The following is a 54,395-nucleotide window of genomic DNA, read 5'->3' on the forward strand; positions in this document are numbered from 1 at the left end:
AGCATTCAAGGCCCCCTCATTCATTACTTCATTAGCCTTCATCAGTGTCTTTCAAGGAGTTGCTCTTGCAATAACCAAGGGATCTTTTCAAACAATATACGGTCAATTTGAGTTTGTCGGTACTTTCAGACTCTGGCAAATTGTTCCGTTGAGCTTTCTGATTAGTATCGCAGCATACATTGTGATGCACTTCATGCTGTCGTATACGAAGCTTGGAAGACGAACTTATGCAGTCGGAAGCAATCCATCGGCCGCCTTCCTTTCCGGTATTTCCGTCAACAAAGCAAAGCTTACTGCCTTCGCACTTAACGGTTTGTTTATCGGTGTTGCCTCAATGGTATTGCTCTCGAGAATTGGAGCCGCCCAACCTTCAACGGGCAGTGGGACAGAACTAAAGGCGATTGGAGCCGTCGTTATTGGAGGCACTCCACTTGCGGGAGGAAAAGGCCGGATAATCGGGACCTTCTTTGGCGTTCTGCTGATGGGAATAATATCTAATTCACTCAATATGCTCAGGGTGAATCCTTACTTCCAGACGGTGACTTTCGGTGTGCTGATAATAGCTTCCCTTGCAGTGAGTGTTCTGAGTTCCTACAAAAAGAAGGAGAAGATTAAGCCACAATCCGTAAGGGAGGAGAACTCATGAAACCACAGAACTATGTCTTGATCAATCAGGAGATTGAGAAGAAGTTCGTCCAGGAAAAGAAAAGGAGACCCGAGCGATTTGAACGCAGGCTTTCCCTTTCGTGGAGTATCTGGATGTTTGGCACCGAGCCTATCGAAGATTCTCTCGAAAGACTGCAAAGAAACGGCCTTGAGTATGTCGAGATAAAGGGCGACACGTCGATACCGAAGGAAAGGATGAAACGAGCCCTTGAGACCTACGGTATAAGAGTTTCCGGAGCCTGCGGCATGTTTTCGCCTGAAAGGGATCTCTCGAGCACTTCAGTAGACTCGCAAGAGAACGCTATCGATTACGTTCGTCGAGTTTCTCGATACGTGGCCGATCTCGATGGAGTGTACATGATTATCGTTCCTGGGGCGGTGGGAAGGCCCGAAGCAGTTGACAACCTCGAGATCGAAAGAAGTGCCGAAGCTTTGAAGCGATGCGTTTGCTTTTTCGAGAATACTGGAGTTAAGCCTGCAATAGAACCGATAAGGTCGGCCGAAGTAAGTCTGGTCCACACGATCGACGAAGCTCTGAAGTATTTGGAGAAGGTCGATGAACCGTCTATAAACTCTATAAATGGCGACATATACCACATGCTGAACGGAGAAAGAAATGTCGGCGAGGCTATTCTGAAGTGCGGTGAGAGACTTGTGAATCTTCATATTGCCGACAGCAACAGAGATGCGCCCGGAAAAGGCCAGATAGATATTGATACTGCGATTATGGCAGCCTACCTCACCGGTATGAATAAAGAAGGAAGATTCATCACATTTGAACCCCTTGGTCCTTATCCCGACCCATACGTTCTCTCAACGGGTCCGTGTAATGTCGAAGTAATGGATCGGCTGGTCAAAGATTCAGTTGAATACTTCAGAGAGCGTGAAGAAATAGTCCGCTCACTGTAAATTTGGAGGAATTGCCATGAAGATTGGTTTTCACACAGATGCTTTCAATTCGGCGGTGTTTAGTTTCGAAAAGGCGCTAAATTGGGCCAAAGAAAATGATGTGCATTATATCGAACCGGGCATAATCGACGGTGTTTCATGGATTCACGGTCTCGGATACTTTCCCCACATCTCGCTATCCGAGGACCCACTTAGAACGAAGATCAAGATGGAAGAGTACGGAGTCCGTTTTTCTCAGATAGATTCGGCCTATCCCCTCTCCGGCAATGAAGGCTTCTACAACGGCGTTCCCTACGTTCTTAAATCGATCCCGTGGGCGAAACTTGCCGAGTGCCCAAACATCGCAACAACAGACGGTCTTAAAAAGCCTTCTGGATTCGGTGAGGACGAGGCACTTGAATTGATGAAGAGAGCCTACAGCATAATTGTAGAAACGGCGGAACTATATGAGATAAACATAAACATCGAAGTCCATGGCTATTTCACCACTAATCCCGATCTTCTGGAAAAGATGCTCGACTTCGTTCAGAGTGACAGACTCGGCCTCAATCTCGATACTGGAAACAGCTTCATAGCTGGCCAGGATCCAGTGGCCTTCTGCAGGCGCTTCATCGACAAAATAAAGCACGTTCATATCAAAGATGTCTCTGAAGATCTGGCAGCCGCCATGAGGGGAAAGGACACCGGAATCGGTATTAGTCATTCTGCAATTGGAGATGGTGTCAATTCAGACAATATAAAGACAATCATCGCTATGCTAAGGGACCACGGTTACACCGGAACTCTCAGCATGGAGTGCGAAGGTATGGGCGGACCACTAATCGAAAGATCGCTCAAATGGTTGAGAACGACCCTTGAAGAGCTTGGAATAGAAGAAGAGAAGTGAAACAGATTTCGGCAACGATTTGGAGGAGGATCTAGCCCGCTTTCAGCTTCTTTGTCCGAAGCTGGGAAAGGCCGTTCAAATAGTAGTCTCTATATGGACAGATAGTTTAAAACTGAGTTGATCCTGATGGAGTAATCTGAATGTCGATGATCCGAAAGAAACGTATCTTCGTAACCTCACTTTTGCTTGGGCTTCGTGTTCAATACGAGGCCCCCTCCTTCTTTCAAATCGAGAAAAGGCTACCGAACCTGAGTTACTAAAGATAGAGTAACTCCCTATCAATTTCCAAGAAATCGTCACTCCCCGTCATTAACCTGATTCAGCATCTCGCTCCTAAGAAGCGGTGTACGCTCTGAAGACAACGTTGTCCGTCAACGGTCCACCGTTCACCGAATTAGCTCACAAATTCTTGTGAACTCCATTCAGCATCTTGTTCTTCCTGACCCGATTCTCATAACCCGCTCACAAAGCTCCGCTTTACGCTTAAAGTCAAGGACCCGTTGATCGCTGGGAAGAACCGAGAAAAATCATTTACGAGAGTTCGCTTCGCTCACGAGAAAAAGAGAGCGACCGTCTCGCTTTCTCTTCTTATCTTGTGGGACTTCTCTCTTTTCTTTTGGCCTCCTGGCGCGTAAGCGCCAGCATCACTTCCCCGGGTGTTTCTCCGGGCATCACTTCCTGGGATGCTCTTCCCAGCATCACTTCTTGAATGTTCTTCTCCAGCCTCACTTCCCGACGAAGTCGCATTGCTCCACGGTACTTGTGTATGCTAACAGAATGTAAATAATGGAGTCTGTCCCCGAAGGGAGGGTTCACTTCCCGACGAAGTCGCATTGCTCCACGGTACTTGTGTATGCTAACAGAATGTAAATAATGGAGTCCCCGAAGGGAGGGTTTGAAGATCTTTCCCCGCGAAGCGGGCCTTGCGACCTGGCGTGATCTTCGGCAGCCTTGCGTCCCGGCACGATCTTTGCCGGCATTGCGTCTAATATCTTTTATGGGCATGCGTCTAATGTTTTATAGCAGCCTCACTTCCGCTTCGGATCTTTCGAAGGACGGGTCCATGGTCTTGGACGAAGGACCAAGGACGTTTCTTTACGGCGACCAACGTTTCTTATCCAAGCGGCTCTTTTTGCTCGACGCAGTCGGAACTGGCCAGCGTCAGCAAACTGACTCCCCTCTCTCAATTCTCTCGTGAGCGCAGCGAACGTCTCTATACTCTCTTTCTCGATTGTCTTTGCTTGCCCGACGCAGTCGGAACTGGCCTCGCCGAAGGCGAGAATGGCCACCGAAGGTTAATGGCCTGCTCCAGCAAATAAGTTTATCCGTTCTATTTCCTTCTACCCGGTTTCATTGACCCGCACTTTTCACCCGATCCTTTGTTTCCCCGCGAAGCGGGCATTTCGTCCCGGCATGTTCTTTGCCGGCGTTGCGTCTGATGTTTTATAAGGGAATCACTTCCTCGCGCCAGCGAGGCTCACTTCTACAAAGGTTGACTGGTCTGAGAACTTCACAAAGATTTCATTTGCACGGAAAACCGAAATAGTTTATACTATACCGGGGAGGGGTAATATGAATGAATTGACTTCTGTGGCAACGGGAACTCTAGGTTTATCACCAATGATCAGTCCAATCGTAACGACCAGCGTCACTTATGGCAGCGCGTTTCTAGGGGGACTGCTTTCCTTCTTTTCTCCTTGTATACTTCCATTGATTCCGGTCTTCTTCGGAGTTCTGATGGGTGGCGCGAGCGATTCGAAGGCTCGTTTTATAAGGGGAGCGTTTTTCACACTGGGAATGTCGATTTTTTTCTTCATACTTGGAATAGGAGCAACGGGGCTTGGGACGTTCATCAGACAGAACGTAGTCCTGATGAACATCATCTCTGGAAGTCTCTTCATTCTCTTCGCATTCCTCTATCTCTTTGAAATTGGAATCAAGGGAGTAAATCTGAACGTCTGGAAGTTAGGTGGTTCGGCGGTGAGCGGCTTTGTACTCGGGGCAGTACTCGGGCTCGTGTGGGTACCCTGTGCCGGTCCTATACTCGGATCGATTCTCGTTCTGGCAGCCAATCAATCTGCAATTGCCGAGGGTGGTCTTATGTTGTTGGTGTATTCACTCGGCCTGAGCATACCTTTCCTAACGCTCAGTGGTCTTGTGGCAAAACTTACTTCGAAGATCTCGTTTGGCGGAGAAAGCAAATGGAGGAAAGTTGTAAAGGTGGCGGTCTTCGTTGTTCTACTTGCTGCGGGACTTCTAACTATGACAGGAAATCTAAACTTACTACAGTTCGCAACGGGAGGTTGATTCAATGAAAAAGATAATCTTTGTGCTAATGCTAGTGTTGCCCGCTATGGTTTTCTCTTATGCCGGAATGCTGGACGATTTCGATACCGCTATAAGACTCTCTCAGATCGAAGACAAAGAGGCCATAGTCATGTTCTCTGACACGAGCTGTGTCTACTGCGTCAAGTTCGTGAAGGAGACGCTTTCAGACGAAACTGTTCAAGATTTGCTGAGAGCGGGCTTTGTTTTTTCTCAAATTTACAAAAGCAATCCCGGAACGGCTTCTTACATGGTTGGAGAGGAATTGAAGGAAATGACATATAATGACCTTTACGCCTACTTCCAGATTCGGGGAACGCCGACATTATGGTTCTTCACTACCGAAGGCGCTCTCCTGACCAATTTGCCGGGCTTTGTTCCCGCAAATGATTTCGTTCCAATACTCCGCTTCATCGGAGAGAAGGCCTACGAGTCGACAACTTTCGACGTTTTCCGCGGCAAGACTTCAGATTACATGGGTAAGGCAAAGATAGTGCGGGTTAATGAAGAAGAGTATAACTACGTCCTTGAGAACGATCCCATCGCCCTCGAATATGAAGGTCAGGAAGTTGACATATATACTGTTTGGTTGACAAGAGACGAGTCAACGGCCGAGGAACTTCTGGAAAAGGGAGTTTTCAGAGTTATTCTACTGAACTGAAATAATCGAGCGCGATCGAAAGAAAATCATCGTAAGTCTTCTTGTCGAGCAGGCACATTTTGATTAGTTTCAGAGAAGTGGATGCATTTTCGGATAGATGATCGCGAACGGCTCTTAGAAATTGATTTGCGCAAATAGATACCGGAACCCCGAAAATCCCTGTAGAAATTGCCGGAGTGGCAAGCGTAACGGCTTCCATTTCGGCAGCTTTTTTTAGTACGTGCCCAAACGAGGAGTAGAGCTTCTCTTCGAGATTGAGTTCACCATATTGTGGGCCGAATACGTGGATTATCTTCTTTGCATGAAGAGAGCCGGCACCAGTAACGGCCACCTCACCAATTTCAAGAGGACCGTTTTCGCGAACATAGGCGTCGCTCTCAAGCTGTATCTCTTTTCCACCAGCTCTTACAAGCGCTCCGGCTACGCCTCCCCCATGCCTCAAATAACCGTTCGCAGCATTGACAATGACGTCAACTTCCTGTTCAGTAATATCCGAAATCTCAAGCTGAACGACTCTTCCTTCTTCGAGAATGAAACTCTTCATTTTTCCTCCGGGTAATTCTTCATGCCCTTCCATAACGATCTGAGTCTTTGGAGAACGAGTTTCTCTTTGCCGTTTTCTCCTGGAACATAGAAGACTTCCTCCTCTATTGATTCGGGCAGGTAGAACTCCCTCGAAAAGCCTCCAGAGCTGTGAGGATAGTTGTAGCCTTTGCTGTATCCCATCTCCTTCATCACTTTCGTTACGGCATTGCGCAATTTCAGCGGAACCTCCAGGTTGGGGGTCTTCTTCACGCTTTCCTGGGCCTTCGACATTGCGCTGTAAGTTCTGTTGCTCTTTGTAGCCACCGAGAGATATATGGCTGCCTCAGAAAGATTGAGCTTACACTCCGGCAAACCAACATTGTTCACTGCTTCAAAGGCAGCATTGGCAACGACCAGCGCCATCGGATCTGAGAGACCTATATCCTCAGAAGAAAAGATGACCATCCTCCTTGCTATGAATTTTGGGTCTTCTCCTCCCTCAAGCATTCTCAACATGTAATAAAGTGCCGCGTCGGGATCACTACCTCTCATGCTCTTTATGAACGCAGAGATCAAGTCATAATGTTCCTCTCCCTTCTTCGTGTACCTTCCCGAAGGGAGTACAGAGAGTTCATTCATGACTTCCAAATCAAGCACAGAACTGTCTAGTGCCGCAGCGCTCTCTACGAGAGTATCTAGGAGGTTCAGTGCTATTCTGGCATCGCCTCCGCTACTCTGGGAAATCACTTCGATCACGTCTTCGTCGACCTTCACATTTGACTCTCTCAGTAGACTGTCCTTCTCCATTGCCTTTCTGAGAAGATTGGCAATATCCTCTCTCTTGAGATTCTTCAAAATTACAAGCCTGCAGCGCGAGAGAAGAGCGGGATTGACCTCGAAGCTGGGATTCTCCGTTGTAGCACCGATAAGTATTATTAGACCTTTCTCGGTCACCGGAAGGAATACATCCTGTTGACTTTTGTTCAGCCGATGAATTTCATCGACGAAAAGCACGAGTTGTTGGCCGACCCTCTTCAGTCTCTCTCCATGTTCAAAATGCTTCTTCAGATCGCCAGTTCCTTGAAGACTGGCACTGAAGAATTCAAAATGGTATCGGTTTCCAAGCTTCGATTTGATGATTTCGCCGATCGTCGTCTTTCCCGTTCCGGGAGGACCGTAGAGAATCATAGAAAACAGCTTGCCACTCTCAACTGCTCCGCGAATAATGCCCTTGTTTCCAGTTAAGTGCTCCTGGCCTACAACGTCATCGAACTCTCTCGGCCTAAGCCTCTCACTGAGAGGATACCAGTTCATTTCTGAAATACTCAATTGTATCTTCAAGCCCCTTTTCCAGCTTCACAGAAGCCTCCCAGTTCAACAAGGATCTTGCTTTTTCTGCATTTAGGATCGATTTCTTCAGATCACCTGGCCGGGATTCTTTGTGAACCGCTTCTTTAGAATAACCTGTTAGATCCTTCATTTTCGCGAACAAATCATTTACCGACGTTCCTGTTCCAGTTCCAACATTCACGATTTCATTTTCGCATTTATCGAGCGCCAGAAGATTCGCCTTCGCAACGTCACTTACGAAGACGTAGTCTCTTACGCATTCACCGTCACCGAAGATAACAACCTCCTGACCGCGAAGCATTCTCTCCGAGAAGATTGCGACAACGCCTGCCTCTCCGTAAGGGTCCTGTCGAGGGCCGTAGACATTGGCGTATCTCAGCACAGTATATTTCATCCCGATTTCGTTGGAGAAGAATCTAAGGTAGTTTTCAACTGAGAATTTTGCGATACCGTACGGAGAAAGTGGCTTGGGAAGCTCTTGCTCGTCCGTTGGAATCTTTTTGACGTCGTCGCCGTAGATCGCGCCACCCGTAGATGAAAAGATCACCTTCTTGATTCCGTATTTCGCCGCAATCTTTAGAAGCCTCAGCGTACCAATAATATTTATCATCGCATCTTCTTCGGGTTCTCTCACCGATTTGGAGACGCTTATCTGAGCTGCGAGATGGAAGAGAGCTGTCGGCTTATGCAGCATGAAGACCCTTTCCATCATTTCGACATCAGTTACGTCCTGTTCATAGAAGAGCGCTCTGGGATCTAGATTTTCAATCTTCCCACTCGATAGATTGTCCACAACGATTGGTATCTTTCCAGCTGTAATCAAGTGGTCTACAACGTGTGATCCGATAAATCCTGCTCCTCCGGTAACCAGATAGTTTTCGGCCATGCTTTCCTCCTATATATTGATTTCCTTTCCTGCAAGCAACTGATCGTACATCTTCCTGACTTTCTGAATGTCTTCCCATGTTAAGCTCTTTGGTGAACCAGGCGCCCTTGAAGCATTCCTCAGGAGATAACTGGGATGGAACATTGCAAAGACCTTCACTCCTCCTATCCAGTCGAAGAGCTGCCCTCTTACTTTGGTGATTTGAATTTTGTCCTGTTCCACGAAATATGATAGTGCTGTTGAGCCCAACGCGACAATGACCTTGGGCTTAATTACTGCCAGCTGAGAGAGTAAATACGGCGAGCATGCCCTCTGCTCCTCGGCCGTCGGCACTCTGTTTTTTGGAGGCCTGCACTTCACAATATTGGTGATGAATATGTCTTGCCTAGAAAGCTTAACGGACTCGAGAATCTTAGTAAGTAATTCGCCGGCCCGTCCCACAAAAGGTTTGCCGGAAGCGTCTTCGTCGGCTCCCGGTCCTTCGCCAACAAACACCACAGGTGTTTCGATCGAGCCTTCTCCAGGGACCGTGTTGGTTCTGGAGGAGCTGAGCGGACAGAGATTGCAATCACTTATCTTAGAGTTGAGCTCCAGAAGAAGCTCCTTTCTCTTAACGTAGTCAGTCAACAGTTCTCACCTCAGAATCTGAATCTGAAGAACGGAGCGCCTTTATAAAGGCCTATCACGAAATATCTATCCTTCAGTTCCTTAATATAATACTTCAACGCTATAGTCTCAACAGTATCCTGGATCGTGTTGATTTCGCTTCCGAAGCCAAGTCTCAATACTACTTCCAGTGCCATACAGTGCAGATCGAAGTACATCGGCGAAATCTTCGAGATCGATTCATCCCACTGAGAAATATCTCCGGCATAAGTCCCAATCTCGATGAAACTTCTTCTTCCGCTCCCGTCTATTCCTGCAGATAACCTGTTCAGGACGCCGGGTGTATCTGACAGAGAACCCATTGGGAAGTAGAGTTCGTTTATGTGCATCGTGAAGTACAGACTCTCGCTCTTTCGAAGTTCCATTGAAAGCCCGAATTCTTCGAACTTGGCGGTTCTACCCCCGAGTATTGTTTTATCTCCGAGCTTCACGTTTGATATTCCAAATGAATAAGCGGTATCTCCTGTTTCAGATGCGGTAGAAGTCGCTATGAAGTAATCTCCAACTGAAAGCGTCGAAATCGCAAGCCTTGTGGACTCCCATGCCAAGAATTTCGCCTCGGTCTCTGATTTAGTGAAGTATTTCTCCGGGTACTTGTACTTCGAATCGAACCTAGAGAAATCCGTAGTGAAATCAAGCGAGGCCGTTCTCCAGGATACCTGACCTATTGTGAGATTATTCACCTCTATTTTCAGTCTATCGTAGATTTTCTTCGAGCCGGAGAGGTAAGGGTATCTGAACTTCACGCCAAGTTCCGCAAAGTCTTTTATCTTTATTGAGGAGCCGAAAACCAAATCCTTCAACATTCTCTCATCTTCAGCGACATTGGGGGAGGCATCCAGGGTCCAGTCGAGAGTAAACTCAAGGCTGGTCTCTGTCGCCACTTCAAAGGTCAGTCTCTCCTTGCTCACAAAATCATCAAACATGTCACCGCTCTGCCAGTAGACCTTGCTCTCCGTACTGTGAGAGTAGATCTTTGAGTCGAAAGTGATTGAGTAGGATGTCTGCGAGGCTTCCGAAGTAACTGGCCTGAAAATCGTCTCGGTTTTCTGGCCGAACTTCATTCCCCAGAACTCCGCCTCTCCTTCTGTGTTCAGAAGTCCCTTGCCGAGCCAGTTCATCTCAGTGGGACTGGCCACCAGCTCTTCATAATCCAGCTCAAGAATGTAGTCTGCTTTCAGGATTTCCGTTTCAATACCTGTCAGAAGCTTTCCGGGATGATCGAGACGCCATTCTTTCTTTACGAAATCGTAGGTAAGAACGGGATTGTACTGTATTCCGATGTAGTACCAGTCAAAAGGTTTGAAGGTCAGTTCATTCTTTAGAGTCACGGGAATCTCGTTCTTAGTTAGTTTCCAGCCTTCATCTGAGTCGTAGAAGAAGGCAACTTCGTAGGCGGGTTCCAGAACCACACCGACTGAAAGTGGTCCCCATTCTCCTTTATACAATTCGATATCTTTGTAGACACGCAGTTTCTTTCCCTCTATCTTGAAGGAGCCGTCGTACCTCGATTCAAAATAGAACTTCAATTCAATCGAGACAAATCCATCATAAAGAATGTCGAAGGGATCAATCCAGAACAACCTATCTTTATTCTTCTCGTGTTCAGAGTTGTAATCCAGCGCGTATCTGCTGTTGATCTTCAGTTTCTCGTCGTCGGAGGCATAACTCAAATAGTTGCGGCCTATACCTTTGTCATCGGCAGGCATAGTTATGTTTAGCTCAGTCGTAGATGCGTCGAATGTACTCTTGACGTCTCCACCTATCTTCAGATTACCGGCAGCAAAAAGGTACTTGTTGACCTCGAGCACGAAGTCCTCCATATTTGAAGGATTGAAAAGCTCCGTGATAGTTGCGGCATTTGAAGCCAGAGTGAAGTTCAACGACTGAACCGACATGTCGGCGCCGAACAAGAAACCTTCCGTCTTGACGGCAGAGGCTTTAGTCCTCAACGAGTAGAGAATCTTCTTATCTATATATCTCTGGCCGAAGAGTCCATTGACCTTGAACTCCGATGTGCTCAGCTTGAAGAAGCCTGCATCGATACTATCATCAGATGGAACGGTAAGGTTTTGCAGGTTCACCATCCACAGGTTCTTGTCATCGTACCTGGCAAAGGCGCCAATTACATCGAGCTCCAGTTCCCAATCCTCGGGAGAGAGAAGCTGAACGTATGCAAGCTGCATCTCGGTAGCATTCATCGACTCCTTCACTGCGAATGGATCAAGCTGTGTAACCTTGTTCTTCGCGATACTCTCCCCAAGGTTTATTCCGCTGAAGGGAGTCTGGAGCTCTTTCAGCGAAGGACCGGTCAGATATAGTGCGCCGCCCTGTATTCTTAGCCATTCAAAAGCAGGTTTAAGCAGCACATATGCGCCGTAGCTCGTCTCCTTCTGCTGTCCGAACTGCCCAAACAACTCTATATCTCCCAAAGGAGTATAGAGAACGGACTTTGCGGTAAAGGCGTCTTCGGTTGACACCCAGTTTCTGTACCAAGTCCCCTGAAGCAGCAGCCAGTCGAGTTCGAGATACCTAACCGTGATCCTTGTCTCGGCATCGCCTATACCGCTCAGGTCTACGTCGAACGGTCTTCTATCGGGATCATCTAACGGGAAGTAATAGGCCGGCAGATAGAAAACGGGGACGTTACCAATATACATCAACATGTTCTGAACAGACATCCCCTTCCCAGGTATAACAACAGCCGATGAGACTCTGAAACGGTAATGCGGATGTTCCTGGTCACAAGTCGTTATATACCCGTCGCTTATGTTAAGTGTCGGGGAGGCTTCCATTGTCGACTGAACATAGTCGCCGTAAACATAGAATGGAACCTTGGAGCCAGTCTTGCTCGTATCACCTCTAGCCGCGGGGACTTCAACTTCCGTTCGCGAAAAAACCTGTATACTTTCGACTCGTTCATTGGTAAGATCTAGAATCAGTCTATCCGAAAGAATAGTGGTTTCATCGCTCAGCATCTTTACGTTTCCCCAGAAAGAAATAGATTCGGGAGTTGAATCGACGTTAAGTATTGAGGCGTTGGATGCTTCAATCGTGGCGTTCATTGTGTCACTGACATATTCGACAGTAACACCGTCACCAAGAAGTATTTCCCTTCCATTCTTCGTTCCTGCGATTGTACCTCCAACTATCTTTATATCCGACCCCTGAAGAAGACCGGGAACCAGCAGTATCAATAGAATCGCCGATACTTTGAGTATTCTGGTGAAAAACTCAGACAATCTGTAGCTGGCCTTGGTATCTATAAGCGAGTAGATTACTACGCCGAGAATAGAAAAGATGATGTTTGGTATCCAGGGTGCCAGAGAAGGGTTGATCAGGTTTTCCTTTCCCATGCCGCTGAGCCAGGCTCCAGAACCCTGATAGATAACTACTAGAAGAAAAGTCAGTATCACGGACCAGGATTTCGACTGAAGATTGAACATCAGTGAAACAGGTACTCCAAGAAGAACTATGACAAGCGGAGCTATCGACATCGAATACTTTTCTTGAAGAGCAACTTCAAGAGATGAAGTATTTATTCCTGTCTTCTTGAAGGCTTCTATGTCTTCTCTCAACTCGGCGCTTGTCTTCTCCTTAGGTGACTTGAAACTTGCAAGATAGCGCTCGATATCATCATCTATCTCAAATTCCGCGGTACCGAACTGCATCTCCACGCCGAGAAATCCCGAAGCATCGGTCTGGTAGATCTTCGCGTCTCTGAGTATCCACTTGTTTGACGAAATGACAGCACTTTCTGCCGTGGTTAGCGTTACCTGGCCTCTTGACACTTCATAGATCGAGACGGTCTTTAGTTCCTTTGTTTTCTGATCGATTCTCCTGACATAGATCATTCTTCCCTGGCTGTCTTGCATGAAAACGTTTTCCTTGAGAGTTATTTCGGGCTGTTTATAAACAAACCTTGCCATCGCTTCACTTGCCTTAGTGGAGGCCGCTGGAACTAGATAATCGTTCAACAGGTAAGCGAATCCACTGAAGATTACTCCTAGCAGTAAGAAGGGTATCACAAGTCGTTTAAGAGAGATTCCGTGCGTCTGAAGAGCAATCAGCTCGTTATCGGAGCGCATTCTAGAGAGCACCCAGAAAATTGCGAGAAGAATTCCAACGGGTATTCCAAGTACTATGAACTCAGGAAGGTTGTAGTAGATTAAGAGGAAAAGCTTGTCGATTCCGACCTTATACCTGATAATCATGTCTGAGAGATAGTAAAGCAACTCCAGACTCACAAATATTATGAACCCCGCAAGACCAACGAAAATCGCACCTAATGCTTGAGCTCCTATGTACTTCAATAGAGTCTTCAAGAAGAATCACCCCTCGTTATTCTGGGTTTCGAAATCAACAGGTTGAAAGTTATCGTTTACACATCTATAATATCGCCCAGCATCAATATATACAGCAGCTTCCATGAGTTCCGTAGATAGATCGGCGATTTCTTCGAGAGCGCTGAAAATCATCATGAGGTCAAGCGCTCTACTGATTATCGAAGGCGACTCCTCGCAGTATTTTACGAGATCAACCTTTACCTCTTCCTGGATTCTGTCCACAAAGTCATCGTTTTTGCATAGCCTGACTGCCTCAGACAAAGACGGATCGACGAGATTGTCGATCGCACCCTTCGTCATTATTGATACCAGCTCAAACATGGTCTTTAGCTTCTCGTGATAACCGATCGGAGGCCTCTTCGTCAATGAGAGACTTCTCTCGCAAATGAAGACGCACTTGTCACCTATACGCTCAAGCGTGCTCACAATGTTCATCGAGAGGGTAAGAAGCCTCAACTCTTTGCCAGTCGGAGTCAGAATACCCGTTAGCCCAATTATCATCGCCTGCAGTTCCACCTGATGATAATCAATTACAGAGTCAGAATAAATCACGTCCCGTGCCTGGTGTTCATTTCTCTCGAGAACTGCTACGGCTGTCTTGTTGAATATGCTCTGCACATATCTGGCCATTCTGAGGATTTCGATCCTCAAGTTTCCGATTCTTTCGAGGCCGACTTTAGATATCATCTCGTAGGCGCCCCCCAAATGCAAGCTTTTTCTTCAGCAGAGCGACGAAGTCGAAGCTCCCTTCACGCAGAAGAGAAACGCTCTTCTCTGAAAGACCGACTTCGACGCTGTCCCCTGTCCTGATTTTAGATATGAGACTACCATCTATGTAGGCTTCAAGAGGGAAGCCTTTATCTTGTCTCACTTCCAATCTAACTTTTCTTGTAGCCGCAAGAACTACCGATCCAACGAAAGGATTGTGAGGGCAGATAGGTGTAACTTGGAAGCAGCTCGCCTCGGGATCGACAAGAGCTCCACCCGCAGCCATGGCATAGGCAGTTGAACCAGTGTTTGTCGCGAAGATTATTCCGTCGCCGACAACCGAATAACTGCTCTGTCCAAAAATGTTGATGTTGAAAGAGACAGTTCTGCTCGGTGAAGAACGTTCAACAACGCAGTCGTTTAGAGCGTATCTAGTAGCATCTCCGATATTTATCTCCATTACATTTCTCTTGATACTCTGCAGTCTGTCTTCAAGTAAGAGATCAAGCGCAGTATGAAGCATACTAAGCTCGAAGGCAGCCAGAAAGCCCACACTCCCCACCCTGAAGCTCATTATAGGGAGATCATTCATGATTGCCATCGGTATAGCCTTCAGTACGGTTCCGTCTCCTCCGAAGGTGAGAACAACCTCGGCTTCTAGCGGCAAACATGAGATTCCATCCTCACAGAGCGAAGTTTCTATGCCATGTGATTCGATTTCCTTTGAAAGCCAATCTAACGTCTCGGAAGAAATTCTTGTCTTGTTGTAGAAAACTGCTGCCTTCATAACTCTCACCCCGTAATTACAGAGAGACGACTGTTGAAATCCGCAGATAATAATAAACGACTTTCCGAAATACAAAGATCTGGGAACTCATGAATAGACCGATCGGAATTCTCACTCTTTCGATTCCCGCGAGACGAGAGTTTCATTCTACTCCTCTGCCTCGTCTCTCTGGTCGACGTAGTTCCACAGTGTGGAGTTCTTCCCTTCTAGAGGAAGTCCCAAATGGCGATATGCCTTTTCAGTAACCATCCTGCCCCGATTTGTCCGAACCAGGAAGCCGCTCTGCAGCAAGAAGGGCTCATAGACTTCACTGATTGTTTCAGGTTCTATTCCTATCGAGGCTGCAATGGCCTTCACACCTGCCGGACCACCATTATAGCTCTCAATGAGGACCCCGAGCAGGCGCTTATCCATTGAATCGAGCCCCTCCTCGTCTATGGAGAGCAGCGTCATGGCCGACTCGACGGTATCAACAGTAATTTGGTCTTCACCTTCAACGGTGACAATATCCCTCACCCTTCTAAGCAATCTGTTGGCAATTCTGGGAGTACCGCGCGACCTTCTTGCAAGCAGAAGAGCTGCATCCTCTCTTATTGAAGTTCCCAAAAGAGTGGCCGATCTGATTATTATCTGTTTCAAGTCTTTATCGGGGTAGAACTCCATTTCAAGTATCATTCCGAAACGATTCCTCAATGGAGCACCGATGAAGCCGCTTCTTGTAGTGGCTCCGACGAGTGTAAAGGGATTCAAATCGAGACGTATCGATCTCGCGCTTGGACCCTTTCCGATCATTATGTCTAGTTGAAAGTCCTCCATAGCCGAGTAGAGAATCTCTTCAACATTTCTGTTCAACCTGTGGATCTCATCTATGAAAAGCACATCGTCTCGCTCTAATCCAGTTAAGATTGCTGCCAAATCACCTTGCTTCTCAATTACCGGCCCCGAGGTGACATAGATTTCGCTACCGAGTTCATTTGCAATTATGTGGGCGAGTGTCGTCTTCCCCAGACCGGGAGGCCCGGCGAGCAGAACATGATCAAGTGCTTCGTGGCGCACCCTGGCCGCTTCGATGGCAATTCGCAATCTCCGCCTTATCTGGTACTGACCGATATACTCCTTAAGATTCTTGGGTCTCAGGCTCTTAATTGAGTTATCTTCCCGTACTTCGCCCGGAGTAAGAAAACGTTCCTCTTCCATAAGACCTCCTACGGATGAATCCTGTACAGCGTTCTTGCGAAGGGAATAGCCTCTCTAATGTGCTCTAGGCCGGCTATCCAGGCTACGATTCTTTCAATTCCCATTCCAAAACCGCTGTGAGGAACAGAACCGTAATCGCGTAGTTCGAGATACCAGTCATAGGATGAAACATCCAGACCGTATTCCTCGATTCTCTTAATTAGCATATCTCTATCATGAATTCTCTCAGAGGCCCCGATTATCTCTCCATATCCCTCAGGAGCAAGCATGTCGTCACAAAGAACAACATCTGGTCTTTCGGGATCGGGCTGCATGTAGAAGGCCTTCATCATTCTCGGATAGCGCTCTACAACGACCGGCTTATCAAATCCATTTGCAATCGCCGTTTCTTCATCCCCGCCAATGTCGTCTCCCCAATTTATATCGAATCCCTTCTTTTGAAGAAGTCTCACTGCTTCGTCATAAGTTATCCTTGGGAATGGAGTCTCAATCTTCTCTAGTTTCGATGTATCTCTTCCGATAGATTTGAGATCTTCTCCGGCTCTCTCAAGTGTCTTCTTAACTACGTAAGTAACGAGCTCTTCCTGAAGCTTGATATTGTCGTCGTGTCCGTAATAAGCAACCTCGGCTTCGTTCATCCAGAACTCAATGAGATGTCTGCGGGTCTTCGATTTCTCCGCCCTGAAAGTTGGGCCAAGGTTATAGACCTTTCCGAGAGCCATAGCTGCAGCTTCAAGATAGAGCTGTCCCGTCTGCGCTAAATAAGCCTTTCCATAATCGAAGTAATCGATTTCGAAGGTATTACCAGCGCTCTCTCCTATAGAGCCGGTAAAGATAGGTGTATCGATGAGAATGAAGCCGCGGTCATTGTAGAACTCTCTGACTGCTCTAATAATCTCGTGGCGAATCCTCAGGACATGCGTCTGTCGCTGCGTTCTTAGCCACAGGTGTCTGTTGTCCATAAGGAAGTCGATTGAATGATCGGGTTTGTTGATCGGAAAGTCCTTCTCCGGAATCTGAACAATCTGGATATCCTCCACCATCAACTCCACACCGCCAGGCGCCCTCTCCTCCGCCTTAACGAGTCCGGAAACTATCAGACTCGACTCCATCTTCAAAGAACCGGCTGCTTGAAACACGCTTGCAGGGACGCTTGATTTCTCAACGATCGCCTGAACGAAGCCCGAACCGTCTCTGAGAAATAGAAATTGTATCTTTCCACTTGATCTCCTTCTCCTAATCCAACCCCTAATCTGAACACGCTCATTTATTAGTTTTCCAAGTGAAGAAATTTCTGCGACTTTCATCAAGCACCTCCAGCAACAACTCGTCAGCTTCAATTATAGCAAAAACCCGGGGCTAAACCCCGGGTTAATCATTACGATAGCTCTTCTACTATATTATGCCTGAGGCAATAAGAACCCAGATAGATATTCCAAGCGCAGCAAGCGAACTCACTGTAGAGAGTATCAACCAGGGTGAAGTCTTCTTCTGAAGAGCCTCAACATCCTGCTTTGTTGCCGCGTCGATTGTCGCGCTGTTTATCTCGGCGACTCTATCAGAGAGATTGACGATCACGGGCTGAGTCTCAAGATCGGCGATCTTGAGGTATCTCTCAAGGTTGACCACCGTAGTGTTCAGTCTTGATTCCAGTGAATCCGTTCTCGTTTTGAGCGCTTTAATTTCGCTTTCATTCTTTCCAAGCTGCGTATTCACCGTATCCATGCCAAGTGAAATTTTGGAAAGACTTGCTTCGACTGAGGCATTGAGCATATTCATGCTTTCGTTCATTCGAGCCTCCAGATCGGCAAGACTTGCCTGATTGGCTGTGAAATCCTTTGCTTGCTGGTCGGTGAGAGCGTTGAACTTGGAATTCAGCGCTGTCAGGTCGCTCCTGAGGGAAGAGACAGTGCTCACAGAAGACTTTACAGAAGCGAGCTCGTTCTCATGAATAGTCACAATTTCATTTATTGCATTGATGCTTCTCTGCAGATTTCCTATGTCGCCCTTGATAATTCCTGTTTCAGATGAGAAGTCCTTCCTGAGGGTCTCGATGTCCTTTATGAGTAATTCATTGCTGCTCTTGACTTTAGCAAGTTCATCTATGCCCGCGTAAAGGTTAAGGTTGGCCTTAAGATCAGTCTTCGTGACATAATTCTGCAGGTCTCCGATCTTCGCGTAGTCGGAAGTAATCGTGTTAACTCTCGCCGAAAGCTCGTCCAGCTTGCTGGTTGCTTCGGCCGGCAGCTTCATGTTTTGTATCTGGCTCTCGAGAGAAGCTATCTTATTCTGAAGATCTCTTACACTCAAGACATCACCGGAAATAGTTGTCATCGACTCTCTGATTGATGCGATCTCCATAGCATTTGTAGAAGCTCTGTTTGTTATTGTGCTGAGCTTTGCGTCATAGTCGCTTAGAGAGTTGGATAGTGACCTTACCGTGGAGTCCAGAGTAGAGATCGCTCTTTCGTTAGAAGAGAGAGAGCTCTGTATTGTGCTGATGTTTCCACTCAGCGTGTCGACTCTCCTGACTGCGTCGTTTACTCTCGATTCCATGACAGAAAGACTCGACATGTTATTCTGAACATTCTGGACGTCGCCAGCAAGAGTGTCGAGTTTCTTTGTCGTGAGCGAAAGATCTTCGACGAATTTCATGATCTGTTGCCTGAGTGATTCTACGGTACTCTGAGAAACACTTCCGTTGGTCGAAATACCAAGCGAAGCGATTCTGTTTTCCAGAGCCGTTATTCTCAGTTGAAGATCCATGGTATCGATCAATCTTCCGGTGGAATCCGTCAACGCAAGTTCGAGAGCCTCGAGTCGCGACATTACCGTTCCGTCTACCGCACCAACCTGAGGTACGGTTCCCTGCATCGCGAAATTCAGTTCTACGTAATCCAGAGTTTTCTTGAGCATGACAGCTGTTTGATATCTTGTCAGCGGATCGTTACCATTGAAGTAAGTCCTGCCATCAGCCTGTACAATTCCCGTCAAAATACCCAGGTCAGATAGTTTCATCACCGCATCATAAGCCCAGTGATTCGAACTGACGTCAACATAGTTAACGGCAGCTACTGCTGAAGTGAATGCCAGACCGAGAATAAGCAGTGAGGCAAGTAAAAGTTTCATTTTCAATTTCTACACCTCCCCGAAGGAAATATTCTAAATGATTCTACCACAAATCGAGATTCCATCCTAGAAATTGGCGTGGTAATATTATCTCTGTGGGAGGTGTTGGAGTTGAAAAAGAGAACACACACATGTGGCGAATTGAGGGCTTCCGACACGGGCAAGACAGTAACTATTAACGGCTGGGTTGACCGTATAAGGGATCTTGGTGGAATAAAGTTCATTCAGGTTAGAGATAGATATGGTATTACGCAGGTTGTCTTTGATCCTCAGGACGAGGAGCTTTACAGCCATGCCCTTAAGCTTGGAAATGAGTTTTGCATAACGGTAACTGGATCCGTAAGAGGGAGGCCGAACGATGCGATAAATCGCAAACTTCCCACGGGAGAGATTGAGATTCTCGCTTCTGAAATGGAACTTCTCTCGGACGCTGAAGTGCCTCCGATTTACATAAACATTGATGAAGAGTCTTCCGAAGAGATGCATCTTCGTTACAGGTACCTAGATCTCAGGCGTCCTAAAATGCAGAGAAATATGTTGACTCGGCACAGATTCGTTCAGGCCGTGAGGGAATACTTGAACAAGAACGGGTTTGTTGATGTTGAAACGCCGATTCTCGGTAAATCCACTCCCGAAGGAGCAAGAGACTTTTTGGTTCCGTCTAGGCTGAAGCCCGGAAAGTTCTATGCTCTTCCACAATCACCTCAGATCTTCAAGCAACTGCTTATGGTCTCTGGCTTTGACAGATACTATCAGATTGCGAAATGCTTCCGGGATGAAGACTTTAGGGCGGACAGACAGCCGGAGTTCACTCAGATAGATGTTGAGATGTCCTTCGCAGACGAAGAAGACGTCTTTTCGATGGCAGAGGGTTTGATGAAGCATGCCTTCCATGAAGCGGCCTCCGCCGAGATAAAAACTCCCTTCAAGCGTTTCACTTATGAGGAAGTAATCGATCTTTACGGGAGCGACAAACCAGATACGAGATACGGAATGGAAATCAGAGATATGAGCGATTTGTTCACGGAAACGACTTTCAAAGTTATCGGTGACGCAATCGATAGAGAAGAAAGAATAAAGGGATTTCTCGTTAAAGGGAAGGCCGAACGCTTCTCCCGCAAGAAACTGGACGAGTACACTGCCTTTGCCAAGGAAAGCGGTCTGGGCGGTCTTATGTGGGCGAAGGTGGAGAACGATGGATTGAAATCATCGATATTGAAGCACTGTCCAGATGAGCTTGCGCGAGTGAGTTCCTTGCTGAAGGCGGAAGAAGGGGACCTCATTCTCTTCAGCATCGGAGAAAGTACTTCACTCTCGAAGGCCCTTGGCCAGATTAGGGGAAAAATCATCCGTGAGGAAGAGATCGAAGTCGAAGGTTTCGATTTTCTTTGGGTGACTGATTTCCCGATGTTCTCCTACAACTCGGAGGAAGGACGGATTGAGGCCGAACATCATCCCTTCACTATGCCTGATTTAGAAGACCTCGAAAAATACGCAGAAACAGATCCGCTGAGAGTTAGATCCAAGGCTTATGATCTGGTCCTTAATGGATACGAAGTTGCAAGTGGGTCTGTTAGAATACATCGAAGAGACATTCAGAGTAGGGTATTCGATCTCATAGGTCTAACACGTGAAGAGGCCACGGAGAAGTTCGGTTATCTTCTGGAAGCTTTCAAATTCGGTCCGCCCCCACATGCCGGGATTGCTCCCGGTCTGGACAGGATCGTTGCGATAGTAGTCGGTGCTCAGTCGATAAGAGAGGTTATTGCTTTCCCAAAGGTGGCCAGTGGCGCAGACTTGATGACTTCTGCCCCCTCCGAGGTTTCCCGCAAGCAACTGGATCTTCTGAAGCTCCAGGTAAGAGATGCGGGGGATCAGAATTGAGGATTGCGATTGACGGACCTGCCGGATCGGGCAAATCGACCGTCGCGAGATTAGTCGCTTCAAGTCTGGATTTTGTATATATTGACACCGGTGCAATGTACCGAGCACTCGCTTTGAAGGCAAAGAGGGCCAATGTAGTTTTTTCGGATCACAATTCAATGGCCGAGCTAATGAGCCACACGTACTTCTCGCTTTCTGATTCGGGAATCACGCTCGATGGAAATCCCCTGGGAGAAGAGATAAGGACCAGAGAGGTATCTCTACTCTCTTCGGACATTGCCAAGTATCCTTATGTGAGAGACTTTCTTACGGATCAGCAGAGAAATCTTTCAAAACAAGGAAATGTAGTTATGGAGGGCCGTGACATTGGGACTGTGGTCATTCCCGAAGCGGAGCTGAAAATATTCCTTACGGCCTCTGCTAGCGAAAGGGCAAAGAGAAGACTTGCTCAGCTCAATGCGAGCGGCATCGAAGCAGATTTTGAGGAGATTCTCGCTGAGATCGAAAGAAGGGACCACAACGACTCGACCAGATCCGTTGCTCCTCTAAAGGCCGCTTCCGATGCCATAGAGCTTGACACGACGAACCTTACCATAGATGAAGTTGTATCCGCGATTGTCTCCCTTGCCGAGAGACGACAGAGAGTCCAGCTTGCAAGGTCAGTCGGTTTCTGCTACGGGGTGGACAGGGCCGTAAGCGAAGCGATAAAACTTCTCAAATCCGGCAAGAAGGTCTATGCAACCGGGGAGATCGTCCATAATGAAAAGGTGATGAACGACCTGAAGGAACTTGGTCTAGAAATGATTGAAGATGGCCTTCTCTCTGAAAGACATGAGGGAATAGCAATAATCCGCGCACACGGAATCGACCCCGCATCTGAAGAGAAATTACGCCGTGTTTTCGATGAAGTAATAGACCTGACTTGTCCTATAGTGTACAATGTATTTAGCCTGGCAGTCGATCTCGAGCAGCAAGGCAACTTTGTTGTGGTATATGGGAAGAAGAATCACCCAGAAGTCACGGCTCTCTCGGGTAGACTGAATGGCTATTTGATAGTAGAGCCCGGTGAAGACTACGACTCGGTATTGAAAAAGCTAGAAGGCATCGAACGCATTGCTATCGTTTCTCAGACGACTATGAGCAGCGCCGATTTTGATAGCTTCGCTTCGTTTGTGCAGTCTAGACTTGGAGAAAGGGTGACAGTGTACAACACGATCTGTAAAGTCACTATACAGAGAGAATCTGAAGCGGAGCGACTGGCAAGAATTTCCGACACGGTTATAGTGATCGGTGGAAGAAATAGTTCTAATACAAAGAAACTAGTTAAGATAGTTGAAAGACTCGGTAAGAAGGCGCTTCACGTGACAGATTTGAAGGATCTTCCTCGAAGTGATATGGGGAAGGTTGCTCTGATTAGCGGCACTTCAACTCCGTACGAACAAATCCAGAAGATACTGGATTACATAGACAATAATAGGGAGGTAACCGACAATGGAAGAGAAAATGAATCGGCAAGATGAAAACCTGAGCATGGAGGAGATATTTGAACAGATGGATGTTTCCTCAGTAAGGAAGGGCAGTAGAAAGGATGCAGAGGTTTTCTCCGTCCAGCCAGATGGCTTGATGGTGATAATGGACGGGAAGCTCGATGGGTTCGTTCCCTCGGATCAGCTGGTAAATGATATTGAAGAGTACAACGTTGGAGATAAGATAGAAGTCATGGTCATAAAGACCAACGAAGAAGAAGGTAGAAGTACGGTCTCCGAGAAAAGAGTGCACGCTAGACAGGCAGTTAGCAAGGTGGAAAAGGCTTACAGAGAAGGCAAAGCGATAGACGGAAAGATTGTTTCCGAGACAAACGCAGGATACAACGTAAGGCTTGTTAAGAGTGTCCCGGCCTTTCTTCCCGGCTCCGAATCTGGAATAAGAAAGGGCGACCCCGCACCTGAAGGAACTATGAAGTTCAAGGTCATAAGATTCAAGAGGCAGAGAAACGGCATCAACGTGGTTGTTTCACTTCGCGCGTTCCAGGAAGAGGCAATTAAGGCTTACTTCCAGACTATTGAAGTCGGTCAGGAACTTGAAGGAACGGTCGAGTCGATAAAGAACTTTGGAGCTTTTGTCAAGCTGAACGACAATGTGACCGCGCTGATTCCCGCCTCGGAAATGAGCTGGGATGCCAGTGTGAGAATAAGTGATCTTCTCAAGCCCGGCCAGACAGTGAAGACGAAGGTCATAGGCATAGATGAAAAGGAGAAGAAGATATCCCTTTCTCTGAAACAGATGAGTGAGGATCCCTGGTCGACGCTCAGCGAGAGGTACGAGGTCGATTCGACTGTCGTTGGCACTGTGAAGAACATTACGCCGTTCGGCTTCTTCGTCTCACTAGAGCCCGGAGTAGAGGGTCTAGTCCACATATCGGAGGTCTTCTGGGGAAATATCAAGAAGGATCTGAAGAGCGTTGTTGAAGTGGGAGACGAAGTGAAGGTAAACATCAAGGAGATAAACGAGGAGAAGAGAACGCTTTCTCTATCTTACAGAGAAGCGATGGGCGACCCCTGGGAAAGCATCGGAGACAAGTACAAGGAAGGGGACATTCTGAAGGCCAAGACGGCGAAGGTCCTTCCCACCGGCGTTATTCTCGAGCTGGAAGAGTATGTTTCGGGTTTTGTTCCCGTCTCGGAAGTCTCATGGAACTTCGTGGACAGGATAGAAGATGTGGTAAAAGAGGGCGACGAAATAGATATCAAGATACTCTCCATAGACAGGGTCAACAGAAGAATGAGACTTAGTATCAAACAGGCAACTTCCGATCCCTGGGAAAAGGTTTCCGAAGAACTTTCCGTTGGCGATCACGTTACCGGTACTGTCACCAGATTAACGAAGTCCGGTGCGATAATAATGATCGATTCCTACGGAGTCGAGGCATTCCTGCCAGTTTCTCAGGTCTCTCTCGAGAGAACCGAAAACATCGAAGACTCGGTAGAAGTTGGCAAACACGATCAGTTCAAAATAATCAGACTGGTTTACGATCCCGATAACGACACTAGAAACATGGTTGTTTCTATAAGGCAGCTAATAAAAGACAAAGAAGCCGCCGAAACCGAAAAGGTCCTTAAGGATCTAAACGGAAATGGAAGCGGAACAGTCAGCTCCAACAGCCTCGGAGAAATGATCAAGAATCAGCTTGAGGAAGAAGGAGAAAGCCTCTAGTGGCCACCGTCCTCATTATTGGACGACCAAATGTAGGAAAGTCAACTTTATTCAATAGACTTGTAGGTGGTAGGAGAGCCATAGTAGATGATATTCCCGGTGTTACACGTGATTTCACTGTGGGAAGAGTCGAATGGCAGCAGCGTACCTTTCAGCTTGTCGATACTTGCGGCCTTTTTGAGAATCCGGAGAACATAGTTGAAGAGAAGATGAAAGAGGTCACCCTCGAACTTTTGAGCGAGGGTGATCTTATTCTCTTTGTGGTGGACGGAAGACACGGCCTTACCAGCGCAGATATTGAGCTGGCAGACTACTTGAGAAAACAGCGTTTGCACGTTGTTTTCGTTGCCAACAAGGTTGAGAATCCCGACTCCTTTTACTCCAGTGTCGGGAATGAGATCTTTTCACTCGGTTTCGGTGACCCTATAAAAGTATCTTCTGCTCACGGTTTGAATATCGACATACTCTTGGACGAGATCTTTGATCGTCTCGTCGCTCTCGGTCATTCTATCGAACTGGAAGACAATGATGAATCTGGACTGAAAATCGCGATTGTCGGAAAGCCCAACGCTGGAAAGTCCTCGATATTCAACTGGATTGTAGGCAGTCCTAGAAGTCTTGTGACGGAGGTTTCCGGCACAACACGCGACACAGTCGATGAAACGGTTGTAATTGATGACATACCCATAACCTTCATCGACACCGCGGGCATAAGGAAGAAGTCCAAAGTCAAGGTAATGAACGTAGAATACTACAGCGTAATGAGAGCCATCGATGCACTTGAAAGATCGGACATCATCATTATGGTAATCGATTCCGCCGATGGGATAGGCAATCAGGATCAGCGCATCGCAGGCCTTGCTGAAAAGAATGGAAAGGCGACAATCGCGGTCTTCAACAAGTGCGACCTTGTCGATGACAGAAGGAGAAAGGCGCTGTCGAGGACATTCAAACAAGATCTGTACTTCATTGACTACAGTCCAGTTGTCTTCACTTCGACCCTGACTGGGGAAGGTATGGATGAACTGCTGGACAACATTATGCTGGTAACGAAGAAGATAGATCTCAGGATACCTACCGGTCTCCTCAATACGCTTCTACAGAGATACTCCGAGGGAACCCCGGCACCGGGGAAAGGCAAGAAACGCGGAAAAATCTACTACGGAGCTCAAATTGCCGGCCGTCCCCCAATAATAATGCTGAATGTCAATGATCCTGCCCTCTTCACGGAGCCTTACCTGCGAGGAATTAGAAATTCTATTCGACTGAATTTCGATCCATTCGATGGAACTCCAATCTTCTTGAAACTCAGGAGAAAGAGATGAAGTACGTATTATTCGCACTCATAGGATACGTAATGGGTTCTATACCATTCAGTTTCATCGTTCCGCTCGTTCGTGGCGTGAACATAACTAAAGTTGGGAGCGGTAACGTCGGTGGAACGAATGTATTGAGAAGCATGGGTGGCTATGCGGGGGCCGTCGCTATGATCCTTGACGGCCTCAAGGCCTTCATACCAGTAATAATTGCCCGTGGAGTCTTCGGGGTCTCTCTCGCCGAGGGAATGATGATCGGTTTTTTCGCAGCTGTCGGTCATAGCTATTCGATATTTCTGAAGTTCAGAGGCGGCAAGGCAGTGGCCTGCACGGTGGGAACGCTTTCTGGAACTCTACCCTGGTACGTCGCCGTCTTCTTCGGAATCTGGATTCCTATAGTCCTTGTAACGCAGTATGTATCCTTGGGATCGGTACTTGCTCTTGGAATTCTTTCAGGCATCCTCTTCTTGACGGAAGGCTATGCGGTTGGTCTATGGATGCTAGCCTTCTTCGGTTTTTCACTGTTCAGACACAGGAAAAACGTTGCTGCACTTTTCAGGGGCGAGGAGAGAAAGACAGATCTAATCGCCGCCTTCAAAAGAAAACACAACGAAATGAAAAATCGTTAGGCTCATTTGCAGGAAGCAGGAAGAACTCTGAAATTTACGTGACTTTTTAGAATCTGTTCTTCCTTCTTGGTAATGGTCAAGAAGAATTACATAGATGCCGGATCGCGGTCCGTTATCACGTCTTAATTAGCAACTACAATCCTTAATGACCACAGCTTCTGTTCACCATACTCCAGACCCGAGACCCGCAACAATTCAGTCTTGAACTTGATTCAGCATCTTGTTCTTTCTAACCCTATTCTGATAACTCGCTCACAAAGCTCCGCTTTACGCTTAAAGTCAAGGACCCGTTGATCGCTGGGAAGAACCGAGAAAAATCATTTACGAGAGTTCGCTTCGCTCACGAGAAAAAGAGAGCGACCGTCTCGCCCTCTCTTCTTATCTCGTGGGACTTCTCTCTTTTCTTTTGGCCTCCTGGCGCGTAAGCGCCAGCCTCACTTCCCGACGAAGTCGGCATTGCTCCACGGTACTTATGTATGTTAACAGAATGTAAATAATGGAGTCTGTCCCCGAAGGGAGGGTTTGAAGATCTTTCCCCGCGAAGCGGGCCTTGCGACCTGGCGTGATCTTCGCCAGCCTTGCGTCCACTGATGCTCCTCAGTGCATTGCGTCCCGGCACGATCTTTGCCGGCATTGCGTCTAATATCTTTTATGGGCATCACTTCCCGACGAAGTCGGCATTGCTCCACGGTACTTGTGTATGTTAACAAAATGTAAATAATGGAGTCTGTCCCCGAAGGGAGGGTTTGAAGATCTTTCCCCGCGAAGCGGGCCTTGCGACCTGGCGTGATCTTCGCCAGCCTTACGTCCACTGATGCTCCTCAGTGCATTGCGTCCCGGCACGATCTTTGCCGGCATTGCGTCTAATATCTTTTATGGGCATCACTTCCCGACGAAGTCGGCATTGCTCCACGGTACTTGTGTATGTTAACCGAATGTAAATAATGGAGTCTGTCCCCGAAGGGAGGGAGGGTTTTTTTGGGGATTATCCCCTCGAACCAATCTTGATTCTCAGCATGTGCCTTTGAAGCTTCGCCTCGTTTCTAGCTCTCTCCCGCCTGGATTTGCTGACTTCCAGCAATTCCTCTGCTCGTTTTAGGCGCTGCTTAGCTCTTTCTACGCTGATTTCCTCGGGAGTCTCTGCAGCATCGGTCACGATGGTCAATGTGTCTCTCTCCTGGAGAACGTATCCTCCGTGAACGGCAAAGCGCAGAGTTTCAGTACCTGATTTGATCTCCATTACGTCAACGGTAAGCTTCATCAGCGCAGGCGCTCGTTCGGGCAGATAGGCGATCTCTCCTTCAGTAGATCGAAAAGAGATGTAATCGGCTTCTCCCTCCCATTCGATTCCATAAGGAGTTATTATTGTTGTCTTCAGTTCCATATTACTCATCCTTCGAAAGCGTCTTGGCCTTCTCGATTGCCTCGTCGATGGTTCCTACCATCATGAAGGCCTGCTCGGGAAGATCGTCGTGTTTGCCCTCGAGTATCTCTTCAAATCCTCTTATCGTTTCCGATATCGGCACGTACTTGCCTTCCATATTGCTGAATTTCTCGGCCACAAAGAACGGCTGGGTCAAGAATCTCTGAATCTTTCTCGCCCTCTGAACGGCGAGTTGATCCTCCTCCGACAGCTCTTCCATACCGAGAATTGCAATTATGTCCTGAAGGTCCTTGTATCTCTGCAAGACTTCCTGGACCCTTCTGGCTACCTGGTAATGCTCCTGGCCGACAACTACAGGATCCAGGTTCTTAGACGTGGAATCCAGTGGATCGACCGCCGGATAAAGTCCCTGCTCGGCAATCGAACGGGAAAGGTTGACAGTGGCATCCAGATGGCTGAAGGTAGTGGCTGGCGCGGGATCTGTGAAATCATCGGCTGGAACGTAGATGGCCTGAACGGAGGTGATAGAACCCGATCTAGTCGAGGTGATTCTCTCCTGCAGGTTTCCCATTTCAGTGGCTAGTGTCGGCTGGTAACCGACAGCAGAAGGCATTCTTCCAAGGAGAGCCGAGACTTCGGAGCCGGCCTGAACAAATCTGAAAATGTTGTCGATGAAAACGAGAACGTCCTTTTTCTGTACATCCCTGAAGTATTCAGCCATGGTTATTGCAGAGAGTCCTATTCTAAATCTCGCACCGGGCGGCTCGTTCATCTGCCCGAATACAAGGGCGGTATTCTCGATGACACCTGCTTCCTGCATATCCAGCCATAGATCGTTTCCCTCTCTAGTTCTTTCACCTACCCCGGCAAAGACTGAAAGCCCCTTCTGCTCGATTGCGAAGTTTCTTATTAGTTCCATGACTAGAACGGTTTTTCCTACCCCGGCACCCCCGGAGAAGCCTATCTTTCCTCCCTTGCTGAATGGTGCGAGAAGATCGATGACCTTGATTCCCGTTTCAAGTATCTCGACTTCAGTCTGCTGATCGGTGACCGACGGAGCCGCTCTGTGTATTTCCCAGTGATCGGAAAACTTAACCTCACCGTGCTCGTCTATAGGTTCGCCGAGAAGATTGAACATTCTTCCGAGAATCTCTTCTCCAACCGGTACTTTGATCTGGGTACCCGTGTCAAGCACTTGCTGGCCTCTCACGAGTCCGTCAGTGCTGTCCATTGCAATCGCCCTGACACTGTTATCACCTATTAGCTGGGCAACCTCTAGGACTATCTCTTTATCTAAGAATTCGTTCTTTACTTTTAAAGCGTTCAAAATGTCGGGAAGTCTCCCTCCCTCAAACGATACGTCTACGACAGGACCGGTTATCGCGACTATTTTGCCAATATTTTCTTCCTTTTTGTCGGGCACACTCACACCTCCAAAATCAATTAACCGTTAAGAGCCTCGGCGCCGTTTACAACTTCGATTATCTCCTGAGTGATATTCGACTGGCGCAGTTTGTTTCTCACCAGAGTCAACTGTTCTATCATACTTTTCGCATTCTCAGTTGCATTCTTCATTGCGGTCTGTCTGGAGAAGAGCTCCCCGACCTTCGTTTCGTATAAGCCCTGAAGAACCTTTGCAACAAGCCAAGAATTGAGAACATCTTTGTACAGAACCTCGATTTCAGGTTCAAAATCAAACAAGTCATTGTCGGGCTTTTCGAGATCTTCAACTGGAAGGAGCCTGACGATTTTGGGCATCTGAGCGAGAGGATTCTTGAAAAGGCTGAAGACCATTTTCAAGCCTGACGCATTCTTGTCTTCCATGACATCGACAATGTCGTCAACGATGATCGCTGCCTCGTCAAGATCTGGAGTATCGTAGAAATGACTGAAAGCGGTTATAGGCAAGCCGCTCTTCTTAAAATAGCTTTCTGCCTTGATACCGACCGTAACGATGTGTATGATATCCGACTTCTCAACTTCGCGCTCTGCGGCCTTCATTATCTCGGCATTGAAAGCGCCGGCAAGCCCCATGTCCGAGCTGACTACAAGAAGAATGTCTCCTTGTCCCCCAGTTTTCGGATGGTTCGTATCTCCAAAATATGCTCTGTTAAGCGCCCTTGCCATCGCTTTCTCGTAAAGCCTGACGAACTTCAGCCCCTTCTGAACTTTGTTTATTTTTGCCCGCGCGACCATCTCCATAGCGCGGGTAATCTGCATCGTCGAGTTCGTTGACTCGATGCGTTTCTTTATCGTTCGCAGTTTACCCTTGCTCACCGTCAATCATCCCCGCTCAGTGAAGAGCTTCTTCGTCTCTTCTATAGCTTTCTTAAGACGAGTCTCAACTTCGTGTTCGATAATCTTCTTCTCTTTTATTGAATTCAGCACATCGCTGTAAGAGCTACGAAGAGTCTTTATAAGAGACTTCTCGAATCCCGAAATCTTGGAGTTTTCCATCTCATCCAAATAACCCTTGGTTCCGGCATAAAGAACGACAACCTGCTCTTCAACGGGCATTGGGACGTACTGATCCTGTTTGAGAAGTTCCGTGAGTTTTTCTCCCCTTGTAAGTTGGTCGCGGGTGGCCTTATCGAGTTCAGTCGCGAACTGGGCAAAAGAGAGCAGATCTCTGTACTGAGCCAGCTCGATTCGAAGACTTCCCGCAATCTTCTTCATTGCCTTTATCTGGGCAGCGCCTCCTACCCTCGAAACTGAAAGGCCAACATTGATTGCCGGTCGATTTCCAGCGTAGAAGAGATTTGGATCCAGGTATATCTGTCCGTCGGTTATGGATATCACGTTTGTCGGTATGAATGCAGAAACGTCGTTCGCCTGCGTCTCAATTATGGGCAACGCCGTGAGCGATCCTCCACCGTAGTTTTCGTTCAGTCTTGCCGCTCTCTCGAGCAACCTGGAGTGTAGATAAAATACATCTCCGGGATATGCCTCTCTTCCCGGCGGTCTCCTGAGCAGTAATGAGAGTTCTCTGTAAGAAGCCGCGTGCTTTGAAAGGTCGTCATATATGACGAGAGAGTCCTGACCTTCAAACATGAAGTGCTCGCCCATTGCAGCTCCCGCATAAGGAGCGAGATAGGAGAGAGACGCCGTTTCGGAAGCCGAAGCGAAGACAATCGTCGTGTACTCCATCGCACCAAACTGGTTCAGTTTATCGATTATCCTTGCAAGGGCGGCCGTTTTCTGCCCTATTGCAACGTAGATACACTTGACGCCCTGTCCCTTCTGGTTTATTATCGCATCGATCGCTATGGCCGTCTTCCCGGTCTGCCTGTCCCCAATTATCAACTCTCTCTGCCCTCTTCCAATGGGGATTGTCGCATCTATTGCCTTTATTCCGGTCTGTAGAGGAGTGTCGACTGGTTTTCTCATTACTACCCCAGTTGCCTTGACTTCAACCGGTCTATAACTCTCTGTTTTGATCGGCCCCTTTCCATCGAGGGGAATCCCGAGAGGATTCACGACTCTTCCCAGAAGCTCCGGTCCCGTGGGGACTTCCATGATCCTTCCGGTTCGTCTGACGAGATCGCCTTCCTTTATCTCCTCATATTCACCAAGAATGACTATTCCTACGTTGTCCTCTTCAAGGTTCAATGCAAGGCCAAAGACGTTATTCTCGAATTTCACCAGCTCATTTGCCATGACGCCTTTTAGGCCGTAAGCCCTTGCAATGCCGTCACCTATTTGAATAACCTTTCCAGCTTCGAAATAATCAAACTCTATATCAGTCTTTTCTAGCTGATTCTGTATAACTCGCGTAATCTCAGATGGACTGATCTTCACTCATTCACCTCCCGAGGGCCCGAGCCCAAATCCTGGCTCACTCTCTTTAAACGACCGCTGAGACTTGTATCGATTACTTCATCTCTGAACCTGATCACATATCCTGCGATTAGATTAGGGTTAAGGTTGATCTTCAAAACCCCTTCCATTCCCGTTTTTTCTTTGACTTTCTTCAGAATTTCCTCTCTCTCTTCGGAACCTAGTTCAACTGGAGAATCGATTTCTACATCTATTCTGTTGCTTTCAAGAAGCAGTCTCGCACCAAACGAAATTTCGATATCTGCCAGGAGCTCAAGTCGCTTCATCGATACAAGAAGAGAAACAAGTCTCTCTATCTGATCTAGAGGCTTTTGAACGAAGCTCAGAAGAATGCTTGCCTTTCTCCCGGCCGAGAGCGTAGGATCGAAAATGAACTCTGAAAGCTCAGTATCAGAAACAATCTCAGAAAGCTCTTGCAGCTGAGATCGTGCTTGCTCTCTATTTGACGGAGGAAGGCTCACAAAGAGCGCATTCGCATATTTGGCGGCCAGAGAAAGGATTCTCTTCACTCCTTGTCACCCATGCTCTCAAGAATCCTCTTCGCATACTGTTTCTTGGCAGTATCGTCCATCTCCTTCTGAAGGAATCTTCCCACCATTGCAACGGCTGCGGTTACAATCGCTCCCTTGACTTCGCCTGCAGCCTCTTCGCGTTCACGCTGAATCTGAAGTTCGGCAGACTTGTACATTCTCTGTATCTCCTGTTGGGCATCTTCTCTCGCGCTTCTTACGATTTCCTCCGCCTGCCTTTCGGCCCGGGAGACGATCTCTTCGGAAGTAGAACGGGCTTCTTCGATCTTTGCTTGATATTCTCTCTTCAATTCATTCGCTTCAGTCCTCATCTTCTCGGCTTCTGCGATTTCGCTCCGTATCTTCTCTTTGCGCTGCTTCATGACATCGAAGAACTTGTCGAAAAGCAGCTTCTTCAGCACAAAGAAGAGCAGCAGAAAGTTCAGTATCGACAGTATGGCTGTCAGATTAAGTTCAATCAAGTTATCACCCCTCCTCTACTCAGGGGAAAAATTCAGACTACCAGAAGTATCATGAATGCAATAACAAGAGAATAGATACCGGTAGTCTCCGCGATTGCATCCGCCAGGATCATTCTAGTTGTCAGGGTTCCTATCATCTCCGGCTGCCTTGCCATTGCTTCCATCGCACTCGCACCTATTCTACCTTCACCGATACCGGCTCCGATTGCCCCAATTCCCATTGCAAGTCCGGCACCGATAAACTTTCCCATCAACATCAAGCCTTCTCCAATATCCACAGTAAAACCTCCTTACTCTATTAATGAGCTAATATATGCTATTGCAAGTATCGTAAATATCAACGCCTGGATAGCTCCAAAGAACAGTCCGAAGATACCCCACAACGCCGCCGGCAGAACAAAGTACTTGACGAGATATCCGAGGATGACTATCAAAATCGCTCCTCCCATGATGTTTCCAAAAAGCCTTAATGCATGGGATACGGGCTTCGCTATCTCGCCGATCACGTTTATGGGAAACATCCACCAGATCGGTTCAAAGAAACTCTTTCCCCACTTCTTCCAACCCTTAACTTTAATTGCGTAAACGTGGCTCATGACGAAAACGAAGAATGCAAGCATGAGGTTCATATTGAGATCTGAAGTGGGCGCATACCATGAGTCCGAAAGGATGGTCAGCTTGACTCCTCCACCCTCAAGAGGAATAGCGTTGATACCGGGGAAACTCGCAATGAAGTTCGACACGATAACGAACAGGAAAAGCGAAGCGGCTATGTCGAATATCGGTCTCACAAACTCTTTCCTCGTAACAGAGCCTTTTACAAGGTCTAGTATGTAATCTAGCAGGACCTCCAGGAGACTCTGTTTCTTGCCTGGAATTATCTTGAAGACTTTCACTCTCGTTGCCATGAATATGATTATCGCCATGACGACCCAGGTCATTATTATGGTCAGCGGATTGACTCTGCTTAGCGGCCCTTCTCCAAAAGGCAACTGATAGATCCACCTCTGGCCGACACCTTCAAGCTGGAATTTGTAGCCCGTGGCGACTATGTAAATTATTACGGCAAGATATCCGCCAAAGATAACTCCAAGAAATACCTTGTCGGACCTGGTTAGATTAAGTTTCACAAAGCCACCTCCCAAAGGCTATAGCTGCGATTTTTAGGTTCATCACGCCGAGAAAGCTTCCAAGGAAGAATTCGAGGGAGACGGTTGCCGCCGTGGCGAAACAGATACCGTAGAAAAAGTATCTCGCAAGAAAGCCAGCTGGGACCCTCTTCTTCTCTCTTATTAAGATCTGCGCGTCATAATTAATCAGTAATAGAGCGATGAGAGCAAAAGCCGTTCCGTAGAAAACGCCGATTTCCGAACCGGAAAGTGGTGTAACGGCAAGGGCGGTACTTTCAACCATTGCCAGAACCGCCAGTATTATCGATGTCTTCATCATCATTGTCCTTGTTTCTGTCATATCGCTCTGCCTCTTTCAAGAGATATCTGATTCCATTATATATGCCGGAGAAGGCTCCGAAAAGTAGGAAAAATGAAATCCAAAACCTTTCCATTCCGACAAATCTGTAGAGAAGGTAACCGAGACCGCCTGCAACGGCAATATTGGCAACCACAATTACTGCAAACTGATAAAGCGATGCAAGGGCCGTCCAGTCGATCCTATTCCTATTCTCCTTCAAGTTGACGCCGTCTCCCCGCTAGCACCAGTAATCGCCGACGGAGATTTCAATGTCAAGAGGAACGCTAAGCTCAACGACTTCCGACATTCCCTCCTGCAAGATCTCCTTGAGTTTTTGAAGCTCATTTTCGGGAGCTTCATAAACCATTTCGTCATGGACCTGAAGAATTGCAAAACTCTCCATTTTATGCTCTTGCAGCAATTCAAAGATCTTTATCATTGCCATCTTCATGATATCGGCCGCCGTGCCCTGAATAGGCGTGTTTATCGCTATTCTCTCGCCCTCTTGAATAGTGTTCCTGTTTTTCGTTTTGAATTGCGGAATCTCTCTCTTTCTTCCAAACATAGTTCTTACAAGGCCCTTTTCCTTTGCTTCAGAGATAGTATCCTTGATGAAAGTTCTCACCTGAGGATAAGCCTTGAAGTAGTTGGATATCATCTCTTCGGCAGCATTCGATGGGATCCTTAATCTGCTCGCCAAACCGTAAGAGGATATTCCGTAGATTATGGAGAAATTCACCATCTTTCCTATTCTTCTCTGTTCATCAGTCACTTCGCTTTCCTTTATGCCGTAAAGGTTTGCGGCAGTGAGGCTGTGGACGTCCTTGTCGTTCTTGAACGCATCAAGCAACTGTTCGTCCTGACTGAGATGTGCAAGGATTCGAAGCTCGATCTGAGAATAATCCGCACTTACTATCCTCCAGCCTTTCTTCTGTGGGATTACGCACTTACGTATCTCTTTTCCCTCTTCATCCCGTATCGGTAGATTCTGCATGTTCGGATTGCTGCTGGAAAGCCTTCCAGTTCCTGTACCTGTCTGGTGATAACTTGTATGGATTCTTCCCGTCACTTTGTTTACAAGAGATGGAAGTGAATCGAGATAAGTTGACTTCAACTTCTGGTACTTTCTGTATTCTAGAAGCTTCTGCACTGCCGGGTGCTCTCCGGAAAGTTCTTCAAGAGCGTCCGCGCTGGTCGAATAAGAACCGCCCTTAGTCTTTCTTGAAGGGTTTAGTCCGAGCCTTTCGAATAGCACCTTTCCAACTTGCGAAGGGGAATTGGGATTGAACTGCTCTCCAGTCAAATCGAACAACTCTTCAAGAATCCGATCGAGAACCTTGCCGTACTTGGCCGAAAGACCGGTGAGCGAGGGTACGTCGAAATATACGCCGTTCAGCTCGAGATCGGCCAGCACAGGAATCAGGGACAGTTCAACGTTTCTGAATATGTCCTCCAGTTCTTGCTCGTATATCTTTTTTCTGAGAACTGCTGAAAGCCTGAGCGCAATATCCGCATCTTCCACCGAATACCGCGCCGCCTCTTCGAGGGGAACCTTCGAAAAATCGGTGCCCAGTTGGTTCCTCTTCATAAGGTCTTCGAATTTAATCGTCTTGTATCCCAGAAACTTCATGGCCAGTTCGTCAAGGTTGAAGCGTTTCGTGTCGGGCGAGAGAAGATACGCAGCTATCATGGTGTCAAATTCCGGATCTACCGGATGAATCCCATTTACGGAGAAGACCGAGTAATCGAACTTGAGATTCTGCCCTATTATCTTCGATGCCTTGTCCTCAAGGATTTTTTTGAGCCTCGGGAGAAGTTCTTCTTTCTTTGCCTGCCAACCTTCAGACTTGTGGGCCACAGGGATATAATAGCCCGTCTCTTCTTCAAGAGAGATCGAGACCCCTACAATCTCGGCTGAATGAGGATCCAGAGACGTGGTCTCCAGATCGACTGCAAACAATGGGTTACTCTTCATTTTTTCGAGTAGTCGATCGAGTTCCTTATCGCTAGTGACGAGCTTGTAACCGTTTATATCTGAAAGCGATTCGTCCGCTTCATCTATAAGCTTGTATTCATCTATCATCGAGGAAAACTCGAGCTTGAGGAAGACATCGCGTAATTCCTTCTTCTTGAAACCCTCGTATTTGATGTCGTCGAGAGTGATCGTCAGTTCTTCATCGTCAAGAAGCCTCACGAGCTCCATGGACAGCTCAAGCGATTTTCTTCCGTCTATCAACTTCTTTCTCAATCCCGGACTGAGCTGCCTTATGTTCTCGTAAATCCCGTCGATGTCTCCATATTCCTTCAGCAACTTCTGAGCGGTTTTTATACCGATTCCCGGGACACCGGGGATGTTATCTGACGAGTCGCCGGCCAGTGAAAGGAGAGCATGGAGTCTCTTCGGTTCCAGCTCATACCTGGACTTTACCCTCTCTTCATCGTATAATTCGAGATCGGTCAGACCAGTTACAAAACGCAGAATATGGATCTTTTCATCTACAAGTTGGAGAAGATCCTTATCTCCGGTAACCACAAGCACTTCATCCACTTCATTGCGATATCTGGTGGCTGCCGTAGCGACGATATCATCGGCCTCGAGGCCCGCAATTGAAAGGAATTTTATTCCGAAGGCCTCGACTAGATCGGGAATGTCCTCAAGCTGCGCAACGAGAGCCTCTGGCATAGCCTCTCTAGTTGCTTTGTAAGATTCGTATGCCTCGTGGCGTTTTGTCGCTTCCTTTCTATCGAAGGCAAAGATCGCATAGTCGCCTTTCTTCATTCTCTCCCTCGCGAATTTCGAGAGCATACGTGCAGTTCCAAAGAGGGCGTTCGTCGGCTCTCCCTTTGAATTGGTAAGAGTAACATCTATTCCGTAATAGCCCCTATAAAAAATCGCTGTTCCGTCAAAGAGATACATTTTCCCGGGCATCATTCTTCCTCCAATTCGTCTAGAAGTTCAACGGCCCTCCTATAATGGGGTATGACAATTGAACCCCCCACTACCAAAGCTATATTCAACGCTTCCATGATTTCATCACGGTTGGAGCCGGTAGTCTTGCACTGGATAATGTGGTAGGCGATGCAGTCATCGCATCTGAGAACGGTCGAAGCGACCAGACCCATCAACTCTTTTGTTTTGCCGTCAAGAGCTCCGTCTTTGTAGACGGCTCCGTCGAGCGAGAAGAAACGCTTCGTCTCCATGTTACCAGTTTTCAGAATTCTTTTATTCATCTTCTCTCGAAAGCTCTTGAATTCGTCAAGTCTTGCCATTCTTCCTCCTAAAGTGTGAGAGAGAAGAGCCCTACTGCGTTCTCGAAAAGCTTCTCCGAGCACTTCGCTGCAGAGATTTCCTTCTGAGCGGCGATTTCTTCAATTACGTACCCGACATAGTAGGGCTCGTTCCGCTTTCCTCTAAAGGGAACCGGTGGCAGATACGGACAATCCGTCTCGCTTACCAGTTTCTCAAGAGAGATCTCCCTCACGACATTCCGCAATTCTTCGTTTCTCTTGTATGTTATCGGCCCTCCAATTCCCAGGAAGAAACCCAAATCCACAAACCTTCTCGCATATTCAAGATCGCCGGAAAAAGCGTGGATCACACCCTTGAAGTGACCGCATTCCAAAATTGTTTTATAGGCTTCAGGGTAGGCATTCCGAACGTGCACGATAATCGGCAAATCTAGCTTTGCAGCCAACAGAAGCTGCTCTCTGAATGCCTTAAACTGACTGTCTGCCGGAGAAAGGTTTCTGAAAAAGTCTAAGCCAATCTCGCCAACTGCCACTGCTTTCTCACCGGATAGAAGCGATTCCAGGGAGCGGATTCCCTCGGCGTCTAATCCACTGCTGTCATGAGGATGGACGCCGGCCGAGAAGAAGGCGTTCTTCAACTCCCTTACTGTCTCGAATGCTCTCTTAGAATCCTCGACATTTGTTCCAACTTCGACCAGAAGAGAAATCGAATCTTCTTCGATCTGGGCGATCACCCTCTCTCTATCACTGTCAAACTGAGGAAAGGAAATGTGGGCGTGCGTATCAACAAGCCTGAGCTCAGAGAAATCAGGCGTTGGCCCTGACATGGAAGATGTCACCGTCCTTCACAATCTCCTCCTTGCCGACTACTTTCACAAGACCCTTCGCCTTGGCCTCCTGCATACTTCCTATTGTCATAAACTCTTCATAAGGAATGACCTCGGCCCTGATGAAGCTCCTCTCGAGATCGGTGTGTATCTTCCCTGCCGCCTCTTTGGCCGGGGTATTTTTCTTTATAGTCCAGGCCCTGACCTCATCTTCTCCTACCGTCAGGAAAGAGATCAGCCCCATGTGTTGATATACTACCCCGGAAAGCCTTTCAATCCCACTTTCGGAGATCCCGAGTTCTTCCATAAATAGCTCTCTATCTTCCTCAGAAAGCTCTACAAGCTCGGCTTCGATTTTTCCGGAGAGCTCGATATGAGCGAATCCATTCTGTTCGATTCTCTGGACGAGCGCTTCGCGTTCGGGATAATTGCCTGTAGATAGTTGCTCTTCATCAATGTTTATCGCGACAATTATCGGCTTGGCAGTGAATAGGGATAGAGAGCCGAGAAGTTTCATATCCTCTTCGCTAAGCTCCAGCTGAGAAGCAAAACTGTTGTCCTCAAATCCCTTTTCGATGATATGAAGAAGCTCTGTCTCCCTCTCCTCTTCCGAAGAGAGTTTCCTCTTCTTCTTCGCCTCTTCGAGCCTTACTAGTCTGTTCTCCACCACTTCCATATCACGGACGAAAAGCTCCGTCTCTATCGTTTCAAGCTGTTTAACGGGTGTATATGCCTCTGTCGGCCACGGCACCGAGGGATCTTTGAAGGCTCTGACAACGGCAAGAACCGCCTCGGAGTTCTGAATAAACTGGAGGATTCGATTCTTTTCCTTTTGATTGGCCGAGAGATCGTACCCGGGAATATCCGTAAATGAAACCGTCGCATATACGGTCTTCTTTGGATTGAAGATCTTTGAAAGCTCATCCACTCTTCTGTCGTGTACCTTTGCAACAGCGGTATGTGCTTCGTTTTTGTGACTTGAATGGGGTTCAACACCGGTTAGGAGGGTGAACAGTGTACTCTTTCCACTCAACGGCAGACCGAAAATACCTATCTCCATAGCACCGCCTCCTCTTGACACATCTATATTATCAGAATAAAGGAGGCATTGGAAACTGACAGAGGTTCATGTTTCTCGGTCGAAGCAGATGTTTCCGAATTCTACTTATACATGTCCGAATCAAAGTCGAACCTGAACTTCACTATCTTCATCTCGTTATCCTACTTTCTCGAATAATCTCCACGTTTCTCTCTTTCCCTCTCTCTCAGATCCTTCGCGTTATCTTCAAGAGAGCATTTCTGTCGAGAATCCTTATCACCTTGCCCTCCTGCCTGATAATCTTCTCTCCGGCAAACTCGGAAAAGACCCTCGAAAGAGAGGGCCTCGCTACGCCAAGAGCGTCTGCCAACTCTTCTTTTGTTGTCTTCAATTCAAATTCGCTTCCGAGGTCGTCACTTTGCTTCAGAAGGAAGTTGGCCAGTCTTTGATTCAGGGTGTTGAGAGATAGCATCCACACCTTTTCCGCCAGTGTAGTAAGCCTATCTCCCATATCTCTGAGCAAGTTTCTTAGGAAGACCTCATATTCTCTGCAAAGCCATAGTATTCCATCTCTCTCTATGTGCAGTACCGTACACTTATCTGTGGAAACAATATCTACCGGTATCACATTCTTTGAGGCAAAGAGAAAACCCGAAGCGAGAATCGACGGGGCCTCCATAGTCTCTATCGTAATTACTTTCCCAGAGAAATCCTGCATCTGAGCCTTTGTATGTCCTTGAAGCAAAATCAACATTTCATCGCAGGTACTATTCTGCTCTTCGATCAATTCCCCGTCGAGAAACGAGGTAATTCTGTGATTCACATTTTTAAATATCCTCTCGAGCTCTCCCGCCTTTATTCCTTCGAAGAGACTGCATCTTCCGAGGTTGTAGATTATTGGATTCAATATACACCTCCACTCACAGCTGCACAAAGATATTATAACCAGATAGCGAGCCTTTATTCGACTATTGCTGTATCTACAAGTCCTGGTCGTCTCGAAACTGAGCTTGATTTAATAGGTCCAGAAATAGTATCATATTAAAGTTCACTTTGATATCTTCTTTTTGGGGTTGTTGCGGATGGGAGTTCTAGCGAGTTTATCGCTTTCCTACCCGTTCGTTGTACTCTTGTAAAGACATTTCAGGAGGTCGACTTGCGACTTTTCATTTTCGATGTCGGCGGAGTAATTGCCGAAAATACAAACGTAGTCCCATCTATCTGCAGTTTTCTGGGCATCTCGAAAGACGAGTTTCTGGACTCTGCCGAAATGGAAAACATAATTGCCTTGCAGACCGGAAGACTTACTGCTGAAGAGTTCGTCTATATGTTCTCGCGGAAACTTGGAAGACCTGTGCCGGGAAATATCTGGGAAATGTTCTTCAAACCTGAACCGATAGAAGAGACGGTCGAGGTCATAAGACAATTGCGACGGAAGCACAGGGTGATCGCTGGGACTAACACGATTGAACCTCATTTCAAGGTACACACATCACGCGGCGATTACGACATCTTTGACAAAGTCTATGCCTCACATATTATTGGGTTTGCAAAACCAGATGTTAAATTCTACAGTCATATTTTAGAGAAAGAATTCTGCATGCCCGAAGAGACTTTTTTCACGGATGATACAGCGAGAAATGTCGAAGCGGCAGCGAAAACAGGAATGAACGCGTTTCATTTTACCGAATCAGCGACTTTAAGAGAAAAACTCAGAGAGTACCTTTGAGTTAACTTCACATCGAAAGGGGTGTTTCTATGAAAAGGCTTAGCGTAATTCTTCTAGTAATGCTAATGCTAGCTGTACCGATCTCCGCACTCGGAAAGACCACAATCACCTGGTGGATCAACCCGTGGAGAATCGCACCTCCAAACTTCCCGGCAGATAAGGCTGCAACAGAGGAAGACTTCCCAAAGTGGGCTGCCGAAGAGTTCATGAGACTTCATCCAGACATTGAAGTCAAGTATGTCGTTGTTGGAAACACCGAATATTCGCAGAAAATGGCTGCGGCAATTGCGACCGGAACTCAGCCTGACATCTTCAAAGGCCCCGTTTGGGACAACAGGTGGGTAGGAGCGGGATTGCTTGAACCGATTGACGACTATCTGACCGAAGAAGACCTTGCGGACTTCTATGAGCTCGCTATTGAAACAGGTTATGTAGATGGAAAGCATTACATCTGGCCCTGGAATCTCGGGACGAATGGGATGGGAACCAGTATGCTTCTCTACACTCCAGACTTCGAGAAGGCCGGTGTCGACTGGCGAAAGATAGTCGAAGAGGGCTGGACGATGGAAGAGTTCGTCGAAATAGCCAAGAAGCTTACATGGGATTCCGATGGCGATGGGAAAACTGATCATTACGCAATCAGCTTTGGAGCTCAGGACACTCACAACCTTATGAACTTCATCTATGCTCATGGCGCAAAGCTTATTACTGAAGATGAAAGCAAGGTTATCTTCAATACTCCCGAGGCAGTCGCGGGGCTTCAGTTCCTTCTAGACCTCGTCGATGTTCATAAAGTAGCTCCCAGCGGTGTAGAGGCCATGGGTGTTTATGATGTGATCGGCAACTTCCATTCTCACAGGACGAGTATTGGATTTGGTGGTCCTTACGAGATCGGTAGAATCACACGTTACGTAAAATCCGGTCAGCTTGCAGAGGCTTTCTATCCGGTTATTGCTCCATTCCCTCATGTTGAAGGACAAAAGGGCGCCTCTTACGCATCTGCCAGCGGATTTGTCGTCTTCAAGCAGAACGACAAGGAAAAGAGAGATGCCGTAATGGAGTTTGCGAAATTCCTGACAAACAAAGAAAACACGGCACTTCTGGAAAGCCTCATCTACCTCACAGCCAGAAAGTCAGTTAATGAGTTGCTTTTCCAGAACGACGATTACCTGAATGAACAGGCTCAGACATTCGCTAGAATAATGGATGAGACTGGAATGGAGTTCTTTGGATCACAGAGCTTCCCGTGGTCAGAGATATCCAAGTTCTTCACAAGCTCCATGGAAGGAGCTTTCGGAAAGACCAAGACAGCGCAGGAGGCCCTCGATAGCTTTGTAACCGAAGCCAATCGGGCACTCTCTTACTATTGATTTTGAGTAGATGAGTTGAAGGGAACAGCCTCTGCCCTCAGGGCCCGGGGCTGTTCCCATTTAATGGGGTGATCGATTTGGAGCAGATTCCAGTTAAACCAATAAAACGGAAGACTACCTTGAACGACGTTTGGAGGGGTAGATCGGGATATCTCTTCATTCTGCCGCACTTTGCCCTCTTTGCAGTATTCTTCCTTGTGCCGGTTGGTTGGGGCATGTACCTCAGTATGTTCAAGTACAATGTCTTTTCTCAAACATTTATCTGGTTCGACAATTACAAACGCATTTTGAGCGACTGGCTCTTTCTGAAGTCTCTTAAAAATACCTTCTTCTACACATTCGGTGTTGTTCCACTATGGCTTGGAAAGGCTTTGCTCGTAACTGTTCTAATATATCCTTTCAGAAAAGGCATCAGAACCTTTTTCAAGGCGGCCTTTTATCTGCCCCATGTAACTTCTACGGTAATAATTTCCATGATCTGGCTGTGGGTTTTCAATCCGAACTTCGGACTACTGAACTATTTCATGACCGTTCTCGGATTGGAACCGGTAGTATGGCTTGGAAGGTCCTTAACGGCAATGCCATCATTAATAGTGATGCAGGTTATCATGGGTGGCGGCTCGACAATAGTGCTTCTATCTGCGGCCATGGCCTCGATACCGGAGTATTATTTCGAAGCGGCAACATTAGAAGGAGCTGGCTCGTGGGCGATATTCAGGAAGATTACTGTCCCTCTGCTCAAGCCGACGATACTCTATGCTTTGGTCATGGGAACGATAGCGAATTTCCAGACCTTCTCTAACATTTACATCATGACGAGTGGTGGACCGGAATTTTCGACGACTACTATTGCTTACTTGATCTACGAGACTGCCTTTAAGAACTATAACCTCGGCCTTGCATCTGCAATGTCGATGGTTATGTTTGGCATCCTCGTTGTTCTCGGAATAGTCCAGTTCAAATGGCTCGGTTCAAATGTGGAGTATTGAGGTGATTGACTGTGAAAGCGAAAACTAAGACAAATATAAAAAAGGCAATTTCGCTTGCTATTCTGGCTCTGCTCGCATCACTCGCCTTTATCCCGCTTTACTGGATGGTTGCCACCTCTTTTACGCAACCTTCATTGACTATGAAGTTTCCGCCGGACATCATCCCGAAGAATCCTACACTTCAGAACTTCAAGGACCTCTTCGAGAGAAAGATAATTTTCAGATGGACTCTGAACAGCTTTATAGTTGCAGGGACCGTAACTCTAGCGCAGATCTTTGTTTGCGCCATGGCAGGTTATGCTCTGGCGAAGAAGAAATTCCCCGGAAGCAAAGCGATCTTCTCTATATACATCGCATCAATGATGATCCCTACCCAGGTAACTCTTGTGCCTCTGTATATCCTGATCTCGAAGCTGGGTATGGTGGACACTTATCAGGCACTGATCTTGCCCGCTATTGCTGCTCCCTTCGGAGTATTCCTGATGAGGCAGTTCATGGTATCCGTTCCGACAGAGATTATTGAGGCCGCCAGAATAGATGGTGCGAGTGAATTCAGAACCTTCGCGAAGATTATTGTTCCAATTTCGAAACCGGCTATGGCCGTCCTCGGAATATTCACGTTCATGGGACAGTGGAACAGCTTCCTCTGGCCACTGATTGTCACAAACACTTCGGAGATGAGAACGCTTCAGGCAGGACTCTCGCTTCTTCAGGAACAGGTGCCGATGCAGTACTCTTATCTAATGGCAAGTGCTACGTACTCGGCTATTCCGATGATCATTGTCTTTCTTGCCTTCCAGAAGTACTTCCTGAAAGGTATTACAGTCGGAGCAATCAAATGAGCAGCGGTAAGGGGTGTTTTCGAAGATGAAGAAGACTTTTGAGCGGTACACGGTCTGTCCCGAAAATGTTTCAAAAGAGATGCAGCGATCGGACTTCTGGTGCGAGAAGATGACTGATCCAGATGATGAGTGGCTTAGTGAGGACGAGATAGACGCTTTCAACGGATCGGTTATTTCACGCGCTGAAGCAGCTGGTCACACGGCATATGCGAACAAGCTCGAAAACTTCCCCTCGAGGCTCGAATTCGATGAAGTAAGAGCGATGATCAACGATTCATTTCCCGAGTACTTTATGAAAACTCCTCTTTTGAACAATGAAGGAGAGGATGTCCCTTCGGGAATTCGTGGAGATATCGTCGACAATGCCACTGCCATCCTTAATCAGGATATGGCTCTGAAGTTCGGCATCGTGACTCGGAGGACTCATCTGAGGGCGCTGCCCACGGATTTCATTTCCTGTGATGAGTTTATCGACAATGATCGTCTCCAGTTGACTTCTGTAAGCCTCGGAACACCATTTGCTGTTCTTGCGCGTAGCAGGGACACTTCATGGCTCTTCGTTCAAACCCCAGGTTACAGGGGTTGGCTGAAGACAAGTGATTCTGCCGTTACGGAGAGCAGGCACTCTGTGCAGAACTTCTACCGCTCGAGTGACTTCCTCCTCGCAACCGGTAGCAGAGTGGAGATTGAGCCTGACCCCTTTGAACTGAATTCTTCGGGCTTGTTTCTGCAAATGGGAGACAGACTCCCTCTCGAGGATCCCGAAGAAAGCGAGAACCTCCATGCGCAAGGGCCATTTGGTTGTTTCACAGTAAAAGTGCCGGTAAGAGAGAGGTTGGGCTCGCTGGGTTTTCGAAAAGGCCTTGTGAGAATGAGCGAAGATGTAAGAATCGGGAACATGACGCTCACCGGCAGGGAGATAGTAAATCAAGCCTTCAAGATGCTGGGCGAGCGTTACGGCTGGGGAGGTCTCTTCAACAGGAGGGACTGTTCGAGATTCGTTCAGGATATCTTTGCCAGTTTTGGTCTCGTACTTCCCCGCGACGCTTGGGCCCAGGAAACGCTGGGATCGAAGGACAGAATTCGCTTCGAAGGCGATTTGGAGGAAAGGAAGGTTCAGTTGCGGTCGCTCAAACCAGGAAATCCCCTGTATATGCCGGGCCATACGCTGATCTATCTCGGCCAGGACAAAGGGAGATTCTTCGCCATTCATGATGGGGCCGGCTACAAAGATTCGAAGGGAAAGAAGATCTCAGTCCACGGAGTTTTCGTCATGGATCTATCTGTCCGAACAATGAACAGTGATAAGAGCTATCTGGAACAGCTTACTTCCGCACTTAAGATAGATAAGGGTTAGGGCTCTAGTAAACCAGCTTAAGGAGCATCTTGAATTTCTCTATCTGTTTCTTGGTAATCAGCGGCGCGTTGATTGGAAAGATGTCTTCAATCTGCTCAACAACTACCGCGAGAGACCTCGCTGTATAAGAGGGGTCTTCGGTGACTTCTCTGAACCCGTTTCGCGGTAGCATCCAGTATTCCCACGGATCGGGAAGTCTCACATTCGGACTGAATGTTTCAACCTCAAAAACATACCCTAATTCGGGAAGAAGGTACAAGTCTATCACACCTTCAACTTTCTTCTGAGGAAAAATATGCCTCGTTTTGATAACCGCACTGGATGCTTTCAGCTGTTCGGCGATCTCGGTGATCTTCGCGGGATCGAGATATCTTTCTTCCTCTTCCCTAACGAGACCGCCCCCCGATTTCAGGGTCTCAAGTAGAAAAATCTCAGATCCATCAACTCCGAGTCTTATTCTCCGTCTATCGGGATGGTCTAGATACCACTGAATAGTTAGCTGGTGTCTTTCGGCCCTTTCAATAATCTCTACAGGTAACTCTTTTCCGAAGAGGAACTTTCTCTCGATTTCAAGCACTGCCTTCACACTCCAGATACAGTGTATACGATTATTCATCCGTCATCAAGTTGCGACTTCTGCGGGACTGTGTTAGTATGTACCGAATCGAAACTAACGGAGGTAAATAATGGAAGAAAGAAAAGAACTTGAAATGCATGACTGTGACGAATGCAACGATCCAAACTGTGAACACAATCACGGAGAAGAGGCTGAATTCGACAGTTTTACAGTTACCGACGAAGACGGATCAGAGCATCACTTCAACGTCATCGCCGAATTTGAGAACGAAGGCAAACTCTACTGGGTTGTCGAAGAGTTTTTCGAAGACGAAGAGGATATCTCTGAAGAAGACGAAGAAGATTCTTCTGATGAAGACGAAGAGGAAGGCTACATCGTATTCAGAGTTGAACATGGCGAGGATGAAAATCCCTTCCTCTATTCAGTTGAAGATGAGGAGTTTGAAGATGTTAGTAAGGCCTGGAGCAAACTCGTAGAAGAGATTTTGACAGAGGAAGATGTTGAAGAAGAATAGGGGACCGCGGGTCCCCTTTTTGTTATAATCCTCTATGGAGGTGTTGACATGATTCTTGCGCTCGGCGTCTTTCTTCCAGAAGTGAAACCTGTTATGGATAACATGCTTGTTCTAGAATCAGGGGAGATTTTGGGAAGGCATTACTGTAGAGGAGTAATAGGAAACAATGAAGTAATTGCCTGCGGTGGATTCGTGGGCAAAGTTGAGACCTCTATGATTACTCAGAAGATGATTGATCTTTTCAATCCAAGATTGTCGGTTCTAACCTCGGGTGCTGCGGCAATCGATGAATCGCTAGAGATAGGTGACATTGTAGTCGGAACAGAATTTGAGGAATACGACACGATCTTTCCACTGAGTGAAGGAAAGATGGTAATGAAATCGCCAGATACTCTTCTAATGCGATTCCTCAGGGTATACTTCAAAGCCGGAAAGTTCGGCAAGATCCTTTCGGGCGACGGCGTGATAGCAAACTCCTCACTTAGAGACAACATTCACTCTTCCTACGGAGGTATTGCTCTCGACATGGATTCTGCACCTTTTGCAAAAACAACCTTTGAGAACAAGAAAAATTATCTTGTGCTCAAAACGATTCTTGACAGGGCCGACGAGACCTCCAAAAGAGACTTCGACAGAAACTTTCAGAGACTCGCCGGGAGATCGGCCGAGTTACTCGTCGAGACAATGAAGAATCACTACATAGACAGGGAGTGAGATCGGTGGACTGCATTTTCTGTAAGATAGCCAGTGGAGAAATCAAGAGCAGTTTTGTGGGAGAGAACGACTGGTTTGTCGCCTTTGACGACATAAATCCTGTAGCACCAACCCATGTTCTTGTAATTCCAAGGGAGCATGTAAAGAGTCTCGAAGAATTGACCGCTTTCGATGATGAAGTGTTGAAGAGTCTATTCGATCTCGTTGACGAGATAGTCCGGTCTAAGGGTATTAAGGATAGCGGATTTAGGCTTATCGTCAATCAAGGAAGCGATTCCGGCCAGGAAGTGGAGCACCTTCACTTCCACATACTTGGAGGAAGAAAGCTGGGAAGACTTGGATGAAAGAGAACTTCCAGCACTACTACACTGATCAGACCGAGCCACCGCAGGTTATTAAAGCGGCAACACTTATACTAAAGAACGGTCACTCTTACTCATTCAAGAGTCCAGAAGGCGTATTCGCCTTTGGAAAAATCGACAGAGCCTCTATGCTTCTCATAGAGAATTGCCTTCTAGAGGGTCAGGAGAGCTTGCTTGATCTCGGTTGCGGCTACGGGCCAGTCGGTATTACTTTGAAGCGAGAATACCCTGATCTAAAGCTTTTCATGAGTGATGTAAACACAAGAGCCGTTACTTTCTCAAAGATCAACGCAAGAGACCAGAATGTTGAAGCAGATATCCGCAAAGGCGAGCTTTACTCTCCATGGGATGGTATGGCGTTCGATTCGATTCTCTCGAATCCACCTATTGCGGCAGGAAAGGCAGTATGGCAGAGACTGATTACAGAGGCTCCGAAAATGTTGACTGGGAACGGGACACTTCAGATAGTCGCCTACCATAACAAGGGCGGATCACGGCTCGAAGGAATTATGAAAGAGACTTTCGGAAATGTTATTACGAGAACAAAGTCCGGCGGTATAAGGGTCTATGTCTCCAGAAAAGTCTGACAACCTTCTTTCTTTGCTTAACATAAGTGTCAAAGCAGGAGGCACTTCGATACTCGAGGACTTCTCTCTCGATGTCTCGAAAGGCGAACGATTGGCTCTGCTGGGAAGAAACGGTTCTGGAAAGACAACGCTTCTCAATACCATATCCGGTCTTAAGAAGCCCTTCTCAGGGAGGGTATCTCTCGAAGGCCAAATAGGAGTAGTTTTCCAGAATCCCGATTCGGCGCTTTTCGGCTCTACGATTGAGGAGAATCTTGCCTTTCCTCTCCAGTCTTTATCGCTTGCCAGAAGTGAGATTGTGGAGCGCATTAAGCTCTTCATTTCGAGATTCGATCTTACTGGAATCAGGGGTAGAGATATTCTCACTCTTTCGGGAGGCCAACGCCAGCTCGTTTCTCTTGCAGCCGCTCTTATTTCAGAACCTGATCTTCTTTTGCTGGATGAGCCTCTTTCTATGATCGATAGACACGATCGAGAAGTCATGCTTGCCACATTGTCAGAGATTGTGAGACCGGAAACCTCAGTGATTTTTGCAACCAACAGATTCTCCGAAGTTCAAGACTTCGAGAGATTCGTTTTGATCGGCAGAGGGCGTAAGCTGTTTGATGGAAACTCTAAAGAACTCAAAGAATCGCCTTCTGTTTTCGTTGAAGCGGAAATGACTATTCCATTCGAGATTGCAGTATCATGCTGAAGGTTCGAGAAGTTTCATTCAGCTACAGAGGTCAGGGCAAAAATTCACGAATTCCCGCGTTGAAGGAAGTATCATTTGACCTAGAGTCGGGATCTTTTGTAATACTTACGGGTAGAACGGGTTCGGGAAAGTCGACTCTTCTACAACTTCTCTGTGGTCTTATACAGCCCGAGAGCGGGAGGATTGACTGCGAATACGGGGAACTGAATTCCAGGGCCTCAATGATCTTCCAATATCCGGAGGAGTGCTTCTTCAATCCCACGGTCAGAGAAGAGATCGTGTTCAGTCTGAAGATAACCGGAAGGAACGATTACGGGAGGCTCGAAGAGATTCTCGAGAAGATCGGTTTTGAACTGGACAGATTCGGCTCGAGAACTCCTTTTTCCCTCTCGGGAGGAGAGCAGAGACTTCTCGCAATCGCGTCGATTGTCGCGCTCGACAGAGAAATATTCTTGTTTGACGAACCGACTTCCGGACTGGACACAAAAGCGGTCGATAGAGTAAGAAAAATCTTGTCCTCCGAAAGTCGAGCCGGAAAGACCATCGTGGTGGCGACTCACTGGCCTGCTGAGTTCCTGGACTTGGCTACTCACGTATTGGATCTAGTCGAAGGAGAGATTGGTCACTTTGTTACAGTTTCCGAGTATGTGAACGGCAATCTTCACGGTGAGAGACTTGAAGAAAAGGAGAGATTTCTGCTAGACTACTACAAACGTTTCGCCCGCTTCCCTGCAAGCGAGGAGGAACTGATTTCATTTGTCAGGAGAGAGAAGAGATGCTGAATATATCGGTCATTGTCAACACAGTTGCAGTCATAGTAGGTTCGATGCTGGGCCTTCTGGGCGGGAAGTTCGTTAAAGAGCGCTACAGGAAGGTCTTCTTCAACGTAATAGGACTCCTGACTATGGGTCTGGGTTTAAGTATGTTTCTGGATACGAACAGCGTTCTCGTCGTTTTGGGCAGTCTTATTGTAGGCGGAGCCATCGGAGAGGCTCTCGATCTGGAGGAAAAGATAGGAAGACTGGCAGGAAAGAAGAGCGACGATGCAAACTTCGTCAAAGGCTTTATAACAGCCTCCGTTCTATTCGTTGCAGGCCCTATGACGGTTATAGGTTCTCTCAAGGCAGGTCTCTCGGGCGAAAACGAGTTGATATACATCAAGTCATTGATGGATGGTATCTCGTCTGTCATGCTCTCGGCAACTCTAGGCAAGGGTGTGCTTCTTTCTGCTGCGGCAGTCTATCTGGTACAGGGTGGACTCGTGTCTCTTGCCGGAGTTCTCTCCTTCCTTCAGGATCCACTCTATCTGGGTGACTTCTCGGGGGTTGGAGGTCTTATGCTCCTTGGGCTGGGAATCAGGTTGCTGGAGATAAAAGAAATCAGGGTCGGCAACTTCCTACCGGCCCTGATACTCTCACCAATACTTACGTGGGTATCCACTCTTTTCACCTAAAAGTTTTGAGCTCGGCAGAGATATCTATCTCTGTCTCCTCCTTCGCGAGAACAACTCCATTCTTCAAAACGGGATGAAGTTCATGGTAGGTCGGCTTATCGTTTAAGAATAGAATACCCATCGGTATTTTGTCGTCCCATTCGAGAGCCCTCTTGAAAGCATTTGCCTTGTCTGTCGGATCGTAACTGCTGTCTGCTTCGCTCACATCATAAAGTTTTTCCTTGTAGTACTTGAAAGTGTTCACCTTATTGAAAGTGACGCATGGTTGCATTATATCAACGACTGAAAAACCCTTATGGTTTATCGCCGCAGAGACGACCTTGTTGAAGTGTTCCTTGTCGCCGATAAAGGTTCTTCCAACAAAGGAAGCATCCATCGCTATCGCCAGAGAGAGTGGATTCAAGGGCTCGTTGATTACCCCTTGCAGTTGAGCGCTTGTTTTCTGTCCCTTTCTTGTTGTTGGCGATCCCTGGCCCTTCGTCAATCCATAGATCTGATTATCGTGAATCAAGACGGTTACATCGAAATTCCTACGAATACCGTGAATGAAATGGTTACCGCCCTCTCCGTACATGTCTCCATCTCCCGACTCCGCAATCACAGTGAGTTCGGGGTTCACCGCTTTTATGGCAAAGGCGACGGGAAGGCTTCTTCCATGGAGGCCATTGAAAAAACTTAAGTCCAGATAATGGGGCATCTTCGCGGCCTGTCCGATTCCAGTCACCATAACAAGCCGAGACTTATCTACTCCCATCTCCTCCAAGGTGCTCGCGAGATTCATTCTGAGGGGAAAGTTTCCGCATCCTGGACACCACGCGGGGTCTACTTCTCTCAAGAAACTCATATTATCCCCTCCTCTTGTAGAGTCTTTTCTATCCAGTTCGCACTCACAGGGCGGCCATCGTATCGGCCGATATGCTCTACAGTCAAACCCGTCTCAGATCTTAACAGACTTGCAAACTGCCCTGTGAAGTTCCCTTCGACAGAAACAAGTCTTTTGCCTTCCAGCTCTTCCTTGATTGAATGGTCGATAGGAAAGACCTCCGTGTAGTGAACGTAGCCAACATCATTCCTGCCAGTGGCAAATTCATCGATAGCGCCCCAGCTGTCTCCCCAGCCGATAAGAATCAAAGGCGCATCGAGATTGAACTTCGCCGGTGCCGTCAGCTCGCCCAGTAGTCCCTCCATCTTCTTCATTCTCTTCTGGACCATCATCTTCCTTATCTCGAGGTTCTCAGTGATATACCCCTCTTCGTCATGTTCATCGGAATCGACTCTCACGGGAGCCTTGCCCCCGGGGATCGCTCTCGGCGATACACCATTTTCAGTGATCTCGAATCTGCGGTACTGATCGCCGCCCTCAACGACAAATCTCTGAAGAAATTCCTCTTTGTGAATTGGAGGCTCTACCGTTGCCGAGGAGTCGACCAACGACTCGGTGAGAAGGATTATCGCTGGAATCTGGTATTTATCTGCAATATAGAAGGCCTTCTCGGTCAGCTCGAAAGCGTCCTTCGGAGTCCTGGGAGCCACAACGTATTTTGGAAACTCACCATGACCGGCATGCACCACGAAGAGAAGGTCCTCCTGAGCAGTTCTTGTCGGAAGGCCGGTGGCCGGTGCGGGGCGCTGAGCGTCTACCATTACCAGGGGAGTCTCGGTCATCGCAGCAAGAGAAATACCTTCCTGCATCAAAGCGAAGCCGCCGCCAGATGTCGTAACGAGCGATCGTGCACCAGCGAAAGACCCACCTATCACCATATTGACTGCTGCGATCTCGTCTTCGGCCTGTTCGACGACTATGCCATATTTCTCCGCTCTCGATGCCAGGAAGTTCATGACGCCTGTTCCCGGAGTCATGGGATATGCCGCAAGAAATCTGCACCCGGCCGCAATTGCTCCCAGACCTGTGCCTTCCGTACCGTTAACGAGGTAGTAGTTATGCTCATTGGCATCAATTTCGGGAATCTCTAAGGATAGTTCAAGATTGTAACCTCTTTCAAGTGCTTCAAGATTAGACTTTATTACTTCATCCTTTCCAGAGAAGACCTCTTTAATTAACTGTGAGGGGATTTCCATTTTGACTTTGAAGAGTGCAAGAATCGCACCGAGAGCGACTACATTCTGGGCTCTCGGTTCTCCCGCTTCTTTTGCTATCGTCTTGAACGGGAAATTCATAACATTCATCTCAAAGCCCGCATCTTCCGTAGTCACATGTTCGGAATCCGAATCGAATATCAGTGTCGTCTTGTGATCAAAGTATTTCAGCTGTGAAAGAGTGGTACTTTTACTTAGCGATACGATGAGATCAAACTCCTGCCGCATAGAGAACAAAGGAGTGTCGGAAACGCGAATCCTGTATATATACTCTCCACCTCTGATCCGCGAATGGTAACTCTTGTCAGTAAAGATGCAGTAGCCATTTCGGAAGAGGCTGAGCGCAAGCATATCCCCAATCGTATTCAGTCCCTGACCGGCTTCGCCGGAAAGAGCTATAACATAATCTCTCACGTTAACACCTCCGTTGAGGTAAAGAAAGGCGGGAGTGATTCTCCCGCCTCATTTCTCTAGTCGATTGGTTCGAAATCGTCTTTACTGGCTCCGCATAGTGGACAAACCCAATCCTCTGGAACATCCTCAAAGGTGGTTCCGGGATCTACTCCATTGTCGGGATCTCCAATTTCAGGATCATAAATATAACCGCAGATAGTGCATCTGTACTTCATCGCGCCACCCTCCTCAATCAGAACTCAACTCTCTTACTGCTTTCCCAGAGACCATGTATATTGCAGTAAGAGGTAGCGATCAGTGAACCTGACTTCTCCAATTTCACGCTAAATACAGCCTTTGGCTGGGTTGTTACAGGAGTGAACTCGACGTGACCAAGATGAATTAGAAACTGTCCGTCATCATACATTGCGTACAGATCGAACCACTTGATGTGATGCTCGATGGTATTTGGATGTGAGATCTCCTTGCCCACCATGATTTCAACGTTGAATGCTTCTCCCGGCTTAACGGTATCGGGAATGTCAATAACCGGTACATGCTTCTCACTTTTCCAATCGGCACTCTTAACATATTCGCCTATCGCCATTTTATCCCCTCCTCTATATAAAGCAATACCACAAAATGGTCAATCAGTGCAGAACTGCTCTGAACAACAGCTACAGAAATCAAAATTATTATACCATATCACTAAGAACAGAAGTATATTTTGAATCCTTATAAACCCCCACACAAGCTCAGCACGTTTGATTTGATCACCTCATTTGAAGATGGCATGAGCTTCTACCAAAGCGTAAAATGAGATTCGACGAAGAGCTTTAGAGAGCAAAACATAGCCGTGAAAAAATCCCCTCTTGCAAGAGAAAAACAGTCCTCCGATAAGAGTTGCAAGACGCAAGGCGCCTTTAACAGGAGGCGAGGCCGACTTCGTCGGGAAGTGATGCTGGGAAAAGCATCCCAGGAAGTGAGGCCCTCATAAAACTTTAGACGCAACGCCGGCAAAGATCGCGCCGGGACGCAAGGCACTGAGGAGCATCAGTGGACGCAGGGCTGGCGAAGAACATGCCAGGACGCAATGCCCGCTTCGCGGGGAAAGATCCTCACTGCCAGTCTGCTAACGCAGGCCAGTCACCTTCGGTGGCCAGTCGCACTTCGTGCGGCCAGCTCCGACTTCGTCGGGAAGTGATGCTGCTTCGCAGGAAGCCTGTCAAGTAAGACGTCAACGGTTCTCCGTTCTCCGACTAGAACGAAGAGCCAGATCTACGGTTTGGAAAGAGGGAGATCCCGTGCAGAGGCCCTGAACAAGAGCCCCAAACAGGATCATATTGGGGCAGGCTAATCAGGGCAGGCTCTACGGGATGACAATTTAAGATGATTGTGCAGTTCTCTTGTAGGGGCGAACGGCCGTTCGCCCGAAAAAGGTCCTGGTTGGAATCTCATGCCTATTACGCGAAAAATGGGACAGACAATAGGAGCGTTTGGGAGCCCGTCTGCTAACGCAGGCCATTTCCGCTATGCGGGAGATGAGATCCCGTGCAGGATCATTACGGGATGACAATGTCAGACGATTATGTGATTCTATTGTAGGGGCGAACGGCTGTTCGCCCGAAAAAGGTCCTGGTTGGAATCTCATGCGATGAAATCGCATAGGCTCACTGTATGACTGCCCTTCACGTCATCCTGACAATGCTCCTGGTTAGGATCGAGGTCTCTCGCGAAAAATGGGACATAACGTACAACGGCTTTCAAGAGAACACACACCCCACCGCAAGCGGTCCCCCCCGCTCAAGCGGGGATTTAAGATCAAGAGAATTAGGAG

The 54,395-nt window shown here is 47.4% G+C and carries 53 protein-coding genes (1 of these 53 running past the window's edge); 22 read left to right on the top strand and 31 right to left on the bottom strand.

Going from position 1 to position 54,395, the window contains the following annotated elements; genetic code table 11:
- The 3 genes in view from Y697_RS04775 to Y697_RS04785 are tightly spaced (at most 16 nt apart) and all read left to right on the top strand, a layout consistent with a single transcriptional unit that may run on beyond the window.
- On the top strand, positions 1-646 hold the 3' portion of the coding sequence (locus Y697_RS04775) for an ABC transporter permease (RefSeq protein WP_220665724.1). The gene continues 380 nt to the left of window position 1, outside the view; 646 of the gene's 1,026 nt are visible here — the last part of the coding sequence; its start codon lies off the left edge, out of view; it ends in the stop codon at positions 644-646.
- Positions 643-1,575 carry a sugar phosphate isomerase/epimerase gene (locus tag Y697_RS04780; protein ID WP_121550536.1) on the top strand — a complete coding sequence of 311 codons (933 nt, stop codon included), beginning with the start codon at positions 643-645 and terminating at the stop codon, positions 1,573-1,575. Before Y697_RS04775 ends, Y697_RS04780 begins: the two co-directional genes overlap by 4 nt.
- 16 nt (positions 1,576-1,591) lie before the next feature.
- Positions 1,592-2,461 (top strand): sugar phosphate isomerase/epimerase, encoded by an 870-nt coding sequence (locus tag Y697_RS04785; protein ID WP_121550537.1) that lies wholly within the window; start codon positions 1,592-1,594, stop codon positions 2,459-2,461.
- 588 nt (positions 2,462-3,049) lie between these two features.
- On the opposite strand, the gene Y697_RS14585 is transcribed toward Y697_RS04785, so the two are convergent.
- The gene (locus tag Y697_RS14585; RefSeq protein ID WP_183083715.1) at positions 3,050-3,208 is read right to left on the bottom strand and encodes a hypothetical protein; all 159 of its coding nucleotides are present in this window, start codon (positions 3,206-3,208) and stop codon (positions 3,050-3,052) included.
- A gap of 825 nt (positions 3,209-4,033) precedes the next feature.
- Here Y697_RS14585 and Y697_RS04795 point away from each other — a divergent pair.
- Positions 4,034-4,768: a cytochrome c biogenesis CcdA family protein gene (locus Y697_RS04795; protein ID WP_121550539.1), complete on the top strand. Its 735-nt coding sequence runs from the start codon at positions 4,034-4,036 to the stop codon at positions 4,766-4,768.
- Between the two features lie 4 nt (positions 4,769-4,772).
- Positions 4,773-5,447 (top strand): thioredoxin fold domain-containing protein, encoded by a 675-nt coding sequence (locus tag Y697_RS04800; protein ID WP_121550540.1) that lies wholly within the window; start codon positions 4,773-4,775, stop codon positions 5,445-5,447.
- Here the strand turns inward: Y697_RS04800 and Y697_RS04805 are convergent.
- From Y697_RS04805 to Y697_RS04850, 10 genes are all read right to left on the bottom strand, one after another.
- Positions 5,431-5,991 carry a macro domain-containing protein gene (locus Y697_RS04805; RefSeq protein WP_121550541.1) on the bottom strand — a complete coding sequence of 187 codons (561 nt, stop codon included), beginning with the start codon at positions 5,989-5,991 and terminating at the stop codon, positions 5,431-5,433. The two genes, Y697_RS04800 and Y697_RS04805, sit on opposite strands and share 17 nt — an antisense overlap.
- Positions 5,988-7,301, bottom strand: a complete 1,314-nt coding sequence (locus Y697_RS04810; protein ID WP_121550542.1) for a replication-associated recombination protein A — start codon at positions 7,299-7,301, stop codon at positions 5,988-5,990. Before Y697_RS04810 ends, Y697_RS04805 begins: the two co-directional genes overlap by 4 nt.
- The gene (locus Y697_RS04815; RefSeq protein ID WP_121550543.1) at positions 7,264-8,208 is read right to left on the bottom strand and encodes an NAD-dependent epimerase/dehydratase family protein; all 945 of its coding nucleotides are present in this window, start codon (positions 8,206-8,208) and stop codon (positions 7,264-7,266) included. The genes Y697_RS04810 and Y697_RS04815 overlap by 38 nt, the downstream gene beginning before the upstream one ends.
- A gap of 9 nt (positions 8,209-8,217) precedes the next feature.
- Positions 8,218-8,835 (bottom strand): uracil-DNA glycosylase family protein, encoded by a 618-nt coding sequence (locus tag Y697_RS04820; RefSeq protein WP_121550544.1) that lies wholly within the window; start codon positions 8,833-8,835, stop codon positions 8,218-8,220.
- 11 nt (positions 8,836-8,846) lie between these two features.
- Positions 8,847-13,199: an LptF/LptG family permease gene (locus tag Y697_RS04825; protein WP_121550545.1), complete on the bottom strand. Its 4,353-nt coding sequence runs from the start codon at positions 13,197-13,199 to the stop codon at positions 8,847-8,849.
- Between the two features lie 6 nt (positions 13,200-13,205).
- On the bottom strand, positions 13,206-13,907 hold the full coding sequence (locus Y697_RS04830; protein WP_121550546.1) for a phosphate uptake regulator PhoU: 702 nt from the start codon (positions 13,905-13,907) through the stop codon (positions 13,206-13,208).
- Complete coding sequence (locus Y697_RS04835; RefSeq protein WP_259462313.1) at positions 13,897-14,715, bottom strand: NAD(+)/NADH kinase; 819 nt, start codon at positions 14,713-14,715, stop codon at positions 13,897-13,899. The genes Y697_RS04830 and Y697_RS04835 overlap by 11 nt, the downstream gene beginning before the upstream one ends.
- A 147-nt stretch (positions 14,716-14,862) precedes the next feature.
- A complete protein-coding gene (gene ruvB / locus Y697_RS04840) occupies positions 14,863-15,912 on the bottom strand; it encodes a Holliday junction branch migration DNA helicase RuvB (RefSeq protein ID WP_121550547.1) in 1,050 nt (349 codons plus the stop codon).
- Positions 15,913-15,920: 8 nt separating this feature from the next.
- The gene (gene asnS, locus Y697_RS04845; protein ID WP_121550548.1) at positions 15,921-17,219 is read right to left on the bottom strand and encodes an asparagine--tRNA ligase; all 1,299 of its coding nucleotides are present in this window, start codon (positions 17,217-17,219) and stop codon (positions 15,921-15,923) included.
- Between the two features lie 88 nt (positions 17,220-17,307).
- Entirely contained in the window at positions 17,308-19,041 is a 1,734-nt protein-coding gene (locus Y697_RS04850) for an S-layer homology domain-containing protein (protein WP_259462321.1), read from the bottom strand.
- A 111-nt stretch (positions 19,042-19,152) separates the two neighbouring features.
- On the opposite strand from Y697_RS04850, the gene aspS reads away from it, so the two are divergent.
- Genes aspS through plsY form a run of 5 tightly spaced genes read left to right on the top strand, consistent with a single transcriptional unit; the run spans position 19,153 to position 26,083 of the window.
- Complete coding sequence (aspS, locus tag Y697_RS04855; RefSeq protein ID WP_121550550.1) at positions 19,153-20,925, top strand: aspartate--tRNA ligase; 1,773 nt, start codon at positions 19,153-19,155, stop codon at positions 20,923-20,925.
- Positions 20,922-22,445 carry a (d)CMP kinase gene (gene cmk / locus Y697_RS04860; RefSeq protein ID WP_121550551.1) on the top strand — a complete coding sequence of 508 codons (1,524 nt, stop codon included), beginning with the start codon at positions 20,922-20,924 and terminating at the stop codon, positions 22,443-22,445. The genes aspS and cmk overlap by 4 nt, the downstream gene beginning before the upstream one ends.
- Positions 22,417-24,138, top strand: a complete 1,722-nt coding sequence (locus Y697_RS04865) for a S1 RNA-binding domain-containing protein (protein ID WP_121550552.1) — start codon at positions 22,417-22,419, stop codon at positions 24,136-24,138. The genes cmk and Y697_RS04865 overlap by 29 nt, the downstream gene beginning before the upstream one ends.
- Positions 24,138-25,463, top strand: coding sequence for a ribosome biogenesis GTPase Der (gene der / locus Y697_RS04870; protein ID WP_121550553.1), 1,326 nt, complete (start codon positions 24,138-24,140; stop codon positions 25,461-25,463). Before Y697_RS04865 ends, der begins: the two co-directional genes overlap by 1 nt.
- A complete protein-coding gene (gene plsY, locus Y697_RS04875; RefSeq protein WP_121550554.1) occupies positions 25,460-26,083 on the top strand; it encodes a glycerol-3-phosphate 1-O-acyltransferase PlsY in 624 nt (207 codons plus the stop codon). The genes der and plsY overlap by 4 nt, the downstream gene beginning before the upstream one ends.
- 985 nt (positions 26,084-27,068) lie before the next feature.
- On the opposite strand, the gene Y697_RS04885 is transcribed toward plsY, so the two are convergent.
- The 15 genes from Y697_RS04885 to Y697_RS04955 all read right to left on the bottom strand — a co-directional run bounded on the left by Y697_RS04885 (position 27,069) and on the right by Y697_RS04955 (position 39,787).
- Entirely contained in the window at positions 27,069-27,467 is a 399-nt protein-coding gene (locus Y697_RS04885; protein ID WP_121550556.1) for a F0F1 ATP synthase subunit epsilon, read from the bottom strand.
- A 1-nt stretch (position 27,468) separates the two neighbouring features.
- Entirely contained in the window at positions 27,469-28,890 is a 1,422-nt protein-coding gene (atpD, locus tag Y697_RS04890) for a F0F1 ATP synthase subunit beta (protein ID WP_121550557.1), read from the bottom strand.
- Between the two features lie 20 nt (positions 28,891-28,910).
- A complete protein-coding gene (gene atpG, locus Y697_RS04895) occupies positions 28,911-29,744 on the bottom strand; it encodes an ATP synthase F1 subunit gamma (protein ID WP_121550558.1) in 834 nt (277 codons plus the stop codon).
- 6 nt (positions 29,745-29,750) lie between these two features.
- Positions 29,751-31,265 (bottom strand): F0F1 ATP synthase subunit alpha, encoded by a 1,515-nt coding sequence (gene atpA / locus Y697_RS04900; RefSeq protein ID WP_121550559.1) that lies wholly within the window; start codon positions 31,263-31,265, stop codon positions 29,751-29,753.
- Positions 31,262-31,813 carry an ATP synthase F1 subunit delta gene (gene atpH, locus Y697_RS04905; RefSeq protein ID WP_121550560.1) on the bottom strand — a complete coding sequence of 184 codons (552 nt, stop codon included), beginning with the start codon at positions 31,811-31,813 and terminating at the stop codon, positions 31,262-31,264. The genes atpA and atpH overlap by 4 nt, the downstream gene beginning before the upstream one ends.
- Positions 31,810-32,295 carry a F0F1 ATP synthase subunit B gene (gene atpF, locus Y697_RS04910; RefSeq protein ID WP_121550561.1) on the bottom strand — a complete coding sequence of 162 codons (486 nt, stop codon included), beginning with the start codon at positions 32,293-32,295 and terminating at the stop codon, positions 31,810-31,812. The genes atpH and atpF overlap by 4 nt, the downstream gene beginning before the upstream one ends.
- Before the next feature lie 32 nt (positions 32,296-32,327).
- Positions 32,328-32,573 (bottom strand): F0F1 ATP synthase subunit C, encoded by a 246-nt coding sequence (locus Y697_RS04915; RefSeq protein WP_099772236.1) that lies wholly within the window; start codon positions 32,571-32,573, stop codon positions 32,328-32,330.
- Positions 32,574-32,585: 12 nt separating this feature from the next.
- The gene (gene atpB, locus Y697_RS04920; RefSeq protein ID WP_121550562.1) at positions 32,586-33,425 is read right to left on the bottom strand and encodes a F0F1 ATP synthase subunit A; all 840 of its coding nucleotides are present in this window, start codon (positions 33,423-33,425) and stop codon (positions 32,586-32,588) included.
- Positions 33,415-33,765 carry a hypothetical protein gene (locus Y697_RS04925; RefSeq protein WP_121550563.1) on the bottom strand — a complete coding sequence of 117 codons (351 nt, stop codon included), beginning with the start codon at positions 33,763-33,765 and terminating at the stop codon, positions 33,415-33,417. Before Y697_RS04925 ends, atpB begins: the two co-directional genes overlap by 11 nt.
- On the bottom strand, positions 33,701-33,985 hold the full coding sequence (locus Y697_RS04930; protein ID WP_121550564.1) for an AtpZ/AtpI family protein: 285 nt from the start codon (positions 33,983-33,985) through the stop codon (positions 33,701-33,703). Before Y697_RS04930 ends, Y697_RS04925 begins: the two co-directional genes overlap by 65 nt.
- An 18-nt stretch (positions 33,986-34,003) precedes the next feature.
- Positions 34,004-36,694 (bottom strand): DNA polymerase I, encoded by a 2,691-nt coding sequence (gene polA, locus Y697_RS04935; RefSeq protein WP_121550565.1) that lies wholly within the window; start codon positions 36,692-36,694, stop codon positions 34,004-34,006.
- Entirely contained in the window at positions 36,694-37,035 is a 342-nt protein-coding gene (locus tag Y697_RS04940; RefSeq protein WP_121550566.1) for a carboxymuconolactone decarboxylase family protein, read from the bottom strand. The genes polA and Y697_RS04940 overlap by 1 nt, the downstream gene beginning before the upstream one ends.
- A gap of 8 nt (positions 37,036-37,043) precedes the next feature.
- Positions 37,044-37,841: a TatD family hydrolase gene (locus Y697_RS04945; RefSeq protein WP_121550567.1), complete on the bottom strand. Its 798-nt coding sequence runs from the start codon at positions 37,839-37,841 to the stop codon at positions 37,044-37,046.
- Positions 37,822-38,901, bottom strand: a complete 1,080-nt coding sequence (locus tag Y697_RS04950; protein ID WP_121550568.1) for a DUF933 domain-containing protein — start codon at positions 38,899-38,901, stop codon at positions 37,822-37,824. The genes Y697_RS04945 and Y697_RS04950 overlap by 20 nt, the downstream gene beginning before the upstream one ends.
- 205 nt (positions 38,902-39,106) lie before the next feature.
- Positions 39,107-39,787 (bottom strand): Crp/Fnr family transcriptional regulator, encoded by a 681-nt coding sequence (locus Y697_RS04955; RefSeq protein WP_121550569.1) that lies wholly within the window; start codon positions 39,785-39,787, stop codon positions 39,107-39,109.
- A gap of 249 nt (positions 39,788-40,036) precedes the next feature.
- On the opposite strand from Y697_RS04955, the gene Y697_RS04960 reads away from it, so the two are divergent.
- The 5 genes from Y697_RS04960 to Y697_RS04980 all read left to right on the top strand — a co-directional run bounded on the left by Y697_RS04960 (position 40,037) and on the right by Y697_RS04980 (position 45,167).
- Complete coding sequence (locus tag Y697_RS04960; RefSeq protein WP_121550570.1) at positions 40,037-40,609, top strand: HAD family phosphatase; 573 nt, start codon at positions 40,037-40,039, stop codon at positions 40,607-40,609.
- A gap of 29 nt (positions 40,610-40,638) precedes the next feature.
- Entirely contained in the window at positions 40,639-41,979 is a 1,341-nt protein-coding gene (locus Y697_RS04965) for a sugar ABC transporter substrate-binding protein (protein WP_121550571.1), read from the top strand.
- A gap of 68 nt (positions 41,980-42,047) precedes the next feature.
- On the top strand, positions 42,048-42,968 hold the full coding sequence (locus Y697_RS04970; RefSeq protein ID WP_259462314.1) for a carbohydrate ABC transporter permease: 921 nt from the start codon (positions 42,048-42,050) through the stop codon (positions 42,966-42,968).
- Between the two features lie 11 nt (positions 42,969-42,979).
- Positions 42,980-43,810, top strand: coding sequence for a carbohydrate ABC transporter permease (locus Y697_RS04975; RefSeq protein ID WP_259462315.1), 831 nt, complete (start codon positions 42,980-42,982; stop codon positions 43,808-43,810).
- A 25-nt stretch (positions 43,811-43,835) separates the two neighbouring features.
- Positions 43,836-45,167, top strand: a complete 1,332-nt coding sequence (locus Y697_RS04980; protein WP_121550574.1) for an SH3 domain-containing protein — start codon at positions 43,836-43,838, stop codon at positions 45,165-45,167.
- Positions 45,168-45,171: 4 nt separating this feature from the next.
- Here Y697_RS04980 and Y697_RS04985 read toward each other — a convergent pair whose 3' ends face one another.
- Positions 45,172-45,783 (bottom strand): hypothetical protein, encoded by a 612-nt coding sequence (locus tag Y697_RS04985; protein ID WP_259462318.1) that lies wholly within the window; start codon positions 45,781-45,783, stop codon positions 45,172-45,174.
- Positions 45,784-45,853: 70 nt separating this feature from the next.
- On the opposite strand from Y697_RS04985, the gene Y697_RS04990 reads away from it, so the two are divergent.
- Genes Y697_RS04990 through Y697_RS05020 form a run of 7 tightly spaced genes read left to right on the top strand, consistent with a single transcriptional unit; the run spans position 45,854 to position 50,068 of the window.
- The gene (locus Y697_RS04990; RefSeq protein WP_121550576.1) at positions 45,854-46,258 is read left to right on the top strand and encodes a DUF1292 domain-containing protein; all 405 of its coding nucleotides are present in this window, start codon (positions 45,854-45,856) and stop codon (positions 46,256-46,258) included.
- 48 nt (positions 46,259-46,306) lie between these two features.
- On the top strand, positions 46,307-46,972 hold the full coding sequence (locus Y697_RS04995) for a 5'-methylthioadenosine/S-adenosylhomocysteine nucleosidase (RefSeq protein ID WP_121550577.1): 666 nt from the start codon (positions 46,307-46,309) through the stop codon (positions 46,970-46,972).
- A gap of 5 nt (positions 46,973-46,977) precedes the next feature.
- Entirely contained in the window at positions 46,978-47,316 is a 339-nt protein-coding gene (locus Y697_RS05000) for a histidine triad nucleotide-binding protein (RefSeq protein WP_121550578.1), read from the top strand.
- Complete coding sequence (locus Y697_RS05005; RefSeq protein ID WP_121550579.1) at positions 47,313-47,921, top strand: class I SAM-dependent methyltransferase; 609 nt, start codon at positions 47,313-47,315, stop codon at positions 47,919-47,921. Before Y697_RS05000 ends, Y697_RS05005 begins: the two co-directional genes overlap by 4 nt.
- Positions 47,922-47,934: 13 nt before the next feature.
- Positions 47,935-48,615: an energy-coupling factor ABC transporter ATP-binding protein gene (locus Y697_RS05010; RefSeq protein ID WP_259462319.1), complete on the top strand. Its 681-nt coding sequence runs from the start codon at positions 47,935-47,937 to the stop codon at positions 48,613-48,615.
- Positions 48,609-49,397 carry an energy-coupling factor ABC transporter ATP-binding protein gene (locus Y697_RS05015; protein ID WP_121550581.1) on the top strand — a complete coding sequence of 263 codons (789 nt, stop codon included), beginning with the start codon at positions 48,609-48,611 and terminating at the stop codon, positions 49,395-49,397. Before Y697_RS05010 ends, Y697_RS05015 begins: the two co-directional genes overlap by 7 nt.
- Positions 49,391-50,068: a DUF554 domain-containing protein gene (locus Y697_RS05020; protein ID WP_121550582.1), complete on the top strand. Its 678-nt coding sequence runs from the start codon at positions 49,391-49,393 to the stop codon at positions 50,066-50,068. Before Y697_RS05015 ends, Y697_RS05020 begins: the two co-directional genes overlap by 7 nt.
- Here the strand turns inward: Y697_RS05020 and Y697_RS05025 are convergent.
- Genes Y697_RS05025 through Y697_RS05040 form a run of 4 tightly spaced genes read right to left on the bottom strand, consistent with a single transcriptional unit; the run spans position 50,061 to position 53,165 of the window.
- The gene (locus Y697_RS05025) at positions 50,061-50,912 is read right to left on the bottom strand and encodes a thiamine pyrophosphate-dependent enzyme (protein ID WP_121550583.1); all 852 of its coding nucleotides are present in this window, start codon (positions 50,910-50,912) and stop codon (positions 50,061-50,063) included. The two genes, Y697_RS05020 and Y697_RS05025, sit on opposite strands and share 8 nt — an antisense overlap.
- Positions 50,909-52,579 (bottom strand): 2-oxoacid:acceptor oxidoreductase subunit alpha, encoded by a 1,671-nt coding sequence (locus tag Y697_RS05030; protein WP_121550584.1) that lies wholly within the window; start codon positions 52,577-52,579, stop codon positions 50,909-50,911. Before Y697_RS05030 ends, Y697_RS05025 begins: the two co-directional genes overlap by 4 nt.
- A 56-nt stretch (positions 52,580-52,635) precedes the next feature.
- On the bottom strand, positions 52,636-52,794 hold the full coding sequence (rd, locus tag Y697_RS05035) for a rubredoxin (RefSeq protein ID WP_014730780.1): 159 nt from the start codon (positions 52,792-52,794) through the stop codon (positions 52,636-52,638).
- A gap of 17 nt (positions 52,795-52,811) precedes the next feature.
- Positions 52,812-53,165 (bottom strand): class II SORL domain-containing protein, encoded by a 354-nt coding sequence (locus Y697_RS05040; protein ID WP_121550585.1) that lies wholly within the window; start codon positions 53,163-53,165, stop codon positions 52,812-52,814.
- Positions 53,166-54,395 lie beyond the last annotated feature (1,230 nt).

It is taken from the genome of Mesotoga sp. BH458_6_3_2_1 (genome assembly GCF_003664995.1).
In the GTDB taxonomy this organism is placed as follows: Bacteria; Thermotogota; Thermotogae; order Petrotogales; family Kosmotogaceae; genus Mesotoga.

Coding starts and splice junctions, on each gene's coding strand:
- Y697_RS04805 (WP_121550541.1), bottom strand. CDS start 5,991: ATGAAGAGTTTCATTCTCGAAGAAGGAAGAGTCGTTCAGCTTGAGATT.
- Y697_RS04985 (WP_259462318.1), bottom strand. CDS start 45,783: ATGAATAATCGTATACACTGTATCTGGAGTGTGAAGGCAGTGCTTGAA.
- Y697_RS04925 (WP_121550563.1), bottom strand. CDS start 33,765: ATGACAGAAACAAGGACAATGATGATGAAGACATCGATAATACTGGCG.
- Y697_RS04945 (WP_121550567.1), bottom strand. CDS start 37,841: ATGTCAGGGCCAACGCCTGATTTCTCTGAGCTCAGGCTTGTTGATACG.
- Y697_RS04965 (WP_121550571.1), top strand. CDS start 40,639: ATGAAAAGGCTTAGCGTAATTCTTCTAGTAATGCTAATGCTAGCTGTA.
- Y697_RS04815 (WP_121550543.1), bottom strand. CDS start 8,208: ATGGCCGAAAACTATCTGGTTACCGGAGGAGCAGGATTTATCGGATCA.
- plsY (WP_121550554.1), top strand. CDS start 25,460: ATGAAGTACGTATTATTCGCACTCATAGGATACGTAATGGGTTCTATA.
- Y697_RS05040 (WP_121550585.1), bottom strand. CDS start 53,165: ATGGCGATAGGCGAATATGTTAAGAGTGCCGATTGGAAAAGTGAGAAG.
- Y697_RS04780 (WP_121550536.1), top strand. CDS start 643: ATGAAACCACAGAACTATGTCTTGATCAATCAGGAGATTGAGAAGAAG.
- Y697_RS04980 (WP_121550574.1), top strand. CDS start 43,836: ATGAAGAAGACTTTTGAGCGGTACACGGTCTGTCCCGAAAATGTTTCA.
- Y697_RS04940 (WP_121550566.1), bottom strand. CDS start 37,035: ATGGCAAGACTTGACGAATTCAAGAGCTTTCGAGAGAAGATGAATAAA.
- Y697_RS04995 (WP_121550577.1), top strand. CDS start 46,307: ATGATTCTTGCGCTCGGCGTCTTTCTTCCAGAAGTGAAACCTGTTATG.
- Y697_RS05020 (WP_121550582.1), top strand. CDS start 49,391: ATGCTGAATATATCGGTCATTGTCAACACAGTTGCAGTCATAGTAGGT.
- Y697_RS04785 (WP_121550537.1), top strand. CDS start 1,592: ATGAAGATTGGTTTTCACACAGATGCTTTCAATTCGGCGGTGTTTAGT.
- Y697_RS04950 (WP_121550568.1), bottom strand. CDS start 38,901: ATGGAGATAGGTATTTTCGGTCTGCCGTTGAGTGGAAAGAGTACACTG.
- Y697_RS05005 (WP_121550579.1), top strand. CDS start 47,313: ATGAAAGAGAACTTCCAGCACTACTACACTGATCAGACCGAGCCACCG.
- Y697_RS04800 (WP_121550540.1), top strand. CDS start 4,773: ATGAAAAAGATAATCTTTGTGCTAATGCTAGTGTTGCCCGCTATGGTT.
- Y697_RS05025 (WP_121550583.1), bottom strand. CDS start 50,912: ATGAGTTTCTTGAGAGAAGTAGACCCCGCGTGGTGTCCAGGATGCGGA.
- rd (WP_014730780.1), bottom strand. CDS start 52,794: ATGAAGTACAGATGCACTATCTGCGGTTATATTTATGATCCTGAAATT.
- Y697_RS04830 (WP_121550546.1), bottom strand. CDS start 13,907: ATGATATCTAAAGTCGGCCTCGAAAGAATCGGAAACTTGAGGATCGAA.
- ruvB (WP_121550547.1), bottom strand. CDS start 15,912: ATGGAAGAGGAACGTTTTCTTACTCCGGGCGAAGTACGGGAAGATAAC.
- Y697_RS04885 (WP_121550556.1), bottom strand. CDS start 27,467: ATGGAACTGAAGACAACAATAATAACTCCTTATGGAATCGAATGGGAG.
- Y697_RS05015 (WP_121550581.1), top strand. CDS start 48,609: ATGCTGAAGGTTCGAGAAGTTTCATTCAGCTACAGAGGTCAGGGCAAA.
- Y697_RS04795 (WP_121550539.1), top strand. CDS start 4,034: ATGAATGAATTGACTTCTGTGGCAACGGGAACTCTAGGTTTATCACCA.
- Y697_RS04865 (WP_121550552.1), top strand. CDS start 22,417: ATGGAAGAGAAAATGAATCGGCAAGATGAAAACCTGAGCATGGAGGAG.
- asnS (WP_121550548.1), bottom strand. CDS start 17,219: ATGAAAGTCGCAGAAATTTCTTCACTTGGAAAACTAATAAATGAGCGT.
- Y697_RS04990 (WP_121550576.1), top strand. CDS start 45,854: ATGGAAGAAAGAAAAGAACTTGAAATGCATGACTGTGACGAATGCAAC.
- Y697_RS14585 (WP_183083715.1), bottom strand. CDS start 3,208: ATGCGACTTCGTCGGGAAGTGAGGCTGGAGAAGAACATTCAAGAAGTG.
- polA (WP_121550565.1), bottom strand. CDS start 36,694: ATGCCCGGGAAAATGTATCTCTTTGACGGAACAGCGATTTTTTATAGG.
- Y697_RS04850 (WP_259462321.1), bottom strand. CDS start 19,041: ATGAAACTTTTACTTGCCTCACTGCTTATTCTCGGTCTGGCATTCACT.
- Y697_RS04835 (WP_259462313.1), bottom strand. CDS start 14,715: ATGAAGGCAGCAGTTTTCTACAACAAGACAAGAATTTCTTCCGAGACG.